The organism is Hydrosulfovibrio ferrireducens, assembly GCF_046883345.1.
Taxonomy (GTDB): domain Bacteria; phylum Desulfobacterota; class Desulfobulbia; order Desulfobulbales; family Desulfurivibrionaceae; genus Thiovibrio; species Thiovibrio ferrireducens.
In genome coordinates, this window is the sequence record NZ_JALKCW010000021.1 from 1 (window position 1) to 56,446 (window position 56,446).

A 56,446-nucleotide genomic window follows, 5' to 3' on the forward strand; every position below is an offset into this window, starting at 1 on the left:
CGATCAGGTCTTCCGGCTTTTTGTAATCGGCAATCAGTTGGTCAAGCACTTCTTTGGAAATGGCCATATCTCTCTCCTTGGTTGGGGGCGAACTTTTCTACCCCCGGAATGGCCATTTACACAATCCTTTTTACACCCTCCGGGCCGGCTAACAAATTCCGGTGACGTAATACCTAATCTCCCGGGATGGCGCCGGGGTCAGGCTTGACTTTCGGACATTCTCCAGACCCAACAATGAAAATCCTGCCATGGAACGGGGTCGGGCCAAGCTACTTGTCTGATAACTCAGTATAATCTTCCCAAAAGTAAGTGCTTTCTTCGCTTAATCCTTGTTTTTCTCTGCCAAAATCATGCTTATAGAAGAGTTGCGGCTCCCTTGGTTCGGATGAGGGGTTCTGGTTGCAGGAGGCGTTACCCGGCCCCCGTTTGCTTGACGCTTGTCCCTGACCCTGTTACCTTATTTCAGGCGGAGACATTACAGGCCGAGGAGGTGTAATTATGAAACGCAGCGATGCCTTGCGGGTGCTTGCCAGGGCCAAACCCGAATTGGCGAAACGCTTCGGGGTTGTCCGGCTGGTTTTGTTCGGTTCCATGGCCCGCGATGAAGTGCGTCCGGACAGCGATGTGAGGGCAACTAAGGGGTCAATCTTTATTCTTGGCACTTGCCATTAAAGTGGAACGGGGTTGACCAAGCTACTTGTCTGATATCTCAGTATAATCTTCCAAAAAGTAAGTGCTTTCTTCGCTTAATCCTTGGTTTTCTCTGTCAAAATCATGCTTATAGAAAAGTTGCGGCTCCCTTGGTTCGGATAAGGGGGTCAAGTTGCAGGAGGCGTTTCCCGTCCCCCGTTTGCTTGACGCTTGTCCCTGACCCTGTTACCTTATTTCAGGCGGAGACATTACAGGCCGAGGAGGTGTAATTATGAAACGCAGCGATGCCTTGCGGGTGCTTGCCAGGGCCAAACCCGAACTGGCGAAACGCTTCGGGGTTGTCCGGCTGGTTTTGTTCGGTTCCCTGGCCCGTGATGAAGTGCGTCCGGACAGCGATGTGGATGTGTTGGTTGCCTTCGATGGCCCGGCTACTTCGCAACGCTATTTCGGGGTGCAGTTTTATCTTGAAGACGCTCTGGGTTACTCGGTGGACCTGGTTACCGAAAAGGCTTTGCGCCCGGAACTGCGGCCGTTCATTGAGCGGGAGGCGATCAGTGTCTGAACGGGAATGGCGATTTTATCTGGACGACATGATCGATTTTGCCGAAAAGGTGCTTGCCTACACGGCAGGACTTGATCAGCCGGGTTTCGTCTTAAGCGGCCTTACCTATGACGCCACGGCGCGGAACCTTGAGCTGCTTGGCGAGGCGGCCTCCCGCATTCCCGCTGAAATCCGCGAATCCGCGTCCGAGATCCCCTGGCGCCAGATTATCGCTACCCGCAACCGGTTGATCCATGCCTATCTCGGCATCGACAACGACATCCTGTGGAACATCATCGAGCAGGACATCCCTCTCCTTCTCCCGCAACTGAAGAACCTGAAAAGCCGTTTCGCGTAATAAGGAAAACTAGCGGCAACTAAGGGGCCAAATTTTTATTCTTGATCCACACTCGTCTCTTTTCTAGTGGCAAACAAAGATTTGACCCCAGAAGATGCAGACCCCAGAAAGCGGGAATCTTTCACACCCGTAAGGAAATTTTCCACAATGGACATTCCACGGATATTCAACATCACTGAAGGCGCTCACCGCATCCACAACCCGATCACACCCGAAAAGCTCGCCACGCTCGGCGCGGCGCTGCGTCTGGAATCGGGGGCCCGGGTGCTCGACCTCGGCAGTGGTTCGGGGGAGATGCTGTGCACCTGGGCACGCGATCACGGCGTCATCGGCATCGGTATCGACATGAGCCAGTTGTTCACCGAGCAAGCGAAACTCCGTGCTGAAGAACTCGGCGTCGCCGATCAAGTCACGTTCATCCATGGCGATGCTGCCGGCTATGTCTCTGACGAGAAGGTCGGTGTGGCAGCCTGTGTCGGCGCCACTTGGATCGGTGGGGGAGTCGCCGGCACTATCGAGCTTCTGGCGCGGAGCCTGCGCACCGGAGGGATCATCCTCATCGGCGAGCCCTTTTGGCGGCAGTTGCCGCCGACGGAAGATGTTGCCAAGGGGTGTCTTGCCAACTCAATCTCCGATTTTCTCCTGCTTCCGGAACTTCTCGCCTCTTTCTGCCACCTTGGCTACGACGTCGTGGAAATGGTTCTGGCTGATCAAGACGGCTGGGACAGATACGAGGCGGCTAAATGGCTCACCATGCGCCGATGGCTTGAAGCCAATCCCGGCGACGAGTTAGCCAAAGAGGTTCGAGCCAAACTGACCTCGGAACCCGAGCGCTACGCCGCTTACACCCGTGAATACCTGGGCTGGGGCGTGTTCGCGCTGATGCCGCGGTGATGGATAATTCCGGGGGACGTCTTACTTAATTATTCGGTACAGCTTTCAGGCAGCCAGAGGCTGGATGTTGGCGAGTTGCTGGGCGATGGCCTCCCTGGCGGCCTCCCGCACTGCATATTCATCCTGCAAGCCCATCCAGAACTGGACCGAGGTTCCAAATGCCTGGGCCAGACGAAGAGCGGTATCCGCCGTCACGGAACGCCTCCCCAGGACAATTTCATTGATGCGGCGCGGCGGCACGCCGATGGCGCGGGCCAATCCATTTTGGCTGATCTGCATCGGTTTGAGAAATTCCTCAAGCAGGATTTCGCCGGGATGTATGTTTTTTAGTTTTTTCATGTGATCGCACCTCGTCGCGTTGCTGTTCAATGATAATCCAAATTCCGGGAGACGCCTTACTTAATTATCAAATCAAAGTATTATGCCGCCGAAATTCGTCCTCTTTGCCCCCCCGCCTTCAGTAACGACCAAGCCGGTTTTATCGCCTGTATCTTGGAGCCCGCGATTTTTTTGCTTGTCCAAATCATGATAAAATATTACTATTTCATGAAAGAACTGTGCGCGTAACGCAACGGAGGAAGCCATGGCAAACCTGCAAGTAAAAGGGATTGATGACGGTCTGTACGAACAACTGAAAAGACTGGCAACGGCGGAAAACAGATCGGTGAGTCAGGAGATCATCTTTCTGGTCAAGGCGCATCTTTCTTCGCAGAAGACTTGCCGTGCCATGCCGTCTCCGGCCGAGGTGCTGCTGCAATTGTCCGGTTCATGGGAAGACTCCAGGCCAGCCGGTGAGATTGTCGCCGAAATCAAAAATGCCCGTAAAAACAGCCAGCGGCTTGCAGGGGGGCTGTAATGTTTCTTCTCGACACCGACACGGTGATCTATTCTCTGAAGGGGCAGGGCGGGGTGGCGGAGAACCTGCGCATTCATGTGCACGAGCCTCTGTATCTCAGCACCATCACCATGATGGAGCTGTACTATGGCGCTTACAAGTCGCAGAATGTCGATGCAAATCTGGCCAAGCTCAAGACCATTGAGAGCGCTTTCCCCCTTTTGCCGCCAGGCCCGGAAACGGTGGAAGCATTCGGAAAAATGAAGGCCACCCTGGAGGTTCAGGGCTTGCGGCTTGCCGACCTGGATCTGATAATCGCCGCTACCGCGCTTGCCCGTAACCTCACCCTGGTCTCAAACAATCAGAAGCATTTTCGCAGAATACCGGGATTGAAGCTGGTGAACTGGGCGTGACCCAAGGCCAATTTGCCTCCTGGGTGCTCAATCATTTTGCCTGTCGTCTTCCAGCGGGTATACAGGGCCTTGGGGACTCAAACTCACCGCCACGATTGCCCCCTGAGCTAAAAACACGTTGCGTCCATCCTTGGGTATGTTTATACTTTGTGTAAACTTTATACTGGAGGCAACACAATGGCCGAAGCGATACTCAATATCAAGCACTGGGGTAACAGTCTTGGCGTCCGTCTGCCCGCCGCCGTGGCACGCGAGGCGCATTTGTACGAGGATCAACAGGTGCGGGTAACGGTGGAGGAAGGCAAGGTCATTATTTCTCCGATCCAGGATGCCACCCTCACCCTCAAGCAACGGCTGGAGCGTTACAAGCCGGAACACCACGGCGGGGAGGTGATGCAGGGCACGGAAAAGCTTGGGGCCGAAAAATGGTAGCGGCAAAACGCGGGTGGGTGCCGGGCCGTCAGGAGATCATCTGGATCGACTGCAATCCCCAGGCTGGCCGCGAAATGCGCGACATCCATCCTTTTTTGGTTCTTTCTCCCCGGGAGTTCAATGACCGCACCTCCCTGGTTATCGGCCTGCCCATGACCACCGCGGAATATAACGCCGATAACCCCTTCGCGGTCGCCGTTGGCCCGGTCCCCAAAGCCGGCGTCAACAAAACCAGCTATGTGCTTTGCCATCAGCCAAAATCTTTCGACTGGCGCGCCCGTCAGGCCACTCCCCACCCCGCCGCCAAAGTGGCGGACGCCCGCTTCGCCGAAGTATGCGCGCTTCTGAATCAAATTCTCCAGTTGATCTGAAGTCCGTGATCTGTCGGGCGCATTATGGCATAGCAGACTTCTGGTCATTGGCCACTGAGTGAATTCCGAGGACATTACCTGTTCCCGCGCCAACCAGCCGCCTGCAATAGTATCGTCTCCCTTGCGATGGATTTTCCGCGCAGATTTGTTGCTTGACAACCTGGCTTTGGCACAGTATCTTTGTCCGTTTTCCGGCCCGGAGAGGGTGAGGTGTGTCTTTTTTCAGGAATTATCGCGGCTACCGGGCTTTCCCGCAGGCTGCTTGAGTGATTGATAGAAATGTTTGAGTCGCTTTCAGACCGATTACATGATGTTTTTAAACAGCTTCGCGGCCACGGCAGGCTGACCGAGGAAAACATCCAGGAGGCGCTGCGCGAAGTGCGCATGGCCCTGCTGGAGGCCGACGTCAATTTCAAGGTTGCCAAGGAGTTTGTCGCCACTGTCGCCGAAAAGGCGATCGGCCAGGAGGTTGTCGGTTCCCTGGCCCCTGGCCAGCAGGTGGTCAAGGTTGTTCACGACCAGTTGGTTGAGTTGTTGGGCGGACAGACCGCCACCCTCAATCTCAGTGGCCGTCAGCCCGTAGTTATTATGATGGTGGGTCTGCAGGGTTCCGGTAAGACCACCACCTCCGGCAAGCTGGCCAAGCTGCTGCAGGGCAAGGGGCGCAAGCCGTACCTGGTGCCTGCCGACGTCTACCGGCCTGCGGCCATTGACCAGTTGACCATTCTGGGCAAAAGCCTCGGAGTGGAGGTGCATCCTTCCAGCACCGATCAAGATCCGGTGGCTATTTGCCGCCAGGCTGTGCATGCCGCCCAGAGCGGTGGCTATGATACACTGATTATCGACACCGCCGGCCGGCTTCATGTGGATCAGGAGCTCATGGCTGAGCTGGCCCGGATCAAGGACGCGGTTGAGCCCGCCGAGATCCTGTTCGTGGCCGATGCCATGACCGGCCAGGACGCGGTGACGGTTGCTGAAAAATTTAATCTGGATCTTGCCATCAGCGGCGTGGTCCTGACCAAGATGGATGGCGATGCCCGCGGCGGCGCGGCCCTGTCCATCAAGAAGGTGACCCAGCGGCCCATCAAGTTTGTCGGCATGGGCGAAGGGCTCGACGCCCTGGAGCCGTTCCATCCGGACCGCGTTGCCTCCCGGATTTTGGGCATGGGCGATGTGCTCACCCTGATCGAAAAGGCCGAGGCCGTTGTTGATAAGGACAAGGCGGAAAAGCTCGCCAAGAAGCTCAAGAAAGAGGGGTTTTCCCTGGAGGATTTTCTTGAGCAGATCCAGCAGATCAAGAAGATGGGCAGCCTGGAGCAGATCATGGGCATGATTCCGGGAATGAGCCGGATCAAGCAGCTCAAGGACATGCCCAAGCCCGACGAAAAGGAATTGGTCAAGGTGGAGGCGGTCATCAACTCCATGACCATCAAGGAGCGCCGCAACCACGCCATCCTCAACGCGAACCGCAGGACGCGCATCGCCAAGGGGAGCGGCACCACGGTGCAGGACGTGAACAAGGTCATCAAGAGCTACACGGAAATGCTCAAGATGATGAAGCAGATGAGCGGCAAGCCCGGCGGACTGGGCGCCTTTGTCGGCGGGCCGAAGAAAAAGAAACGGCCCAAGGGGCTGTTCCGGTAGGTCCGTCTTTATATGAGAATACGCACAGGACGCCCATGGGTGGTCTGTCAAAAAAAGTTGAATAACCCACAGGAGGAAACATTACATGGCAGTACGGATTCGTTTGACCAGAATGGGCCGCAAGAAGAAACCTTTTTACCGCATTGTCGTAGCCAACGCCGAGGCGTGCCGCGACGGGCAGTTTCTTGAAGTGGTCGGCACCTACGACCCTTGCAAGCAGCCCGCCGAGGTTATTGTCAAGCAGGACCGGATTCAGGTCTGGCTCGACAAGGGCGCCCTGCCTTCCGATACGGTGAAGAGCTTGCTGGCCAAGACCGCCAAAGTGGCGGAATAAGAATCCATGAAGGATCTGGTCGCATTCATAGCCACTGCATTGGTGGATGATCCCGCTTCCGTCCAGGTTACCGAAACGGAAGGCGATGGCGCCGTTGTCCTTGAGTTGCGGGTAGCCAAGGAGGATCTTGGCAAGGTGATCGGAAAACAGGGGCGGACCGCCAGGGCCATCCGTTCGCTGCTTTCCGCCACCGCAGGCAAGGATAACCGCAAGGCTCGCCTCGAGATAGTGGAGTAGGATTTTTGGAAATCCTTGATGTCGGGGTTGCCCATGATGGGCAGATAGCGGTGGGCAAGGTTGTCAAGGCCCATGGCATCAAGGGTGAACTCAAGGTCTACCCTTTTTCCGGCAATCCCGATGATTTTCGCGGCTATACGCTGTTGACCCTGGTTGAAACGGGTCATGGCCTTACACGATCGTATGCGGTCGAGAAGAGCCGCCCCTTGGGGAATCTCGTACTCCTTGAGCTTGCCGGCCTTTCCGGCAGAAGCGCGGCCGAAGCGTTGCGCGGCTGGGAAGTGCGGATTGACCGGGAACTTCTGCCGAGCCGTGGGCCGGAGACCTTTTACTGGCATGAGCTGGTTGGGTTGCCGGTGATAAGCGACGGAGGGCGGGAGCTTGGCCGGATCACCTCGCTTCTGGCCACCCCTGCCCATGATATTCTGGTGATTACCGGAGGGGGAGCCGAGTATCTGATCCCGGCGATTGATGCCTGTGTTGCCGGGCTTGCGCCGGATGGCAACTCCCTGGTGGTCACGCCGCCTCCGGGCTTGCTGGAAATGAACGCGGGTGGGACGCCGGGCGATGCAAGCTGAAGCAGCCGTGGGCGAGACTATCCGATTTGACGTACTGACGATTTTTCCGGAGTTGCTGGATTCTCCGCTCAAGGAGGGGATAATCCGCAGGGCCCAGGAAGCCGGGCAGATAGGAGTTTTCTGCCACAATATCCGGGAGTATGCGCTGGACAAGCATGCCATGACCGATGACCGCCCCTTTGGTGGCGGGGAAGGCATGGTGATGAAGCCGGAACCTCTTGCCGCTGCGGTGCAGGCGGTGCAGGAGATGGCCCCGCAGCCGGGGAGGGTGATCCTCCTGAGCCCCCAGGGGCGGCCCTATTCGCAGAGTGTTGCCCAAGAGCTGGCCGGGCAGGCGCGGTTGCTTCTGGTGTGCGGGCGCTATGAAGGGGTGGATGAACGCTTTGCCGCCCGCTATGTGGACGAGGAAATCTCCATCGGCGACTATATCCTCACCGGTGGGGAATTGGCGGCCATGGTCCTCATCGATTCCATCACCAGGCTGAGGCCGGGGGTTTTGGGATGTGCCGATTCCGCGGACTATGACACCTTCAGCCGGGGCGGGCTCAAGTATCCGCAGTATACGCGGCCCAGGCTTTTTGAGGGCGTAGCAGCGCCGGAGGTGCTTTTTTCCGGGGATCACGGGGCAGTGGCCCAGTGGCGGCTCATTGCCGCGGTTGAGCGAACCTTGGCCAAACGGCCGGATCTTGTTGCCAGGATGCGTTTTAGCCCCGGCGAGTTAAAGATTTTACAGCGGCAGGGACTTCTTGCCAGGCTGCGGGAGAGCGGTTGGAAGAGCCGGCCGGAAAATTAGTCATTCAACACGATGGGCAATGTTTAGGAGCCGTTACGAAATAATTATGGCAGAGACCATTTCGTTACGGCTCCTTATGCCGATGACTGCTTTCCGATGTTGCGGCCAGTTGTGAACGACGGCCCGGAGCAACCCGTGCTGCGGCTCGATCTGGCCCTGGTCCATTATCCGGTCTGTAACAAGAACGGCGAGACCATCGGCTCGGCGGTGACCAATCTGGACCTGCATGATATTGCCAGGGCAGGCAGGACCTTTGGCATCGACACCCTGTACATTGTCACTCCTTTTGCGGACCAGCAGGCGCTGGTCAGGGATATTCTGGCGCACTGGCAGACAGGGCACGGGGCGACATATAACCCGAAACGCAAGGACGCCCTGGCTCTGGTGCGGGTTTGCACCGATCTGGCAGAGATGTACGAACTGGTGAAGGCGAAATGGCAGCAAAGACCAACAGTCCTTGCCACCAGCGCCAAGCCGCACGTCAACCAACTGGATTACGTGGAAGCGCGGCAGCGGATTTTTGCCGGGGAGCCGCATCTGATCTTGTTTGGCACCGGCTGGGGCATGACGCCGGAAGTTTTTGCCGATGTCGATGCGCTGCTGCCTCCCATTGTCGGATATGGCGAATATAATCATCTCTCTGTCCGGTCGGCTGCGGCCATCGTTCTGGACCGAGTGTTAGGTAAGCATTGAAAAAACAGTGTGGGCGTGTATAATGGCCCAGTGGAATCCGTTCTCATAAAGGGTTGAAAGAGGAAAAACTATGAACATCATTGAGCAGATGGAACAAGAGAATATGCGGCATGACATGCCGGACTTTCGTCCCGGCGATACCGTGAAAGTGCATATCCGGATCATCGAAGGCAACAAGGAAAGGACCCAGCTTTTTCAGGGGGTTGTTATCCGCCGCCGCAAAGGGGTCATGGGGGCCAGCGTCACCGTCCGCAAGATCTCCCATGGGATCGGCGTGGAGAAAACCTTCCCCTTGTGTTCTCCCAGGGTCGACAAGATCGAACTGGTGAGCGAGGGCCGAGTCCGTCGTTCGCGTCTGTACTACCTGCGCAACCTGCGCGGCAAGGCAGCGAGAATCAGGGAAAAAGGCATCAACTAGCCATTGCGCATTGCCCGGAGCAGGAAAGGCCATATGCGCCTGTGCTCCGGGATTTGTCTCGCTTCGCCATTGCTGGGCCACGGGTAACCGTGGCCCTTTTATTCGTGGTTCTTTCGGGTCATCACAAGGTGGTGCGTCTTGCCCAAGGCGATAACACTGTGGCCAGCTTCCCTGGCTGGCGACACCTTTGCCATTGAACGATCTCTGATCAGCCAGGGCTACGCCACCGTGGCCGGGACCGACGAAGCAGGACGCGGCCCGCTGGCCGGGCCGGTGGTGGCCGCCTGCGTCATTCTTCCGCCCCGCTGCGAGTATCAGCAATTTCAGGATTCAAAAAAATTGAGCGCCAAAACCCGCGAGGCGTTGGCGCATCGGCTTGTTGCCCTCGGGGCCGGAATCGGAGTGGGAATTGTTTCCGCGGAGGAGATCGACCGGCTCAATATACTGCAAGCCTCTTTGCTGGCCATGCGAAAGGCGGTGGAAACGCTTCCTTCCCTGCCTGACTTCCTGCTGGTTGACGGCAAATTCACCGTGCCCATGGCCGTGGCGCAACAGGCCTTGGTCAAAGGCGACTCGCGCAGCGCCTCCATCTCCGCCGCTTCCATTGTCGCCAAGGTGACCCGGGATGCGATCATGGAGCAGTTCCATCTTGAATACCCCCAGTATAACTTCGCCAGGCACAAGGGGTATCCCACTGCCGAGCATCGCCGGATTATCCGGGAAATCGGACCCTGTCCCATCCATCGCTTGAGCTTCAAGCCGGTGCGCGATTGTTCGGCAAGCTGAAGGCCGCGGGCCCGGCCTCCGTCGGGCAGCAAGGGGAATCGCTTGCCTGCCAATATCTTGCCCGGCTGGGCTATCGGATTCTTGTGAAGAATTATCGGACCAAGCTGGGGGAGATCGACATTGTAGCCGAGGATCAGGGAACCCTGGCGTTTGTCGAGGTGAAGACCCGGCGCGGCCATCAGTGCGGCCATCCCTTTGAGGCGGTGACTCCGGCCAAGTGGAGGCAGATTTCCAAGGCCGCCTTGCAGTATCTGGCCGAGACAGGCAGGGAGGCGCATCCGGCCCGTTTTGACGTGGTGGCCATTACCATTGCCGGCGAGGCTGAGCCGGTGTTTGAGCTGGTGAAAAACGCCTTTGATCTGAGCTATGGAGAATGACGGTGCAACCTGGAGCTGAGGCAAAATCCCTTCCCCTGGGCATTACCATGGGCTGTCCGGTGGGCATCGGGCCGGAGATTATCCTGCGCTTTTTTGCCCGGGGTGGTTCTGCCGGGTGGCCGGTGGTCATCGGCGATGGAGGGGTATTGCGCCGCTGCGGCGCCGCTCTTGGCATCGGGATCCCGGTGGTGGAATGGCAGCCTGGTGCGCCCCGCCTGCCCAAGGCGATCAATGTGCTTTCCCTGTCCGATCTCGGCGAAGGACTGTGCTGGGGAAACCCCACCCCTGAAACCGGCCGGGCCATGGGGCGTTATATCGAAGAAGCGGTGCGGCTTGTCCAGGGCGACCACCTGGCCGGGCTGGTGACCTGCCCCATCAGCAAGGGGGCGCTCAAGGCCGGTGGCTACCGGTTTCCCGGCCATACCGAGATGTTGGCCGAGCTTTGCCAGGCGCAGGACTATGCCATGATGATGGCGGGCGCCACGCTTAAGGTCACCCTGGTCTCCATCCATCAACCCCTGGCTGAGGTGCCCGGGGCCATTACCCGGGAGTCGGTGCTGCGGATGATCAGCATCACCGGCCGGGCGCTGCGGGATGATTTCGGCGTGGAGCACCCCCGGCTGGCTGTGGCGGGATTGAATCCCCACGCAGGCGAAGGCGGCATGTTCGGCGATGAGGAACAACGGGTTATCGTCCCGGCTGTGGCGGATGGCCGGCGGGATGGTTGGCTGGTCGAGGGGCCTTTTCCGCCGGACACGGTATTTCATAAGGCCGCGGCCGGGCAGTTTGACGCGGTGGTCTGCATGTACCATGATCAGGGTTTGATCCCCTTCAAGCTCCTGCATTTCAGCGACGGGGTGAATGTAACCCTGGGGTTGCCCATTGTCCGGACCTCGGTGGATCACGGCACGGCCTATGATATCGCGGGCCAGGGGGTGGCCGAGCCCACGAGCTTGGCCGCCGCGGTTGCCATGGCCGAGGTCATTGTTGCCAACAGAAAAAAGCTTGCAGATGTAAGCCATAAGCCATAAGCCATACGCTGCAATCTACAAGCTGACAACTGATAGCTGTTAAGGGTATTCAGGAATGAAACGAAAAGGCGTACTCATCGCTTTTGAAGGAATCGACGGGACCGGCAAGACCACCCAGATCGCGCTGCTGGCCGAGGCCTTGCGCCAACGCGGTTTGAGCGTGGTTGTTACCCGTGAGCCCACCGATGGGCAGTATGGCCGCAAAATCAGAGAGTTGTATAAAAATCGCAAGAGCGTCACCCCGGAAGAGGAACTGGCCCTGTTCCTCGATGACCGGCGCGAGCATGTGGCGCAGGTCATCGCTCCGGCTTTGGCCAAAGGCCAGGTGGTGCTCACCGACCGGTACTATTATTCCACCGCCGCCTATCAGGGCGCGGCCGGGCATGATCCGCAAAAAATCATCGCGGCAAATGAATTGTTTGCGCCGGTGCCGGATATGGTTATTATGCTTGAGGCGCCTGTGTCTCTTGGGGTGCATCGGGTGCAGAAGCTCCGCGGCGAGACCCTGAACGATTTTGAGCAGGAAGGGGCCTTGGCCCGGGTGGCTGATATCTTTGCCCGCCTCACCGGGGCCAATATCCGGCGCATTGATGGAACAGCGGACGCCCAAGCCGTTCATGCCCTGGTCATGGCAGTCGTTGTCGAGCTTTTTTGAACGGGAAGGGGATTGTTTCCCCGGCGGAAGAAACATCGGGAAAGAAAATCATGGCTTGGCTCAGGGTTCTGGGTCTACAGGGAGAAACCGTTATGCTGAAGCGTCTGTTGATTGCCGGTGGCTTGGCCCTTTGCTGCCTGTCGTGCGCCCCGGTCATTCAAGGGGTGCCTGGGCAGCCGCCCTTTGCCGCGGAACTCGAACCCTATGAAGAAGCGGTGGACAAGGGGTGCGCGTATTTTAATTTTCTGTGGGGCAAGTCGGCGGAGATTGAGGGGAATTATGAGGAGGCGATCTACGCTTACAAACAGGCCCTGGTGTGCGACCGCATGGCTGGCCATGTCATGCGCTCCCTCGCTTCGCTGCTTGTTAAAACCGGACAACGGGAGCAAGCGGTTGAATGGGTGAACAAGCTCATCGCCCTGAACCCCAAGGATTCGGAAACCCGGGCGCTTCTTGCCAATCTTTACAGCATCATGGAGCGGCATGGGGAGGCCATTGAAATATATCAGGCCATCCTGGTTGATGATCCGCAAAACTTCAATGTCCGTCTCTTGCTGGGCGGGCTGTATGCCAGGGTTGGTAATTACGGCAAGGCGCGGGAGGTTTTGGAAAAACTGACGGAGCTCAATCCGGATTCCTACGCCGGTTTTTATTATCTTGCCAAGCTCTATCAGGAGATGCGCCTTTTCGACGCAGCGTCCGCGGCTTTTGAGAAAGCCCTGGCTCTCAACTGGTCGCCGATGCTGGCCCATGAGGCGGCGGAATTGTATGTGCAGGAAAAGCGGTATTCCGAGGCCATTGCCCTCTACGGCCGGATTCTGGCAGAAGACCCGGCCGACGAGCGGGCCAGGAGTTTTTTGGCCAATGTGTATTTCCGGCAGGGCGAGGTGGGGAAGGCGTTGGCGGAAATGGAAAAAATGCGGGAAATCTCGGCCAATCCGGCCAAGATCGAGCTTGCCATCGCCCGGATTCTTCTTGATGCGGACAGGCGCCCCGAGGCCGTCACCCGGCTGAAGGCGCTTCTCAAGGAAGATCCCCAGTCAGACGCAGCCAGGGCCCTGTTGATTCTGGCCTATTACCAGCAGGGCGATCTTGCCGGAGCCAAGAAGCTTCTTCGCCAGGTACGCCCGCCCAGCCCGGCCTATGAAGAATCGGTTCTCATGCTGGCCAGGATTCTGCAGGAGGAAAAGGATTTCCCCGGGGCGGAAAAGGCGCTGCGGCAGGCCATGGACGACAAGCAGCACCGGCGGCTTAATTTTTATGTGGCCCTGGCAATGCTGTACGCGGGCGAAGAGAAGATTGACAAGGCCCATGGGGTGTTCACCAAGGCCTTTGCAGATTTTCCCGACAATGTGGAAGCGCATTACGAGTACGCCCTGTTTCTCCATAAGCTGGATGACACGGCCGGAGCCATGCGCGAGATGGAAGAGGTGCTGAAGCGCGAGCCGAAGCATGCCCGGGCCCTGAACTACGTGGGATATACCTGGGCTGAAGAGGGGAGGAATCTGCAAGAGGCCAAGGCGTATATCGAACAGGCCATTCTCCAGTTGCCCAGGGATGGCTTTGTCCGCGACAGTCTGGGGTGGGTCTATTATCAACTTGGGGATTTTCCGGCCGCGGTCCGGGAGCTTGAGTTGGCTGTGGCGCTCTCCCCCGAGGATCCGACCATCCACGAGCATCTTGGCGATGCCTATCTGAAAAACAACGACAGGCCAAAGGCTCGCCAGGCCTATGTGAAAGCCCTGGAACTCCACGAGGAGGAAAACAAGAAGGAGGTTGTTCGCCGCAAGCTGGAGTCCTTGTCTTCCGGGGATAATCATTCCGGCGGCTCGAAATGAATCGCGCCCTTCTTCGCGCCTTGTGGGGGGGGCTTGTTGTTCTTCTGCTCTTTGCCGGCGGCTGCGCCACCCTGCCGGCCACCCGGCCGCTGGGTGAGTTGCAGCAACAGGAAGCCGTGGCCCGGTTCCGCGAAGCCATGGCGCACCAGCAGGAGTGCTCCTGCTGCCTTGACGCCCAGGTGCGGCTTTCGTTGAAATCCCTGGTGCAGAATGGCACGATCTCCGGTTTTGTCCAAGCCAAGGCGCCCTCGTATTTGAAATTCACCGGCCTCAATCCCCTGGGGCAACCCATGATGTTCCTGGCCACGGACGGCACTTTTTTCCGGTATGTCGTGGTGCCGGAAGGAAAGGGGTATGAGGGGCTGGTCACCGCCGCCGCCTTTAAGAAATATGCTCCCCGGGGTTTTGATCCGGCTCACGGTTTTTTTTGGCTTGCAGGCAGACTGGCTCCTGAAACGCTGCGGATTTTTTCCGTGGCCCAAGATCCGGAAGGGCGCGGTCTGTGGCTGGAACTCGCCTACGCCAGCGAGGCTTCCGGGGGAGAGTCGCTCCGGCGGCATGTGCTTTTTGATCCGACGCAACAGGTGATCCTGCGGCATTTGGTTGCAGGGGCCGACGGCCGGATCATGGTTGATGTCTGGTATGACAACTATGCGCCGGCCTCCGAAGGCGGATCGGATAATTGTCGAATGCCGGGGCTGATCAGGATTCACGCCAACCATAACGGCGCGGTCATGGAGCTTGTTCTTGGAGATTGGCTGCCTGATGCGGTCTTCAGCGCGAACGATTTTCAGGTGGATCTGCCTGCCGGTTTTGCCCTGGTGCCTGTTGAGTAGCTCGTAACCGTCCCGCGCCACCGTATCCGCTTTGGCCCAGGCCAACACTGTAACGATCAATCGGCTCCGATCGGCCGGTTTTATTCAGGAAATTTCGATGAATAGCGAGATAGATACCCTGCTGCCGCAGGTGAGACAGCCCAGCAGATATGGCGGCAACGAGCTGCATGTGGTGAAAAAGGAGTGGGATTCCGTTGCCCTTCGCATGGTGCTGGCCTTCCCGGACCTCTACGAGCTGGGCATGTCCCACCAGGGGTTGCAGATCCTCTACCATATCGTCAACGCCCGGAAGGATCTGGTGGCCGAACGGGTCTATACCCCGGACCGCGATCTGGAGGAGCTGCTCCGCGCCCACCATCTCCCCCTGTTTTCCCTGGAGTCGCAGCACCCGGTGGCTGATTTCGATATCCTCGGCATCACTCTGCCCTACGAACTCTGCTATACCAATATCCTCACCATCCTCGAACTGGCCGGGCTGCCCTTCCGCAGCGCGGACCGCACCGCAGCGCATCCCCTGGTCATCGGCGGCGGGCCCTGCGCCTTCCATCCCGAGCCGGTGGCGGATTTCTTTGACGCCATTCTTCTCGGAGACGGCGAGGAAGCGGTGCTGGAAATATGCGAGGCGGTTCGCGCGGCCAAGGAAAGCGGGGAAGAGCGGCAGGCGGTGCTGGAGCGGCTCAGTCGCATCGAGGGGGTGTATGTCCCCTCCTTTTTTGAGCCGCGTTACGACGATGGCGGCAAGTTTCTCGGCATGCAAGTGCTTTCCGGCAACGGGTTGGTGCGGCGAAGGATTCTTGCCGACCTGGAAGGCGCCAGCATCGAACAGCCCCCCCTGGTGCCGCTTACCCGGATCGTCCACGACCGGCTGGGCTTGGAGATCGCCCGGGGTTGCACCCGGGGCTGCCGTTTTTGCCAGGCGGGCATGATCTACCGGCCGGTGCGGGAGCGCACCCCGGAGAAGATCTTTGCCATGGCCGAAAAAGGCATTGCCGAGGGCGGCTTCGAGGAGCTGGCCCTGCTTTCGCTTTCCACCGGCGATTATTCCTGCCTGAGCGAGCTGTTGGTCCGGTTGATGAACCGCTTTGCCAAGGAGCATGTCTCCGTGTCCCTGCCGTCCTTGCGGGTCGGCACCCTCACCCCGGCGATCATGGAGCAGATCAAGCGGGTGCGCAAGACCGGCTTTACCCTGGCCCCGGAGGCGGGTACCGACCGGTTGCGCAGGGTGATCAACAAGGGGATCACCGAGGAAGACCTGCTGGCCACGGCGGATGCCGCCTACGGCCTGGGCTGGAAACTGATCAAGCTCTACTTCATGTTCGGGTTGCCCACGGAAACCGAGGAGGACGTGGCCGCGATCCCGGCCCTGGCCCAGAAGGTGCTCAAGGCCGGAAAAGGCGGCAATTGTCGGGTGAACGTGAGCGCCGCCACCTTTGTGCCCAAGCCCCATACCGCGTTTGAGCGGGAGCCGCAGCTCTCCATGGAAGAAGGCTATGCGCGGATGGATGCCATCAAGAAACGGCTCTATGGCAAGAACTGCACCCTGAAGCGGCATGATCCGCGGATGAGTTATCTGGAAGGGGTTTTTTCCCGGGGCGACCGGTGTCTGAGCCGGTTGCTGGAGGAGGCCTGGCAGCGGGGCGCGCGCATGGATGCCTGGTCCGAGCATTTTGACCTGCATCGCTGGCAGGAGGCTGCCGTGGCCTGCGGACTGGAGCTGGACGGGTATCTGCGCCGGAGGGAAGCGGATGAGGTGCTGCCCTGGCAGCATCTCGGCATCGGGGTCCGGAGCGATTTTTTTGCCGAGGAATACGCTAAGGGATTGCGGGAAGAGTATACCCCGGACTGCCGGGTGCACGGTTGCCAGCAATGCGGGGTCTGCGACCTGAAAACCCTCAAGCCCATCGTGCATCATCGCAAGCAGGAGAAGGCCGGGATCGAGCCGGCACCACAAGAAACGCCGCGGCCGGAGGAGACCTCCGCGCCGCAATCCCTTCGCCCGCACTTCGTGTATAAGCTCACCTATTCCCGTTTGGGCAATGCCAGGCTGCTCAGCCACCTGGAACTGCTCCAGGTTTTTTTCCGGGCCTTCAGCCGGGCCAAGCTGCCGCTGAACTTTTCCCAGGGGTTCAATCCGACCCCCAAGGTTTCTTTTAGTCCGGCCCTGCCCCTGGGCACGGAAAGTTTGGCGGAATTTGTCCTGATCGATCTTTGGGAGCCGCTTGCGGACCTCGGCGGTTTTGTGCCCGCAATGAACAGGCAGCTTCCCGAGGGACTCGTCATCACGCAGGCGGTGCTGGCCGGCAAGGAACATGCGGGGACCATGGTCACCACCTATCATCTCCGTCTGCCCAAATTGCCTGTCCAGGCGGAACTGGATCGGGTTATGGCCCAGGAGAGTCTGCCGGTGGTAGTTGTCCGCAAGGGGATGGAAAAACAGCTCGATCTGCGGCCCCTGCTGCATAGTCTCCGGCTGACCCCCGAGGGCGAACTGGCGCTGTCTGTGTTCAGCGCACCCGGCCAGCCGGGCGGCAAGCCGCTTGAGATTGCGGCCAAGCTTTTCGGGTTGCCCGAAGAAGAGATCCGGAGGGCCAGGGTCTTGAAGGTGGCGAGTGAGCCATATCCGGTTAGTGAAAAATGACGAGAGCACAATAAAAAGGTGCTGGCTTCGTAGTGACGAAAAAACGTAACGCCAAGGCGCGGAGACGCAGGGATGCAGTGTCGCAAATAAACGGTCCGCCGTTAGCACACCGCTAAACCCTCGCGTCATTGCGCAGAGCGTTAAAATTTTTAATTTACCTGTCTGGTGAGAATCATGTCTACCGAACTGCTGATCAACGCCACACCCTACGAGATCCGGATTGCCTTGGTGGAACACGGCAATCTGGTGGAATTTTACCTGGAGCAGCCCCGGGAGAAGGGGCTGGTCGGTAACATCTACCGGGGGAGGGTTGTCCGGGTGCTCTCCGGCATGCAGGCGGCCTTTGTGGATATCGGCTTGGAGCGCACCGGTTTTCTTTACGTGGACGATGTCCATATCAGCACCGATGACTTTGAAAAGCGGCTGGCCAAAAGTGACCGGGCCGAAGACTGCGGTGGCGGCTGCTGCGGCAACGAGACCCCGGAGTCCCTCTGCCGGCGTACCCCCGGCCTGAACATCGGCGATCTACTCACCGAAGGGCAGGATATCCTGGTGCAGATCTGCAAGGAGCCCCTCGGCACCAAGGGCGCCAGGCTGACCTGCAATATCACCCTGCCGTGCCGGAATCTGGTCTTCATGCCCATGACCGATCACATCGGGATTTCGCGCAAGATCGAAGACGAAACCGTCCGCAAGCAGCTCCGGCAGGATATCGAAACCCTGCGTCCGGCCGGCACCGGCTTTATCGTGCGGACCGTGGCGGAGAACGCCACCAACGAGGATCTTGAGGCGGATATGGAGTTTCTCCTCCATACCTGGGGGGAGATTCAGGATATCGCGGCCAAGGCCGCGGTTCCCAGCCTGGTGTATGAGGATCTCGACATCACCCTGCGGGTGGTGCGCGATATCTTTTCCCCGGAGGTGGAGCGGGTTGTGGTCGATGATCTGAAGACCTTCAACCGGGTGCAGCATTTTGTCGAAACCTTTGCCCCGCGCTTGCAGGGCAGGGTGCAGCTCTCGGAAAGCCCGATCCCCCTGTTTGACAGCCATGGGGTCGAGATGGATATCAACCGGGCGCTCGATAAAAAGATCTGGCTGCGCTGCGGCGGCTACATCATCATCGAAACCACCGAGGCCCTCACGGTTATCGACGTGAACACCGGCCGGTATGTGGGCAAAAGCGGGCTTGAGGAAACCATTTTCAAGACCAACATGGAGGCGGTCAAGGAGATCGCCTATCAGCTCCGGCTGCGCAATATCGGCGGGATTATCATTGTCGATTTCATCGACATGGAAGAGGAGGCCCACCGGGAAGAGGTCTTTTCCGCCTTCAAGGAGGCGGCCAAAAAGGACAAGAGCCGGATCAACATCCTCCGGGTTTCCGAGTTCGGCCTGGTGCAGATGACCCGCAAGCGCAACCGGTAGGATTTGCGGCATATGATGTGCGAGCCCTGCCTCTATTGCCACGGCGATGGCATGCTGAAGTCGGGCCGAACCATCTGTTATGAGATCTTCCGCAAGGTGGAGCGCGAGGCCATAAAAGCCTTGGCCGACAATGTCGTCCTCAAGGTGCACCCGAGGGTGGCGGCCATGATGCTCAAGGAGGAGGCGGCGACCATCGACTACCTCCAGGGCTCCACGGGCAAACAGATCATCATTGAACCGGTGCGTGATGTGCATCTGGAAAAATACGAAATTCTCTGGGGCCGGGAATAACCGCCCGGATCAGGGATGCTGAAAGAGCGACGCAGGGACGGGTTTTGCTGGAAGAGGGGATATTCTTGCTTGACAATGTAGCCCTGTATGGTATTAAGATCGGTTTCACGCACCAGGCGAGATTGGCTTGTTCAGCCCCTCTTGTCCGGCGGTTTTCGCCAGCACGGGAAACCATCGAGGCGCGGGTCAAAAAAAGAAGTATTGTTCACCGAGTCGGCTGGCATCAGCCGTTTATCTCTTGAAGAGTTCAGTTGTTGGAGGAATTATGTACGCAATCATTCGTACCGGCGGTAAACAGTATCAGGTTGCACCTGGCGAGCGCGTCCGGGTTGAGAAACTTGCCGGCAATATTGGTGATACCATTGAGTTGTCCGATGTTCTCCTCATTGCCGACGGGGAAGAGGTCAAGATCGGCCAGCCCGTTCTTGTCGGGGCCAAGGTCATGGCTTGTATCGTCGAGCAGGACAAGGCCAAGAAGGTTCTGATCTTCAAAAAGAGACGCCGTAAGGCCTATCGCGTGAAAACTGGTCATCGCCAGCCTTTCACCTCCCTTGAGATCAAGGAAATTTCCGCCTAACAGGGCTGGAAACGGTTAGGGTCGTCGAAAAAACAACTGATGTGCGTGTACCACGCCATCAGGACTGAAACACACGAGGTGTTATTGTGGCACATAAGAAAGCGGGCGGTAGCTCAAAAAACGGTCGTGACAGTAATTCTCAACGGCGGGGTATCAAGAGGTTCGGCGGGCAGGTTGTCCGGGCCGGCAACATCCTGGTGCGCCAGGTCGGCACCGTGATCCACCCCGGGAAAAACGTTGGCTGTGGGCGTGATTACACCCTGTTTGCCATGATCGACGGCGTTGTGAAATACGAAGAATTTGGCCGCAACAGAAAAAGGGTCAGCATCTACCCGGTTGAAGCCAAGGCAGAGATAGCGGCGTAAGGAGTTGTCCGCAGCCGCGTTGTTGACGAGGCGGCGCATGGCGACAGCCGGAAAAGCAGTGCCTGTTTCGCAACAGCTCTTTCATAGTGTGTGCCTGCTGCTGCGTTGGCACTGTAACGTGTGCCGCAGCAGCCTCCGGCAGAAATCTTATACTGGCGGCGACGATGGCTTTTATCGATGAAGCAAAGTTCTTTGTCAAGGCCGGAGACGGCGGCAATGGATGTTTGAGTTTCCGACGGGAAAAGTTTGTTCCCAAAGGCGGCCCCGACGGGGGTGATGGCGGCGATGGGGGCTCGGTCATAATCGAGGCCTCACGCAAGCTTGCCTCTCTTCTTGATTTCCGTTTTAAATCCCACTTTCTTGCGCAGAATGGCACTCCCGGTCGCGGCAAGAGGATGTACGGCCGCAAGGGGGAGAGCTTTACCCTCTATGTGCCCCTCGGTTCCATCCTCAAGGATGTGGAAACCGGTGAGGTTCTCGCCGAACTGCTGCAAGAGGGCGACCGCTTTCTTGCCGCGAAAGGCGGCGAGGGCGGCAAGGGCAATGTCCATTTTGCCACGGCCCAGAACCGGGCGCCCCGCATTGCCACCAAGGGCCAAGAAGGCGAGGAGCGCTGGTTGCGCATCGAGCTGAAGCTGCTGGCGGATATCGGTCTGATCGGCCTGCCCAACGCCGGCAAATCCACGCTGCTTTCCAAGCTCTCCGCCGCCAACCCCAAGGTCGCACCCTATCCCTTCACCACCCTTGAGCCGCAGCTTGGCGTCATGAATCTTCCCGATTCCGGCGCTTACATCATTGCGGACATCCCCGGCTTGATCGAGGGGGCGCACACCGGGGCCGGGCTCGGCCACAAGTTTCTCCGGCACATCGAACGCACCCAGATACTCCTCCATGTCATTGACGCTTCATCCCCGGAGGAACAGCCTTTGCAGGAGTACCGCACCCTGGAAAACGAGCTGCGCGTCTACAATGATGAGTTGATGGACAGGCAGCGACTGGTGGTGCTCAACAAGATTGATCTGCTGGAAGACGAGCAACGGCTTGCTGCTTTGCAGGAGCTGTTTTTCAAAGCGGAGGGAGTCAGGCCGCTTGCCATTTCGGCGCTTACCGGGCAAGGGCTCGCGCAGTTGCAGGAAGCGTTGGGAGAGATGCTGACAGAAAGAGAGGCGTGATGACCACAGCGATGGAGCATGACGAAGACCTGGCGCTGCGACGGAGTTTTCTGGATCGGGCCAAAAGGGTAGTGATCAAGGTGGGCAGCGCCGTCCTTACCACTGGGGAAGGATTGAACCTGCCCGTGCTGGACGCTCTGGCCAAGGAGATCTGCGCCTTGCGGCAGAGCGGGCGGCAGGTGATTCTGGTCAGTTCCGGCGCGGTTGCCGCCGGTCGCCGCAAGATGGGCCTTGGCGATCGTGCCTTGACCCTGCGGGAAAAACAGGCTGCCGCCGCCATCGGCCAGAGCAGCCTGATGCGCTCCTACGAAAAGATCTTCGAGCAATTGGGCCAGAAGGTGGCCCAGGTTCTGCTTACCCACGATGCCCTGTCCCATCGGGACCGGTATCTCAATGTCCGCAACACCCTTTTTACCCTGCTGGATTGGGGCTTGGTCCCCATCATCAACGAAAACGACACCGTCTCCGTGGAAGAGCTGCGCTTTGGCGACAACGACGCCCTGGGCGCCATGGTCACCAACCTCACCGAGGCGGATATCTTTGTCTGCCTGACCGATGTTTCCGGCCTGTTCTCCGCCAACCCCCTCACCAACCCTGAAGCCCGGCCGGTATATACCGTGGCCAAGATCGACGCCGCGGTGCAGGGCATGGTGGGTACGGTGCACAGCGGCGTGGGCACCGGCGGCATGGGCAGCAAGGTCAAGGCCGCCAAGATGGTGGCGGCGCGGGGCGGTTGCTGTTTCATCGGCCCGGGCCGGGAGCCGGATACCATCTCCAGGCTTTTTGCCGGAGAGCTGGTCGGCACTTTTTTTCTGCCCCAGGCGGAAAAACTGGCGAGCCGCAAGCACTGGATTGCCTATACCCTGCGGCCGCAAGGGTCTCTGGTTCTTGATGGTGGGGCGTGCAAGGCCGTGCTGCAAGGGGGGAAAAGCCTGCTTCCTTCGGGCATCCTTGAAGTGAGGGGCAAGTTCGGCATCGGTGCGCCGGTGCATTGTGTCAACGAACAGGGCGAGCCTCTGGCCGCCGGGCTGGTCAACTACGCGTCCACTGATATCGACCGGATCAAGGGCGTGAAGACCAACCAGATCGAACAGATGCTGGAGCGGCCCAAGGACAGCGACGAGGTTATCCATAGGGATAATTTGGTGATATTATGAGCCTTTTGCAAAAAGAGAAAAACCCCCTTCGACAGGCTCAGGGCGAACGGTAGCCATCTTGAAATCATTATAGTTTCTTTCCGTTCATGCTGAGCCTGTCGAAGCACAACAAAGCATTTTGCAAGAGTCTCATTATAGTTATGGTTCTAAAGGAGCACAAGATATGTCCATCCAGGAAACTATCAGGCAGATGGCAGTGGCGGCCAAAAAGGCCTCCCGCAACATGGCCAATCTTTCCACCACCGCCAAGAACAACGCCCTGCTGAAGATGGCCGAGGCGCTTCTTGTCCAGAAAACCTATATCCAGCAGGAGAATGAAAAGGATCTGGTCGCGGGTCGCGCCAAGGGGCTGTCCGCTGCCATGCTCGACCGGCTGGCTCTCACCGACAAGGTGATCGACAGCATGGTCGGGGGCTTGCGCGAGGTTGCGGCCCTGCCCGATCCGGTGGGCGAGGTGAGCGAGATGGCCAAACAGCCCTCCGGCATTACTGTGGGTCGGATGCGCATCCCCCTGGGGGTTATCGGCATGATCTACGAGTCGCGGCCCAATGTGACCGTGGACGCGGCGGCGCTCTGTCTCAAGGCGGGCAACGCCATCCTCTTGCGGGGCGGCTCCGAGGCCATCCATTCCAATCTGGCCCTGGCCAAGGTGCTGCAGGAGGCTCTGGCCGCGGAGAAGATCGAGGCTGCGGCCGTGCAGGTGATTCCGGTCACCGACCGCGAGGCGGTTACGGCCATGCTCACTCTTGATGAACAGATCGACCTGATCATCCCGCGCGGCGGCGAGAGCTTGATCCGTTTTGTGGCGGAGAACTCCCGCATTCCGGTGCTCAAGCATTACAAGGGCGTCTGCCATGTTTTTGTCGATGCCAGCGCGGATCTGGACATGGCGGTGAACATTGTCATGAACGGCAAGGTGCAGCGGCCCGGGGTGTGCAACGCCCTGGAGGCCTTGCTGGTCCATAAGGATGTCGCCGTCGCCTTTTTGCCCAAGGTCTGGGGCGCATTGCAGAAGGCTGGGGTCGAACTGCGGGGCTGCCCGCGGGCCAAGGCGATCCTGCCCGAGATCACCGCGGCCCTGCCCACGGATTACGGCATGGAATTTCTCGACCTGATCCTGGCCGTGCGGGTGGTTGATGATCTGGATGCGGCCATGGACCATATTGTCCAGTACGGCTCCCAGCATACCGAGGTGATTGTCACCAACAGCTATGCCAACGGCCAGCGCTTCCTCCGCGAGGTGGACGCCTCGGCGGTGATGATCAACGCCTCCACCCGGTTCACCGACGGCGGCCAGTTCGGCCTGGGCGCAGAGATCGGCATCAGCACCACCAAGCTGCACGCCTACGGTCCCATGGGTCTGAAAGAGCTGACCACCAGGAAGTTCATCGTTTACGGCGAAGGGCAGGTCCGCGCTTAAGCAGGACTCCGGAGAGAGCAGGGTGGAACTTCCCCATAACCTCGGCCGGCGGGTCGGCATCCTGGGCGGCACCTTTGACCCGGTGCACAATGGCCATCTCGCCGTTGCCGAGGCTGTCCGCAAGGCGCTGGATCTTTCGAGCATCCTTTTTGTTCCCGCCTTTTTGCCGCCGCACAAACCGACTTACACCATCTCCGCCTTTGCGCACCGGGCTGCGATGTTGGAGCTGGCCCTTGCCGGGGAAGCCGGTTTTTTTGTCTCCAGGCTGGAGGCTCAACGTGTGGGGCCTTCTTTCAGCATCGATACCCTGAAGGCCTTGCGTCTTTGGCTGGGGTCTGGGATCGAGTTGTTTTTCATCACCGGCATGGATGCCTTTGTCGAGATCCATACCTGGAAGGCCCACCGGGAGCTGCTGGATTACGCCTCCTTCGTGGTGATTGGCAGGCCTGATCATTGCCAACAGTCGTGCGGACAGACCGTGGCAACACATTTCCCCGGCTATACTTTTGCGGAAAATCAAGGGTGCTGGCAGGGAGAGCCCGGAAGGGGCGCCATTTATCCGGTGGCCATGGCGCCGGTGAAGGTTTCTTCCACCGAGATCCGGGAGGCAATCCGGCAGGGCAGATCTGTCCGGGCTCTTGTTCCCGCATCAGTGGCGGACTACATTGGCTCCCAGGGTCTCTATCGGTGAGGCAGTTTCTTCATGCCGCAGCCTGCGCGGGAATTGCCTTGTCCTCCGTCGGCATGGCCGTGGTCAGGGTGGTCAGGTAGCGGGCGCCCTTTTCAATCTGGTCGGCAATGCGCCGGACATCGCTCATCAGGTCGATGAGCGAGACCATCAGCCCCACCGGCAGCAGGTTCTTGGTTCCAGCCTTGAGCAGGCTTGATTTGAGATGCCGGTACATCTCCTCGGTTTCCTTGAACAGGGCGGCGCATTCCTCCGGCGCATACTCTTCCCTTGCCACATCGGTCAAATCCAGCAGTTTCACCACATGCTGTTTGTACAAGCCTATTTCCTGGGCCAGGGCGGTATTCGCCAGCAGGCGGCTCTGCTGCTGCATCTGGGCGATCCGCAGGGACACATCCGCAACCTCGCGGTAGTAGCTGGTGACGCGCAGGGCATTGGGCAGCACATGGTCAAGCTCTTCCGGCAGGTTGCCCCTCCGGATCAGATTGATGAAGTTGCCCACCTCGATCTCCAGCTTGAGCAAAGTGCGGCGGTCGGTATCGAGCTGGAGGCTTGGCCCTGCCTCGCTGCTTATGGCGCCCTTGGCCATGCGGCGGGCAATGTTGCCGATCCGTTCAATTTCCTTGGCAAGGGCATGGAAGGCCAGCAACGGAGTGGCGGCGATATTTGTATCCAGAAACAGGGGCTGAGCCTCGTCCTCTTCATGGGAACGGAACCAGCCCGTGAGGCGGGTTACCATGAATTGCGTGAATGGCAACATCAGGCCGACTCCCAGGATGTTGAAGACGGTATGGAACAGGGCGAGCAGCATCGTTGCGTTGGTTTGCGCATGCAGGATCTGCGGGAAAACGGTCAGGGCGTGAAGGAGAAAAGGGAGCAGCAGGAGGGCCACCGCGCCGGTTACCAGATTGAAAATGACGTGGGCCGTGGCAACCCGTTTGGCGTTGGGGGTGGCGCCCAGCGCGGCCAGGGCGGCGGTCGAGGTGGAACCGATATTAGCCCCGATGACCAGGGAGGCTCCGCTGTCAAAAGGGATAACGCCTCCGGCGGTGGCGGTGAGGGTTATGGCAATGGCCGCACTGGATGATTGCATCGCCACGGTCAGCAGAACGCCGATGACCAGGAAGGTGAAATAACTTCCCACCCCGCCGTCCAAGAGAGTGAGCGGCAGGTTGATCCCTGTTTCGGCAAAGGTCGCCCGGAGCAGATCGATCCCTAGAAAAAAAACGCCGAAACCGGCAAACGTCTCGCCGAGGGCGCCGGAGCGGCCGTTGCCCTTGGTGAGGCGCAGGAACATGCCTAGCCCGATGAGGGGCAGGGCAAAGATTTTGATGTCGAATTTGAAGCCGACTAGGCTCACCAGCCAGCCGGTCATGGTGGTGCCGATATTGCTTCCATATATAACGGTGACGGCTTGCAGGAGGTCCATGAGGCCGGCGTTGACAAAACCGATGGTGGCCACGGTCACCGCGCTGGAGGATTGCACCAGGGAGGTGATGAAGACGCCGGAAAGGATCCCCCTGAACGGAGTGGCGGTGGAACGCTCCAGAATGGTGCGCAGGGTCTTGCCCGCGGCAATCTTGAGGCCGTCGGTCATGAGCTGCATGCCGAGCAGGAAGAGGCCGATGCCCCCGATACAATTGCCAAGGATGGAGAGGGTCATGCCATGGGCTCCTTTTTCGTTGGCTCTTAATGCAACCAGCCGTTTTCTGCCTTCTCCGGCAGACGCCTTGAAACAGGTTGTTCCAAGGCCCGGAACAGGCTGCCTGAGAGCTTGTCCTTATAATACCCGGTGCCTGGTGGGTCGGCAACTGCTTGAGGATATTGAAAATATCTACAGTATATGAGATGGGGTGAGCGTTCGAAAGTTTTTTAATTGGAGGCGGGCCGACCATTCTGTATGATACAGACAGGCATCCCCGTTTGTCGTTGCGCTGCGCGGCCATGACAGACATGAAAAAAGAGAGGGCGACAAAACCATGCACAACCAGCGAAGCAGCGGCGTCCTTTTGCATCTTACCTCCCTGCCGGGGCCTTTCGGGATCGGCACCCTTGGCAAATCCGCCTACGAATTCATCGATTACCTGAAGGCCGCCGGGCAGGTCCATTGGCAGATATTGCCCTCCGGCCCGGTGAGTTCCAGTTCCGGCAATTCGCCCTACATGAGCCTCTCGGCCTTTGCCGGCAATCCGCTGCTCATCGATCCCGCACAGCTTGTGGGGGCAGGTCTTCTCCGGCGTGAGCAGGTGGAAATCCCCAGCGAATTTTCCGAATATCTGGTCGATTTTGATGCTGTTCGCGCCTTTAACGAGAAAATCCTGGAGCACGCTTTTCTGGAATTTCGTCTGACCGGGGATTCGGCCGCTTTCGCGGAGTTTCGCCGCACAACCGCCTGGCTTGAGGACTATGCCCTGTTTATGGCCCTGCGGGAAGAGTTTCAGTTGCGTCCCTGGTTCCTCTGGTCGCCGGATATTGCTTTTCGCAAGCCGGAAGCCATTGCCCGGTGGCGGGAAACCCTGGCCGAGCGGATCTTTTTTCATCAGTTTGTGCAGTTCTGCTTTTTTTCCCAATGGCAGATCTTGTGGGATTACGCCCACTGCCACGGCATCCGGATCATCGGCGATATCCCCATCTATGTGGCTTTGGACAGCGCCGATGTCTGGGCGCATCAGGATTGCTTTCTCCTGGATCGCGAAACCGGGCGCCCGACCCACGTGGCGGGCGTGCCTCCGGATTATTTCAGCGAGACCGGGCAGCGCTGGGGAAACCCTCTTTTCAAGTGGTGGGATGACAAGGGGAAGATGAACCAGGCCTTGCTTGCCTGGTGGGGACAGCGGTTTCGACACATCTGCCGGACGGTGGATGTGGTCCGCATCGATCATTTCCGCGGCTTTGAGGCATACTGGCAGATCCCGGCTTCGGAGGAGACCGCGGTTAATGGGGAATGGGTCACCGGGCCTGGCCTGGCATTTTTTTCCGAGATGAAACGCCATCTCGGCGCGTTGCCGATCATCGCCGAGGATCTCGGGGTTATCACCCCGGAGGTGGAGCTGCTCCGCGACACCTTGGGTTTTCCAGGGATGAAGGTGTTGCAGTTTGCCTTTGATTCCGACGAGCACAACGCCTATCTGCCCCATAACTACACCACGGTAAACTGCGTGGTCTATACCGGCACCCACGACAACGATACAACCCTGGGCTGGTACTTCAGCGATACGGTAATGCAAGCCAGCAAGGCCAAGGCCTTGCGCTATACCCACAGCCAGGCGGGCAGCCCCATCCACTGGGATTTTATCCGCCTGGCCTATGGTTCGGTTGCCGAGCTGGTCATCGTGCCTCTTCAGGATGTTCTCGGTTTTGGCAGCGATTGCCGGATGAACATGCCCGGCACCTCCGAGGGCAACTGGCGCTGGCGGTGTGCCGCCAGATTTTTGAATGATGAAACGGCAAGGGCGCTGCGGGATGAGGTTGTGTTTTATAACCGGCTGCCTGCCCATCCTGTTGAATCTTGCCAGAGGGAGCAATGAGATGAAGGTTTTGGCTGTGATCGGGAGTCCGCGGAAAAATGGCAATACCGAAACCCTGCTTGGCGCTGTTCTTAAAGGGGTTGAGGCGGCAGGGGGCGAGATCGAAGTGGTCCGCCTGTGTGCGCTGCGTATTCAACCGTGTATCGGTTGCGGCGGCTGCGACAAGACCGGACAATGCGTGCTGGAAGACGACATGCAGGAGCTGTATCCAAAGATTCTCGCCTCCCAACGGCTGATCCTTGCCTCCCCCATCTATTTTTACGGAATCACCGCCCAGGCCAAGGGATTTGTCGATCGCTGCCAGGCCCTGTGGAGCAGGAAGCGTCTCCTGAGCGAAAAGGGAGAGTGGCGCAAGGACCCAACCCGCAAGGGTTTTCTGGTGGCGGTGTCCGCCACCCACGGGGAAAGGGTTTTCGAGGGCGCGATTCTTACGGCCAAATATGGATTCGACGCCATGGGCATGGGCTATGGCGGGGAGTTTCTGGTCAAGGGCATGGATGGCCGTGGGGACATGGCACAGGATGCGGCCACCCTGACCCGGGCGGAAGAGGCGGGCAGAAAATTTATGGATTGAAACAGGATGGTTGCGAGTTTTTCCCCCTTTCGGAAGAGCGGGGGAGAGGAATAAAAGATTGACAAATCCCCTCCCATCATTTAGATAATGGCGCACAGCATGGCCCCTTCGTCTAGCGGTCTAGGACGCTGGCCTCTCACGCCGGTAACACGGGTTCGAGTCCCGTAGGGGTCACCAAGTGAGAAATCAAAGGAGTTCCGTCAATTGACGGAACTCCTTTTTTTGTTTGAGGGGATGACAGTCATCACGGGATGGCGGATGATTTTTTCCAGGGAAACGACCTGACCGTTGTTTTGTAACGCTGCAAAAAGGCGGTCCAATTCTTTTTGCCAGATGGAACTCAAGGCCTTCCCCTGCGGCGGGAGGTCGTGGAGCATGATGATGTCCCCTGGCCGCAGCCGCGTAAGGATTTTTTCGGCCAGATTGTCGATGTTGCGGTTGCCGCCGTCCATGGCCCGGCAACTGTAATTGACAGCCAGGAGGTTTTCTTGGGCCAAGACCTGTTTCAGCCGGGGGTTGGTGATCCCTGCCGGGGGACGGAAGACACAAGGGGTTATCCCTGATTTTTGCAGGATTTCCTGCGTAGCATGAATATCTTTTTGCAGGGTCTTGGGTCTCCGCAACATGAGCAGGGAATCATGCCGCAGGGAGTGATTGCCGATGGTGTGGCCTTGGGCCAGGATCGCCGCGATCAGCTCCGGATGTTTTTCTGCCTGTCGGCCCACCACAAAAAAGGTGGCTTGCAGGGTATGGCGGGCAAGAAGATCGAGCAGGATGGGGGTGGATGCCGGCCAGGGGCCGTCATCAAAGGTCAGGGCAACCTGCTTGGTTTCCGGGCTGCCCCGGCTGATTACCGGCAGAAAAAAGCCGTACCCGGCAAGAAAGGGGGTGGCAAGACAGGCGAGAAGAAAAAGCGCCAGGGGCAGGACAGCCAGGGTAGGGCTGAACAGGGAGATGAGAAAGGCAAGCAGCAGGGCCGCAGCTCCGCTTATTTCGGCCGCAGACGGCTTAGAGGGGCTGCGCGGCATGGGCTGCTCCTTTTTTTGCCTGGCCGACCAGCCAGGCCAGTTCCGGATTGGCGGTGATCTCCTGCACGAGCACCGTAAAACCGGCCTCGGCAAGAAGCCCGGCCAGTTTTTCCGGGGAGCGGTACCAGGCCTCATGGCCCGAGAGCCGGATGCGCGATTCTTCCAGCCGCCAGGACCATGACGGCTTGCCGGCTGGACGGATCGTGCATCTTGCCACCAGGAGCCCCCCATCGGTCAGCAGTTGAAAGCTCCGGCGGAAAAGCTCCACGGCTGTCACCTCGTCCACATAATGGAGCATGTCCAGCAGCAAGACCACGTCCGCCGGAGCACCCGGCAAGGGCGGCATCTCCGGCGCCCATCCTTGAGTGACCGTGCCCCGCTCGCCCAGGGCAATGGCGGCGATCCGCACCCGTTCCGGATCAGGCTCGATTGCGGCAATCCTGGCATCTTTGAAGCTTTCCAGGCACCAGCAGGCAGGAACTCCGTATCCGCAGCCGATATCGACAATGGTCTTGATCTCCTTCTTGGTGGCCAGCATCCTCGGCAGGTCATGAAACAGGGGATCAAGACGCAGCTTGCAGCGCGCGAACATCCGGGGATAGGCCTCCACCGTGCGGAACCGGCGGCGGAGGCATTGGGGGAGATCCTTGGCCAGGCAGGGTTCTTTCCCCGATTTTTCGGCAAAGTAGCGAGTCAGCAACGGGGGCAGCAGGAGAAAACTGCCGAGCAGGGAGTAGCCGATGCCCAGCAGCGAGGCGATGCCGATGCTTTGCAACAGGCTGTGTTCGGCGAAACAGAGCACCCCGAAGCCGATCATGGTGGAGGCGGCGGAGAGAAAGATACTGCTGCGCACCCTGGCATAGGAGGGATGGGAGATATCCCGGTACCGCTGGTGGGCCCGGACGCAGAAAATGGCATAATCGATGCCCATGCCGAGGATGGCGATGGATAAAAGCATGAGGGCGGGGATATCCAGGGGCCGGCCGAGAAGGTTCATGGTTCCCAGGGTGCAGATATAGGCAAAACCCGAGGGCAGCAGGGTCAGCGCCGTCAAGGGCAGGCTGAGGGAGACCAGAAAGAGGAGGGCGGCCACACTGAGGGCGATGATCACCAGCATGGAGGTGAAGGTGGAGAAGAGCAGATCGGCCAACCGCTTGGTAAAAAAGGCGGAGTCAAAGATCTTGCTCTCCTTGCCGTAACGGGCCAGAAAGGCGGGGCCATCGTAGTTTTTCCCCGGCGCGACCGTGATAAACTGGATCAGGCCGGACTCCCGGGTGTTCTCGGAAATCCCCAGCAGCCCATAGAAATCATGGGGAATCTCCTGGGCCTGGGCCTGGGGCTGCAAGGCAAGCTCAGGCGCCAGCAGCGAGAGAAAGGGGGCAAAGGCATCGGGGGTGAACCCAAGTTCCTCCCCCGCACCGGCCAGCGCGGTTTTCACCTGCTCCACCCTGCGGCTGTCCCAAAATTCCTGCCAGGCGGCCACATTTTGGGCGCCCCGTTCCTGGCCCGGGAAGAGCATCGACGGGACAAAAGCCGCACTTAAGATATCCTGCTGCACATCCTTTTCGATCCGGGCCAGGGCAAGATCGTTGCCCTGCTGGATCTCGGCAATTGTCTCCTCTTTGTGCATCACAAAGATCCGGTCCCCGATCTTCCCCCAGACCTCGGTGAACAGGGCATCGGCCGCCTCCGTGGCCCGGCTGACCGTGTTCATGCTGTTCAGGCTGATATGCACCTGCGGGCGGGCGAAAAAAATCAGCGTTGCGGCCAGCAGCACCGCGCCCATGGCCCCCCTCCAGCCGGTGGTATAGAGGAGATTGACAAATCTTTGTAAAGGGAGGGTATGCTTTTTGCCGGCAGGCATGACCGGGAAGATTTTCGGAAAGATGGTGTGGACAAAGAGAAAGGAAAAAAGGACGCCCATGGCGGAGAAAAGTCCCAGTTCGGTAAAAATCGGAAAGCCGCTGCCGCAGAGAACCAGAAAGGCGGCAATGGTGGTGACCATGGCCATGATTCCCACCACCCCCACTTCATGCGCGGCCTCTTTGCCCGAGGATTCATGGGGCCGGTCCAGAAACAGCAGATAGGCGATGCCGTAATCCACGGTAATGGAAATGAGCGCCCCGCCAAAGCCGAGCACCATGATCGAGATGGAGGAATTAAACAGAGAATAGACCAGAAGGGCCGCGGCGGTGCCGGCAAAGGACGGCAGCAGGGACATGAGCCCGAGCAGGGGCCGGGAAAAAGAGAGAAAGAGCAGCAGGGCGATGCCCGCGGTTGAAAGGAGCAGGGCAAACTGTACATCGTGGCGGATCATCCGTTCATTATCCAGGGCCGCCCGATAGGCCCCCACCGGGGTCAGGCTGACCTGCACCCCTTTGGCGGCAAAGTGTTGGACAAGCTCCGGCGCGGTGCGTTCAAAAAAATCAGCAATGGCCAGGGCGGAGGCGGTGTTGCTGCCTGCGGCCAGCGGCCTGGCCGTGACCAAGAGATGGCGGCCATCGCCGGAAAGCAGGTGCCCCTTGTAAAATTGCGCATTCAAGGAGGGGGCCAGCAGCGCCATCTTCGCCAGGATCAGATCCTTCAGGCCCAGAGGGTCCAGGCCGATGAACTCCGCCTGGCCGACCCCTTCCAGGCTGCCCAGATCCTCATGGAGCTTGCGCAGCCGTTCCTTGATCCGCTCGGGTTCCAACTGGGGGGCAATGGCTGCAAGCTCCTCGCGGGAAAAGAGCAGCGGCAGGTTCCGGGCCGCATGCATGGCAAGGCGCGGGATCAGCTCACCCATGGCATTGGTGCCGACCTGGGCAAAGAGTCCGCTTTCCTGCATCTTTTGTTCAAGAAAGACCCCGCCTTCCACCAGGGTCTCCTGATCATCAGCGTTGATGGCAAGATCCACCGCGATCTGGTCGTGGATGGGATGGTGGTTGAAGATTTCCAGGGCATCGGCGATAACCCGTTCGCCGGCCGGCAGGGAACGTGCCAGGTCCGTGTCCAGTGCAAGGCGCGTTTTGCCGACCACGGCGCAGCCGATGATCAGGAGAACAACAAGGAAGAGCAGGCGGTAATTGATCATTTGTTTACCACAGCGTCCAGGCCAACGCACCCAGACCGAGAAAGGCAGCCAGGGGCAGGGCGAGAAAAAGCGGTTTATGGTTCTGATATCTCTCGTTCATCTTCTGGATAAACGGGAGTCCTCCCAACATCCGGCGGATTCTGTCGATGGCCACGGTTTGGTTGTCGCTTTCGGAAAGCCCCTGAAAAGCGCACATGGGGTAGGGGGCAAAAAAATCGCCACCGGTTTTCCGCAGCAGGCCGTCATAGGGGATCCCGCGCCACTGCTCTTGGACGATGCGCCGGGCAAAGGGGGCGTTGAGGGCATAGGCGTGGGACAGGCAGCGGTATTGGATGCGGACCAGGGATTTCACCCCGGTTTTGCGGCTGCCGCTGGTGATGCCGCCGAGAAACAGGCCGTCCCAGCGCGCAAGGCTCTCCAGGTGCAGGCAGGCCTCGGCAAGGGTGCGGGGGGCAAAGTCGCGGAAGAAGACATCGTCTTCAAAGATCAGGATATGGTGCGCTCCGGCTGCAAGCCCTTTATTGAGGCAGAGCAGGTGGGATTCAAAGATGCCTTGTTCCCTGTTTTCAGGGTGCCTGGCGACCAGGACAAACTCCACGCGATCCCCCAATCCCACCGCTGCGAACTGCTTTTGCACCTGTTGTTGCCGGTCGATACGATCGGCAACGGAAATACAGTAGATTGCCTCAAAAAATTTCCAGGGGTCGGGCTGGTTCATGTCTGCCATTGTCTATTTTGATTCCATCGAATTTCAGCCAGTATTCCGGCGACGGTGGTCCTGTTCATTTCTTTGCTTGCCCAAAGAAACGAACCAAAGAAAGGGCACCCCGCCACTTGTCCCGCCGCAGGCGGGATGCCCGGAGTTTATGCCCCGCATGGGGTACTCCTCGATGCTGCCGGGGCTTTGCAAACTCGCGGAGTTTATGCCCCTTACGGGGTACTCAAACAGTGCAAAGCCCTTTTTCGGCAGCCTCTGCGGTGCTCGGCTGCGTGACCATGGGGAAACTACAGGAGCGGCTTGCGCCACTCCAACGCATTGGATTATCGTTTCAGATGCTAAGCAGATTTTTGGTTGATAAGAAAGCCAAAAATTGTTGAAATCGCAAAAAAAAACCGCGATTACAACGGTTGCCGCAGGGTAATTTTTTGAGTTATCGTTACGGACCTTTGTGTTTTGGGGTTATTGCGAGTCCGTCAATAATTGATTACCTTAGCAAAAATACGTCCCGGCAGCACGTTTCCCCCTTTCCCCTCGCGAGACAAGCCAGGTGATCAGAAAGAGTATCCATAAAATCGCGGCCACTGCTTTTGTTCGTTCCGCCATGGCGGAGCAGGCCGATCTGTCCGCCTTCAAGGAAAAGCCGAGCCTCAAGATCATTCTCGGGCTCCTGGCTATTATGGTCAGCTATATCATCGGCTGGCCAGCGGTTGCCGCCCTCGGCTTCCTGGCCATCCATCTGCATGAGCCCTTGGTTGTCATCGTGGGCGGGCCCCTGACCTACGGCCTGTCGCATCTGGTGTTTCTGCTCGGCATGTATCTGTGCGGCGCTGTGTATTCCCTGATCTTTCTTCGTTGGCTCACCAGGGTTTCCATGGAGAAATTGCTTGCCTGGGCGGAAAGATAACAGGGCGCCACATCTTGCCGCAACCTGCAGCACCCTGTGACCGCTTGTCCGGTGGTTATTTGACCTTGCGCAATCCCTCCCGTCCCGCAGCCATTCCGGCGGCCGCACTCTTTGCCTCCCCCTTTAGCAAAGGGGGATTGAGGGGGATTTAAAAACGGCCAAATCGCCTACCCCCGTCCTAAAATCCCCCCTAGCCCCCCTTTGTCAAAGGGGGGAATAAAAATGTACTCCGTTCGTAACCAACCCACTGAAACACGACTGGCGCAAAGGTTAAACCTTTGCGAGTCCTCCGGTTCCGTGTTCATTTTCCCCCGTCCCGCAGCCACTCCGGCGGTTTGATCGTTCCCCCGCTCACATCGCGCATCCGTATTCCGGTGACGCTCTCAAATATCTGTCCCTGGTCGTCAAAAATTTGCAGGTCAAAGAGCAGTTCATCATTGGTTTGGGAGAGCAGTTGCACCCTGGTGCGATAGTTGCCCCCGGGCAGGGTGGGGCGGTTGATGATCCGTCGGTCAAAGCCCACGGGAAAGGGGACAAAGTCGGCGGCGCGCTGGCCCAGAACACAGGCGGCGTGGAAGGCGCCGTCCAGGGGAAAGGGGGAGCCGACGAGGTCGCGGACCCTGTCCGGGGCGTGGGAAAAATTCGGCGCCTTCAGCCTGCCCCAGGCGATCTGGCCGCAGAGTTGCACGGTCTCCTGCAGGGTATGATAGCTTGGGCCAAAGGGCACCAGCTCCCGGTACACCTGTTCCGCCGGAATCGTCATTTCCGGGTCTGCCGGAGGGGCGGGAACATACTCCGCCATGGGGGCATCATTTTTCCCGGCCGGGGCAAAGAGGATCTCGCCATGCTCCTGCAGCCGGGCCATGGCCTTGCCCTGCCTCCGGCTGAGCAGCTTGGCGTGGACCGAACCGTCTTCATGCTTCCGGTATTCCAGCAACGCTTCCACTCTGCTGCTGTTTGCCGGAATTTCCAGAAATCTGGCAAAACGGACCTGGTCCATGACCCGGGGGTCGATCTCCGGATGGGTGGCGGCAACCTCCGTGGCCAGCAGGAGCATGGTCTCCACCGCAGGCAGCACGATTTTGCCGTTAAAGCAGTGATCGGCAAACCAGGGTTCGATCGGGATGGCAACAACAGTCCGGTCGCTGGTCATAAACCGGGGAATCCCTCCCAAAGCCGGATGGTTTTGACATCGATCTCCACCGGGATGCCCTTGCTGTTCACGGCGCAATGCTTGGTGAAACCGGTGCAGGCGATTTCCCCGGTTTCAGCCCTGATGATCAGATAATCAAACTGCAGCTTGACCAGCTCGATGGTGGCGGGCCGGGTATGGATGTACATCAGGTCATCATAAAAGAGGGGCGAGTAATAGTTGAGCTCTGTCTTGATAATGGGGTAGATGTAGCCGCTTTCTTCCACCTGTTTATAGGGGTACGAGGCCTCCCGCATGAGCGAGGCCCGACCGAATTCAAAATACCGCAGGTAGTTCGCATGGTAGACGACCTGGGAACGGTCCGTGTCCGCATAGAGGGTGCGCTGCTCGCAGCGGTGCCAGATCTTGCCGCTGTTTGTGTCCCTGACCAGGGAGGGTTTGTCCAGAAATTCCGGGATAAATGGTTTGGGTCGCATCACATTCCTCGAAAGACGATACAGCAGTTGGTGCCGCCAAAGCCGAAGGAATTGGAGAGCACGAATTCATGCGGGTGGTTGCGGGCTTGATTGGGAACCACGTCCAGGTCGCTGAACGCGGGGTCCGGGATATGGTTGACCGTGGGCAGGACGATGCCTTGGCCCATGGCCTCGATGGCCAGGGCCGCCTCGATGGCCGCGGAGGCGCCCAGGCTGTGGCCGACCTGGGACTTGTTGGACGACACGGGTATGCCGGGCAGGGCACGGCCGAAGACCGCTCTGAGGCACTGCACCTCTGTGCTGTCCCCGGTGGGGGTTGAGGTGCCGTGGGCGTTGATCGCCCCGATATCCGAGGGAGCAATCTCCGCATCCGCAATGGCCCCATGGATGGCTTGGACAATGGTCTCTTGGTTGGGCCGGGTAAAATGATGGGCATCCGAGTTCCAGCCGATCCCGGCCACCTCTGCCCTGGCGGTCAGGCCGAGGGAACGGACAGCCTCTTCGGCCGCCAGCACCACCACCCCGCCGCCTTCGGAGAGGACAAAGCCCTTGCGGTCAATGCTGAACGGCCGTGACGCCTGGGTGGGGTCAACAAAGGCGCGATCCTTGGAGTCGACCTTGATGGTGGCCAGCATGTTGGCAAAGCCCTGGATGATTTCCGGCACCAGGCAGGTCTCCACGCCTCCGGCCAGGACAAAGTCGCAGTCGCCGTCTCGGATCATCCTGGAGCCAATAGCAATGGCATGGTTGCCGGAGGCGCAGGCGCCCTGTGGGGAGAAGACCGGGCCGGTGAAGCCGAGGAGCATTCCGGCCTTGCCCGCCGGGAGATTGGCGCAGAGATTGGGCAGCAGATAGGGGCTCACCTTCAGGGGGCCCCGGTTGACATAGTTGTCCATGGCAATCCGGTAGGCATCCGTGCCGTTGAGGGCCGAACCGATCAGGCAGCCGGTCCTGGGGCCGGTCTCCTGGTCGATGACCAGCCCGGCATTGGCCAGGGCCTCCCGGCACACCTCCATGGTGAGAAAAACAAAGCCGGCCTCCCAGAGCGAGGCCTCTTTCCGGTTCACATACTCCAGCCTGGACGGGTCCCAGTCCGGGATCTCCCCCACCACATTGCTGCGGGTGGTGACCTCACAGCGGGTGATCCGGCGAGAACCGGCCCGTCCGGCCAGGGCAGCCTCCCAGGTGGAGGCAAAGGTATTGCCAAGGGAGGTCGCCGCACCATAGCCAACGACAAATACTTTTCTGTTCAGCGGTGCTTTCATAATCTCTAAGGTGCCTCCCGGCTTGGCCGGGGGACTCGTAAAGGTTTGACCTCTGCGCCGGTCGTGTTTTAGGGTGTTGTGTATGAACGTAGTACTTTTTATCCCCCCTTTAACAAAGGGGGGCGAGGGGGGATTTGCAGCCGGTGGTTGCGTTTTGGTCGTTTTTAAATCCCCCTCAATCCCCCTTTGTTAAAGGGGGAGGCAAAGAATGCGGCCGCTTTGGTAATTGAACTTCGGCGGATCGGCCTTTGTTTTTTTAACTGCTTCTCTTGAACACCGCACAACTATTGCAGCCCCCGAAACCAAAGGCGTTTTTCAACACAAACTCCTGGTTTATCGGCCGTTTTCCCTCGGCCACGCAGTCAATTTCGATCTGGGGATCAGCAGTGTAATTGATGGTGGGCGGCACAACCCCGTCCCGCATCCCCTGGAGGGCAAAGATGGATTCGATAACGCTGGAGGCGCCCATGGCGTGGCCGATCAGCGATTTGTTGGCGCAGACCGGCGGCGGATTATGGTGAAAAACCGCCTGCAAGGCATCGTATTCCACCTGGTCGCCGACCTTGGTGGAGGCGGCATGACCGTTGACCGCATCGATATCTTGGGGGGCGAGGTCGGCATCGGTTATGGCGTCGAGCATGCACTGCGTAACCATTTCCAGATACGGCGCGACAAAATGGTGGGCATCCGAGGTCATTCCCCAGCCGGCAAGTTCGCAATGATACACCAGACCGTGCGCCTCGGCGAATTCCCGGGTGGCGAGAATCACCGCTCCTGCGCCCTCGGAGAGGACAAAGCCCCGCCGGTTGGCGGAAAAAGGCCGGCTGGCCGCCTCCGGAAAATCATGTTCCCGCTCATCCTTGGGGATGTAAACGCCGTTCATGGTGTAAAAACCGGCCACGATCGGTTCGACCAGGGCGAAATCAACCGCCCCGCAGATGGCGACATCGGCCCGGTTCTGGGCGAGAAACATGGCGCCGATGATCATCGAGGTGAGCCCGGTGGCGCAGGCGGAGATGGTGGAGGTGATCGGCCCCCTGGCCCCGGTCTGGATGGCGATCTTGCCGCCGATCATGTTGATGCAGGCATTGGGGTTGGCGTAAGGGTGGGGCAGTTTGCCTTGGCTTTGCATCCTTCGGTCGGCGGTCAGTACCGCATCCAGACCGCCGATGGCGGAGCTGTAGGTCACCGCCACCCGGGAGGCAAGATCCGGGGTGATTTCGATGCCGCTACGCTCCAACGCCCTGGCCACCGTGAGCTGGGAATACTTGAAGACCGGAGAGCTCCAGGCCGCTTGATGCCTGGCGGAGAGAAAGGGGTAGTCCGCCTGGTCGATGGCGGGAACCTGGCCGGCGATTCTGACCGGGAAATCATCGCTGAGGGGAAAACGGGTCAGAGGGGTGATGCCGCTTTTTCCGGCAAGGGCCTGCTGCCATTGGCTTTCAAGGTCATGACCCAGGGGAGAAATGGCATCGTAGCCGATAATGACCGCGTCTTTTAATCCCATCAGCCCGGCTCTGATTACCAGGGAATAAACTGATAGAGCTTGGCAAACATTTCGTACACCTCGATCCAGTTCTGCAGCTCCTCGGTACTTTGCATGTGCGCCCGCTTGTTGACCATAACCCAGCTCATGTGGGCAGCGCCGTCCTTGCAGGTGGCGCAGTCACGGGTTTCCGAGGTGCAGCAGCGGTGGACAGTCTGAAGGTCCGAGGCCCAGCGGATGAAATTGGTCAGCCGCTTGGGCTGGGGAACTCGCTTGTCGATGGTATCGGTAACCGAGGGGCATTCCATCCAGCCGAACGGCCTGCCCAGCATTTGTCCGGTGGTGATGACCTTATGGTAATACTTGGAGGAAATCACCGTGCGCGGGTAGGCCTCCAGCATCGCATCCATCTCCGCCCGCACCGCGACCAGTTCCTCCGGGGTCCAGGAAAAGCCGTCCACCGCCTCGTCATTGGACAAGAGCTGCATGTGCACCTTCAGCCCGACCCCTTCGATTTTCTTGATGATCTTTTCGGTCTTGCCGAGCTGTTTGGGGGTGATGGTGTAGAGATAATAGGCGTGGGGATCACCGGCGTAGTTGGCGCTGGAGATCTTGAAGGTATCCTTGCCGCGCAGGGTTATTTCATCCTCTGCCTCGCCCCACAGGGAAATGCCGACCATCATATCGGGGAATCTCTCCCTCGGCACCTTGATCAGCCCATTGGTGGCGCAAAATGTTGGCAGCCGCTTATAAAAGGCCTCGATCCGGTCCAGGCAGAGGGTGGGCTCCCCGCCGATGAGGATGGCCAGGTTCACCCCGCGCGCCATCTCCTTTTCCACAAAAGCGTGCCATTTACTGACGTCCTTTTCCTCGGCAGCAGCCTCATGCTCGCCGGAGGAAAAGAAGAAACACCCCTTGCAACGCAGGTTGCAGCGGTCGGTGACGTCATAGATGGAACTGCGGATATTGAGCTTGGCAATGTTTTTATAGCGCTCATACCAGTGCGCATCGAGCAGTGAACTGACGGTTTTCATGGTGTATACCGGAGGCAACTCATTGGTTTGGAGGGGGAATAACCGGCGCGTCGCAGAGGTTGGGGCCTTTTTCATACCCTTTAACCCAGACAGCCAGGTAGGTGTCAACATAGTCGAGCCAAGCGGAAAAGGTCAACGGATCCGTGGCGTGGCGGTACATTCGGGCCGTGACCACGGCGCTGCCCGCGGCGTAATGACGGCAGTCGTCGCAATCGGTATCCGGCACGCAGCAGGCCGCGTCGCGATCCCATTGCAGGTTGGTGCGGTATTGGCGAAATGTTCTGCCAAGGCCGATATCCGTTGCCTGGTTCATGCGGGGATAGGAACAGGAAAAAAGTTCGTGCAGGCCCTGGGGCCGGGTGTGGGCAAGGATATTGTAGGGGGAAAACAGCACGGTTTCCGGGAACTCGGCAAGAAGCTCGGTCATGACCCGCTCCGTTCTGGCCAGGGTTTCCGGGGTATGGCGAAGCGGCCCTTTGTAGCCGACCGGAGCGGAGAACATATTGAAGGTGATCCGCAGGCCGCCTTTGGCCAGGATTTGCGTAACCTCCCTGGCCTCGTCGATGTTGACCGGGGTAAAGGTATAGACCCAGACGGCTCTTGGGTCGTTTTGATAATTTGCCATCTGCCGGACCAGCATGTCCGGGGCCTTTCTGATGGCAAGGCTGGTCCGGTCGTTGCCCCAGACCGAGATATGGACCCGGTAGTCAATCGCCTGCGGGAGACTGTGCAAGCCGTTGCTGGCAATGGCGCCCAGGGGGATCACTCCATAACAGACCTCGCACAGCTCCGGCACCAATGATGGTTCCGCCCCGGCGAGCACGACAAAGGTGATGCCCCGGGCCTTTTCCGCTTCCAGGAGCTGGCGCCAGGCTGCCGGGTCCCGGTTTTCCTCGGCAAACTGCTTTTCGCCGGCAAAGTAATAGCAGCCTTCGCAGCGGATATTGCAGCGGTTGCTCATGTCGTACGTGGATTCGCGGAGAAAGAAATACCTCCGAACTTTATCCCATCGTTCCCTGATAACCGGGTCCGCTATGATCTCGGAGAATTTATACTCCCTGGCCGGTACGATCACTTATTCGCCACTGGTCAATTTGGTGTTGATGTATTCGGCGATGATCCGGACCGTGGTCAGCTTGGGATAATCGTCTTCATCGATCCGGATGCCGTATTCGTCCCGGAGGACCAGGGCAATGGTCGCCAGATCCATGGAATCAATGCCCACCTCGTCCACCAGATCCAGGTCCGGATCAAAGGTCTGGGGGGTAACATCTTCCAGTTGCAAGGCATTGATGATAATTTCGGCGATCCGGGTAATGGTCTGGGTAGGGTCGTTGGTCATGGAAGTCTCTATAGTGTATTTTTCTTGGCAAAAAGTATCACCCCGGAACAAACCTCGTCAGTGCCGCTGGTTATCCGGAACACATATTGCTCTTTTATTTGGACGAATGTGGCGAAAATGTCAAGTATTTCCCCGGGTTTCACGATCTTTCTGAACTTGACCCGGCTCAATCCGGTCATGTGCCTGCCGTCGTCCCTGGAGGCGGCAATAAGGTCGGCCACCATTTTTAATTGGGCGATTCCGGGCAGGATGGGGTTGTCGGGAAAGTGGCCGGAAAACCAAGACGATTGCCTATCCGTTGTCACCCGGCCGGCTATTTCGTCTTTTTGCAATTGTCTCGTTTCGCTTTCGAGAAACAAATGGCCCACAGTATCGCCTCAGTCCTGGGAAAACAATTGATCCGCGGCATGCTTGGCGCCGATCCGGCGATTCCTCTTCTGCATGATCACGGAATAGCCTATACCACCGGGGGTAAAAATACGCAATACAGGCCTTGCTGTAAGGAGATGTTATCCGGCAAGAAATTCCCAAAGCGGCCCGGTATGCCCCCGGGAATACATTTTCTTGAGCGTGGCCGCGCTTTTTGCGCCACCGGAGCCGATGATCCAGTTGTTTCGTTTGTCTGCCCTTGCCGTAACCTGGGCGGCAATGGTGTCGCGGTCGATTGCCTCGGCCTGGTAAAAAAGGGGCTGCAGCAGATTCGTTTCCGGGCGGATTTTTCCTTCCTTAAGGGCAATGTCGTAGAGGGCGGTATGGGGATAGATGCGGATTCCGATGAAAAAAAACAGGACCGTCTTGTTGAGCCGTTCAATGTGATCAAGGGATTCCGCGACCGTGGCGGAAGATTCCCCGGGGCCACCCAGGAGGAAGTAATGGGCCACATGCAGCCCGGCCTCAAGGGCTTGTTGGTGGGCAACAAAGACATCGTCAACCCCGAAGGGTTTCCGATAGGTGGCCAGCATGGAAGAGGAAAGCGACTCGGTGCCGAATTCCACATGTTTGCACCCTGCGTCGGCCATGCGGGAAAAATAATCAATCGGCAATTTGAGCGGGGCAAAAAAACCGCCCCAGGGGATGGAAACACCAGCGGCTTTAAAAGCCTTGGCCACCTCCAGGCTGTGGGCCACATCCGAATTAAAGGCCGAGTCGGTGATAAAAAGATATCGTGCTCCGGCCTTCTGCAGATCCATGGCGGTCCTGGCCACCTCGCCAGGGTGGGCCAAACGGTGCCTTTTCCCTTCAAGATGGGGATACGGGCAATAGATGCAGTTGAAAGAGCACCCCCGTTTGGTCTGCAGATTCAGCATGCCCCCTTTTTTGAGGTAAAACTCCACATGGGAGGCTTGGGGCTGGAAGGCGCGCACCTGTGTGCCGGTCCAAGGCTCGGGCGTTGCGGGCGAGGAAGCAGGGGAGATCACCCCGGGAATTTGCGTGGGGTCCAGACCCTGGTGCAGGGCCTCCACCAGCAGGCCGAATCTCTCCCCCTCGCCGATGATCCCGTAATCCACTCCCAGGGCGGCAAAAACCCGATCCGCCATGATGGTGAAGCCGCTGCCGCCGCAGACCAGCATGGCCTGCGAGCGCTCGCGCAGCCAGGCAGCCAGCTTGCCGTAGGCATCGATGAAAAAGAGGGGATCGCCAGCCTCAGTGTTGTCGATATTGCGGCAGGAGAGGCCGATGATTTGCGGAGAGAAATCGTGCACAAGCTCTTCCAGAGCTTCCAGGGAGAGGACATTCAGATCCGCGATCCTGACTTGATGCTCTGCCGGAATACACCCCGCCACATAATCCAGGCCGAGGGGATAGACCGGATAGGGAACAGTGAGGGTGTTGGGCGAGATGAGCAGGATCTTCATGGGCGGGAGAACTCCATGGCGGAAAGATATCTCCCCAGACCAAGCACCAGAATGGCAGGGTTGTTCGCCGCCAGCGCAAGATCATTGCCGGACACCAACGGCCCGGGCACCTTGCCCGAGGTGAGAAAGGAGGCGGCCATGACCGCGGCCACGGCCGAGGCCGAGGCGAACTCCCCGGTAAATTCGCGGTAGCGGATGATCGGGGCCTGTATGCCGGATTGTTCCAGGAAACGAGCCAGTTGTTCTTCGCCTTCTTCCCGGGCCGCGGCCGGGATGCCCGCCAGCAGGAGGGCATACTTGCCTTGCAGGGTCGGAACCCCGCCCAGGGCATCGATCAGGGCCTTGATGCTCCCCTGTGTTTTGCTGCTCTGATAAAAAGGAACCCGGACCAGGCAGTGCGCACCCTCTGTTTTTCTGCCCAGGCAAAAACCGCCGCCGCCGTCGGCCAACAGGCTTCCCGGGGCGATGGAGGGATCGAGCAGGGGAGAGAGAACCGGGTGCCCCTCATCCGCGCCAAGGACGAGGGCGTTTTCCTGTCCCTCTTCCAGCATGAGGTCCGCGGCCAGCAACGCCTGCTCAAAGGAGTAATCACCGCCGCTGGCGGTGATATTGGCTCCGGCTGCCCCGAAGAGGATGGCGGTTTGCCCGGCCGGCCCGTTGTGCACGGAGCCGACAAAGTCGGTGGGGCTGGGAAACTGTTCGCCCGAATCGGTCAGGCGGGCCAGGAAATCATGGGTTTCCGAAAGTGCGCCCCAGCCGGTTCCCATGAACACGGCAGCGGGTTTTGCCTCGAAACCGGAATCCTGGTGGGCGCTCAGGGCCAAGGACAGCGTCAGGCGCGGCAGCCGTTTCAGGCGGCGCACCAGGTTGGGCGGCAGGTTTGCCGAGATGGAGGCAAGGTCCGGTGTGCCGGCCATTGGCAGACCCTGGGCCAGCAGGGCCATGGTGGCTGCGGTATCCCCGGCGCCGGTGAGGCAGGAAAAGCCGTGAATGGCCAGCCCTGTTTTGGTGCGTCCTGGCGGGGGCTGTGAAAAATTGTCCGGTTTGGCAATCACCAGGCAGCCGTTGTTGCCGCCAAAGCCAAAGGAGTTGCTGAGCACGGCGTTGGTGGGCTGCTTGGTCGGCTGCAGCAACGGGGTCAGGCCAAGGGCGGGATCGGGATTCTGGCAACCGGTGTTGGCGGGCAGGAAGTCCTTGGCCACCGCGAGTGCCGACACCACCGCCTCGATGGCCCCGGAGGCGGCCAGGCTGTGGCCCGTTGCCCCTTTGATGGAGGAGAGCGGCGGCGGCGCACCAAAGAGGGTGTTGACGGCTTTGGCCTCGGCCAGATCGTTTTCCGGGGTGCCGGTGCCGTGGAGACTGATGTAGCCGATATCCGTGGGATGAAGACCGGCATCGGCCAGCGCCGCCTGCATGGCCATGCGCGCGCCCCTCCCCTCCGGGTGGGGCGCGGCCGGGTGATAGGCATCGCAGGAAAGCCCGGCGCCGAGGAGTTCCGCCAGGGGGTGGTCCGGTTTTTCCGTGGTCAGCAGCAGCATGGCCGCGCCTTCGGCCACGGCCATGCCATGCCGATCCGCATCAAGAGGTTTGCAACCTTGTTTATCCACGAGCTGTAGGGAATGAAAACCGAAATAGGTCAACCGGCAGAGCGAATCCACCCCCCCGGCCAGAACCGTTTTCGCTTTCCCGCTGCGCAGCATTGCCAGGGCCATGGCAATGGCCACGGCCCCTGAGGAGCAGGCGGTGGAGACGGTCAGGGCCATGCCGCGGCAACTGAGCACTTGGGCAAGATACTCGGCGACACTGTTTAACCCGTGATACCGGTACAGCTCCTTGTTGCTCACCTTGGCCCGGAGCAATGTTTCCGTGGTCAGGATGCCGCCGGTGGTGTTGCCGAGAATGATCGCGTCGATCACATCTGGCGGGGTGTTACAGGAGGCCATGGCCTGGAGGGCGGCGTTGTGGGCCAGGCGGTGGGTGCGGGGCAGGTCCGACTGCTCGGCCAGGCCGCGGACCTGACCCGTGGGCAAAGGCTCGCCATGCAGGAGGGGAAAGAGATCCAGCGGCCTGATCGCCGAACAATTGCCGCGCAGCGCCTCTTCCGTGGCGGCGACTCCCTCGCCGAGCGGGCTGATAATCCCCAGGCCGGCGATGTAAACCCGTTTTCCCATCAGGACTGTGAACCGGGGGTGTTTTCCTTGATGTATTCGGCCAGGGAGGCCAGGGAGGAAAAGATCTTTTCGCCGACTTCCTGGCTGTTGATCACGACGCCGTAGTCTTTTTCCACCATGACCACCATTTCCAGAACATCGATGGAGTCAATGCCCAGGCTGCCGCCGACCAGCCGGTCGTTTTCGTCGAAATTTTCCGGGCTCAGGTCTGAAAGATTCAGGATGTCGATGATCTTGACCTTGAGTTCTTCTGTCAATGTATTCATAGGATGCGGTCGCTGTTTGAGTATCGTTGAGTCATGAGAAAATATCGGCTGCACGGTGGCACTGAAGCCGGTCTGGTTTTCGAAAAATTGTTAGTGTTGTCCGGTTAGAAAATTGCAGTGTGATATATGCCCCAATTATTCCCCGTCCAACACCAGCGAGGACTGAACTGAGTCCCCTCCCCCCTCGCGGGGGAGGGTTAGGGTGGGGGGGAAGGTAGTCGTTCCTCGGCAGTTTGCCACTTCACCCACCCCCAACCCCTCCCGTCAAGGGAGGGGAGCTTCATGCAAGCTCCTAACCGGACAACACTGAAAATTTGTACTGGATATCGTTTAAGTGTATTTATATACTGCCTAAAAAAAGATAATGCCAAGAATAATTCCACATCAACAGTGGCTGTTCACCGGAAAAAAGGGTATCGTTTCGGCTCCGCTGACCAGGTCCAAAAAGGTGCCTGATGAGCGCGAATCAAATTCTCCCTCTCCCCCGCTTAGTGGGGGAGAGGGTCGGGGAGAGGGGGTAAGTTGCGGCTTTGCACCCTCTCCCTGACCCTCTCCCTCAAGGGCGAGGGGATTTAGGAAAAGGTACAGTTGTATGGACACACTCACACTCTCCGATCTCACCCTGGAGGATCTTCTTCCCCATCGCGGCAACATGCTGTTGGTCAAGGAGATTATGGAGGTGGACAGCGAGAGGGCCAGCGCTATTTTTTTGGTGGAAAAAACGTGGCCCATGGCCGATGCACAAGGGGTGGATCCCCTGATTTTAGTGGAACTCGCCGCCCAGACCGCCGGGGTGTGCAACGGCTGGAGCCGGATCCAGGCCCAGGGCCGGGACTCCAATCAGATGGGCTGGCTGGTGGGCATAAAAAAGGCGGATTTTTTTATCGACTCCCTGCCCTTTGGCGCCAGCATCACGGCCAGGGCGGAAAACACCTATAGTTTTGAAAATCTCCGGGAGGTTGCCTGCGAGCTGCACATGGACACGCAGCTCATCGGCAGGGCCACCCTGCAACTTTTTCAGGCAAATTAGCAATGACCATAGAAAATGAAAAGAATGTAGCCCTCGTCACCGGCGGCAGCAAAGGGATCGGCCGGGCAATCTGCGTGGAGCTGGCGCGGTCCGGGTATTATCTCGTCATCAACTACCATAGCGACCAACAGGGCGCAGAGCAGACCCTGGCCATGATCGAAGGGGAGGGCGGCCGGGGCGAGATCTGCCGGTTTGATGTCCGGGATGGACAGGCAACGGAAAAGATTGTGGCGGAGCTCGGCGCCAGGCTGGGAGGTATCGACATCCTGGTCAACAACGCCGGGATTGTTGCCGACGGTCTGTTCATGATGATGCCGCCTGAGAAGTGGCAGTCGGTCATTGATACCAGTCTCAACGGGTTTTACAACATGACCCGGCCGGTGCTGGAGCTGATGGTGCGCCACCGCAAGGGATCCATTGTCTCTGTTTCCTCGGTCAGCTCCCTGATGATCAGCCGGGGCCAGGCCAACTATTCCGCGGCCAAGGCCGGATTGAACGCGGCCAGCCGGGTCATCGCCGCCGAGGTCGCCCGCATGGGGATTCGGGTCAATGTGGTGGCTCCCGGCCTGATCGAGACGGACATGATCCAGAACGCCCCCAAGGAGCAGATCAAGACCATGATTCCCATGAACCGCATCGGCAGGCCGGAAGAGGTGGCCAAGGTGGTGGGCTTCCTCTGTTCCGACGCAGCCTCCTATGTCACCGGCCAGGTCATCTCGGTCAACGGCGGGATGTTTTGATGAAACGGTTGCTGCTCCTTGCCGCCCTCTCTTTTTGTATCGCCATCCCGGCCGCCCAGGCCGGAGCCGAAAACAAGGGAGCGCCGGTGCAATTGCGCTCGGTTCGGGCCGATTTTATTCAGGAAAAACATCTGAAGATCCTGGCCCGCCCCATCGTCTCCACCGGCTCCTTCACCTTTCAGGCCCCCCAGTCCCTGCGCTGGGAATACCGGACGCCCATCCGTTCCATTCTGCTCATGCACGGCGGCAAGGTGCGGAAATTCGTGGAGCGGGATGGCGTGCTCGCGGAAGACAAGGGCATGCGGCTCGACGCCATGCAGGTCGTGCTGGCCGAGATCTCCAACTGGCTCGATGGCCGTTTCACCGACAACGCCATGTTCACGGTCTCCTTTCCCAAGAAACAAACCATCCTGCTCACCCCAAAGGAACAAGGGATTGCCGCCCTGATCAGCAGCATTGAACTCAAACTCGGCGAGCAGGCAGGGCTTCTCGACAAGGTGATTATCTTCGAGGGGCCGGACGCTTCCACCAGCCTCACCTTCAGCAACAGGATCATCAATAAGGAGATCCCTGCTGCCGTGTTTACTAACAAATGAAGCCCCCGGCCTTTCTTCTGCTCATACTCCTGCTTGGCCTTCCCGGCTGCGCGGCGCAACAGCCCTCCCTGCCGGAGCTGACCCCTGGGACGGGAGCAGGAGAGGAGCGGGGATGTGCGGCGGTTTTCCCCCAAGGTCGCTGGGAATTTGTCCATACCATCGAGTTCTCCATGGCGGATGGCTCCGGCGCCACGGTGCTCGGGGTTACCAGCCTTGCCGGAGAGGAGATCGCTTGTGCCCTGATGACCGTCGAAGGGTTCACCCTCTTTGAGGCGGTGTATCGGGAAAAGGGCGGCCTTGAAGTCCGGCGGGCGGTTCCCCCCTTTGACAAGCCTGCCTTTGCGGCAGGGTTGATGGAAGATGTGCGGACGATCTTTCGCGCCCCTTTTCCGGCAAAGGTGCAATACGGCCGCGTTGCCGATAACAACCCGACGTGCCGATACACCGGGATCGATGGCCGGATAACCGATATCCTCCCGGCCATGGCTGGCTGCTGGCAGATACGAACCTATGGCGCGGATCAGGCCTTGAGCCGCTCCGTTACGGGGCGATCTTGCCGCAAAGAAGGGGAGAGCCTGATCCCCGAATATCTTGAATTCAAGGGGTTCGGTCCCACACACTACACCCTGAAAATGACCCTGATCCATGTCGAAAATATTATCTGATTACCATCGAACTTCAGCCAGTATTCAAGATTGGCGGGCAACATGTTGATGAATAACGATTTTGGCTGTTCATCTGGCATAGCCAAGTCATTCCCGCGCAGGCGGGAATCCAGAGGAATTAGCCAGGTCGCCTGGATTCCCGCCTGCGCGGGAATGACGTCAAAAAACTGGCTGAAGAGTGGTAATCAGAAAAACTTGAACGGGAAAGCACTGCCATGAAATTTAAACTGATCTACCCCAAATGGGCCAAGCTGGACCGGCAGACAGAGTTTCACCTGCCGCCCCACGGCCCGGTGGTCTTTGCCGCCGCGCTGCCCGCCTATGTTGATGTTGATTTTATCGACGAGAATCTGGAAGCCATTGATTTTGACGAGGCGGTGGATTTCGTCGGTATCTCCATGATGTTGACCGTGCAGGTCAAACGGGGCTGGGAGATTGCCGATATCTACCGGAAAAAAGGGATCAAGGTCATGTTCGGCGGCATTGCCACCATGCTGCACGCCGAGGAGACCATGGAACATGCCGATGCCGTTTTCCTGGGCGAAGCCGAGGGGCGGATGGAACAGGTCTTTGCCGATTTCCGCAACAACAAGCTGCAACCCTGCTACGACTTCATCAAGGATCGGCCCGATATCGGCCTAGTGGGTCCGGCGCGCAGGGATCTGCTCAACCGCAAGCTCTACAACTACAAGGGCGTGCAGATGGTTGACCTGGTCCACGCCTCGCGCGGCTGCCGCTTCAACTGCTACCCCTGCGCCGTCTCCTACCTGGGCGGCCGGGTCTTCCGGCCCCGGCCCATCGACAAGGCCGTGGCCGAGATGGCAGGCATCGACAACAACCGGCTCTTCATCGTGGACAACTCCCTGGCCCAGAATACCCAGTGGGAGATGGACCTGTTCCGGGAAATGATCCCGCTCAAAAAGAAATGGTGCTCCCACCCCATTGAAGACAAGCCCGAGGTCCTCGATCTCGCGGCCCAGGCCGGGGCCTGGTATGTGTATCAGGCGGTCTTCGACACCTCGGATTACATCAAGGAGCGGATCAAGCGCTACCATGACCATGGCATCGGCGTAGAGGGCACGATCCTCCTGGGGCTCGACAACCACGATGAAGATTTCATCAAACGGCTGATCGACTTTCTGTTGGAGATCGAGCTCGATCTGGCCGAATTCACGGTCCTGACCCCTTTTCCCCACACCAAGGCCTGGGAGGAGCTGAACCGGCAGAACCGCATCCTCTCCCGCGACTGGAACGACTACTCGGCGGACAAGGTGGTGTTTCAGCCCAAGCAGATGAGCCCGGACAGGCTGCAGGGGTTGCTCGATTATGCCTGGAACACCTTTTACCAGGATGAATCGCAAAACTTCAAGATGGTGAAGCTGTTTCAGCAGGTGGTGAAAAAGGAGATGGCGGACGATACTTTCAAGCCGAGGGACAGAAGCCTTGCCGGGCAATCTTTTGGCCGGGATACGAGTAGGTAGGATTTGGTAGATTACATGGGGGAAAGGGCAAGAGACATGACACTGTTCTGTGTATTCAACTATTATGCCCTAAAAAAATGGTTCGTCACGCAAATGTGTGCATGGTTTTCGGTAATGGCAGGTCAGCCATGCAGTGATAAAGATTTCGGATATAGTTTGTCGCTGTTTTGAAACCGTAGGCCTTATGGATGATGACTTTTGCTTTGTTGTTGAGGCCTTCCACAATGCCGTTATCGATAGGCGCATCGAAGTAGTTGAGCAGGTCATCCTCTCGGCGGCGGAGCATCCAAGCGAAATCACGCATCGGTTCCAGCCGTGAATGGGTTGCCCACCAGAACCACTTGTCCAGGTAATCCTTTGCCCAAACTGGATTGCTATAATCCCAGAACCGCCGGAAAGTCTCCTTGAGAAGATAGGCTCGATTAATCTTCAGATTGAGTTGTTCAAGCTCTGAGAGTCGGATCTTTTGACTCTCGGTGAGATTCCAAGGATTTTTCAGCCAGATGTAGCGGGTTTTGGCCATTAGCGCCTTGTGGGCTTTGCCTTTGTCTCGAATTTCGTCACGCCGGACCTGATCCACCGCCTTGGTGAGGTGTCGAACGATATGAAACTTGTCAAACACCAGCAGGGCTTGCGGCGCCTTGTCTTTGATGACGTCGACGTAGGGCTGCCACATATCACAGCAAATACCTGCCAATTTCGCAGTCTGCTCCGGGCCGAATGCCTCGAAAAAGGCCTTCAGTGTTTTCTGTCCCCGACCTTCGCCGCTCCAGAGAAGTCGTCGGGAGTCGAGGTCGTAGACGTTGGTAACGTAGACATGACCGCGTTTGCGGGAGATTTCATCGACGCCGATGAGGGTAATCCCGGAAAGATCGCGATTGACCAGACCATACTTGACAGCTTCATCGACCGCTGTCGCCACCGTGCTCCAGGCGCAGTGAAAAAGGGCCGCCACTTGCTGCCATGTCAAAACTCGAGCCCAAGTGGCCAGGGTTACCATAAGAGCCTCCGTGAACCGCTGTTTGCCCGTACTCCAGGGCAGCGCTTCAACATGAATACCGCCGCAATGCTTACAGTTCACCCGGCGAGGAGCGCAAAGCAAATAAACGGCGATTCCCCACAACGGAACGTGCCGAAATCGACGTACTGGCCGCGTATCCCGGTAGGCGGCACGCTGGCCGCAAACCCCGCAACATGGGGCGCAGCGGCGATCTGGAACTAGTTCAGCCTCCAGGCTGCCATTGACAAATGTGACTTCGGCCACACGAAATCCTTGCATTTCAAGAGTATTTTGGATCAAAGTTTCCACAAGCATGAGTCTCCTCCCAGATACCTAGTAAGTTTCGCACCTTCTAAGTAACTGATGAGGCTCATGCTTTTCAACTATTCAACAAAATTCCTCGCACCGATTCACGAGAGGAACCAAAAAAATAAACAATGACATTCCTGTATCAGTACCACAGAAATCTTGATTATGTGTTGGGCACAATCGCCAACAAAAGACTCTATTTTTCAGCCCCAAGTGATTTTAATGATCCATTTGACTGTCGCCCCAAATTTTCACTGTTTTCATGTAAAAATGACTCTGAAGAAGTTTGGAGGCGATATTTTGCTCTCCTTGCTAAGCATCAATTCCCAGGAATTTCAGATGAAGAGTCCCAAAAACACGCCGACGCTGCAATTTTAAAAGGGAAACACCGCGACAAGAATTGGTTATGTGAGGCAGACAGACATATAAAAGAAGAACTGGCCAAAACATTCCTACTGATCTGTTGTTTCTCTAAATCACCTAGGAATGCCATGATGTGGGCTCATTACGCTGCCAACCACAAAGGGGTAGTGCTCCAATTTAAAAAAGCCAATATGTTTAATAGTGATACCTCGTATAAAGGTTTCGATGTTGAATATTATGACAAACCAATACCATTGGAGCGTTATATTAAAGCCATGGAAGAAACAGAAAGTGGTGATGAAGCTGCTTTTGCCCGTTTAATTTATTGTACGAAATCAGATGAATGGGAAAGTGAGAAAGAAGTGAGATTTTTTTCTCACGAGAAATTTATCACGTACCCAGAAGCAATGCTCACTGGAATAATATTTGGCAGTGAATGTTCTGTTCATTGGCAGGATCATATAAATACAGTGTTATCTTCATGGTCTTCAAAGCCATCCTTTTTCAAAGAAGATAGCTCTATATCAACCACAAAGCTATGTTTCAGAAGGCTGGCATAACTATGCAATTCAGCGAAAATTAGGCCTGCGGCCTATTTTTCGCTGATCGCAGCCGTTAGAACTTGACTCAGCTTTGCGCCAAAAAGAAGGAAAGATGAATTCACCTCGTGACCTGCTCAAGGGCTTGCTCGAATATATCGAAGAGCAAGCAAAAGAAATTGACCCAAAAGGTTATCGTCTCTCTGCCGCGAAAGAGTTCGTTCGTCGCAATACCGACTTGGCGGGACTACCCGGCCTTGAGTTTGATCTTCGCCCAGAGGGCGACCACATCTGGCTACATCTGGCGCGCCTAGAAATCCATCGCCCCCCAATTGTTCCCGACCTGTTCAAGGGACTATTCAAGGTCAGCAATGACCCGTTTGGTGCGCCCCCCACACTGGATGAAGGCCCCCTGGTCACTTGGATTGCCCAGCATGAATCGAAGCCTGATCCTCAGTTGGCAAAAACTCATGACGCAAAGCTAAGACAAGAACAGTTGAGGCAGAAAGCCCAAGCAGCCCTCCAAGAATACTTGCCTCAATGGAAAGCTTGGGCTGAGGGCGAGCGTCCGCGTCGCAAGAGCATCTCCCTATATGGCGATCTGTTCGCCTTGAAGCACCAGATTGAGGCCGAAGAGACAGTCAAACCTCAAGAACTTGTATGGGGTATAGGCGTTGCGTCTTGGCAGATTCCGTTTGGGGAAAGCATCGTCAGTTTTGAATACCCACTGCTCACTCAAGCCGTCGAAATATCCATCGACGAAAGAAGCATGGCGCTGGATGTTCGTCCCCGCGCTACCGATACACGGGTGGAAATGGAAGCCTTCGTCGCTTGTTCAGTCCTCGGGGCTGCTGATGTTGAACACGCTATCAAAGAGCAACTTCAACGGCACAAAGACTGCCCAGTTACCCCGTTTGATGCTTCGAGCTATACCGATGTTCTCAAGCTCGCCGCATCAAATTTGGATAGCAACGGTAGCTATCGAGAGCTACTTACAAGGGGCGACCCTGTTCCTACCCCTGACACCGACTTGATAGTTACTGATGCTTGGGTTTTGCTTTCACGACCGCGCACCACTCACTATCTGACGGATGACCTAAAACGCCTGAAGGAGAAGCTGGCGACTGGATGCGATATTCCACTTGGCCCGCTTGCCCTTGTTACCCCGCCTTCAGATAAACCAGTTGAATTCGAGGCTATTCGTTTCCGTGGGCTTTCAAGTCGCGGATCAAGTCATGGTAAAGCCGAGGAGCTTTATTTTCCCCTGCCCTACAACGAAGAGCAGGTCACCATCATTCAAAGGCTGGAAAAAGCTGCGGGTGTGGCCGTGCAAGGGCCGCCGGGTACTGGCAAAACACACACCATTGCCAATGTCATTTGTCACTACCTGGCGACGGGCAGGCGGGTTCTTGTCACCTCACGTGGAGAACCTGCGCTTGAAGTACTCCAATCCAAAATACCGGAGGAAGTCCGCGCCCTAACCGTGGCGCTTATGGCCAGCGACCGTGAGGGTGTCCGCCAGTTTCAAGCGTCAATCGAGACGATTCAGCATCAGGTATCCCAGTTAAATCCGGAACAGACGCGCCATGCTATCACAACACTGGAAAGTGCCATTGATCGCGCCCACCACGAACTTGCCTCCATTGACACACGCATTGATGCAATTGCGATTGCACAGCTTTCGGAAGTGGAAGTTGATGGCGTGCCAATGCGCGCACAAAAACTTGCTGAGTTGGTTACTTCTGGATTGGAACAGCATGGCTGGTTTGATGATGACATTACACTTTCACCGGAAAATGCGCCCCCTCTGACCGAGGAGGAGGCGGGTAAACTCCGAGAAGCACGGCGGAAGGTCGGACAGGATTTGATTTACGTACAGGCCAACTGCCCATCTGCTGACTCACTACCTACTACGGCCGCAATCGCCGAACTGCACGAAGTGCTATCCAGTATGCGGACGATCGAGGCGGAGGTTGAACGTGGTGACCTTCTTGATCTGAAGGCTACAACTGCCGAAGTGCTCATCGCGGCAAGGGATCTTCTTGAGTTAGTCGAAGAAGCCAAGACCTTGGCCGAGGAGTTGGAGTCCACCGATAGCGTCTGGCCCCTTGATTTGCGAATGAAATGCAGACTGCCGGCGTTTATTTCCGAACGACAAGCGCTTGAGTCTTTGTTTTCAGACATTGACGCACTCATTGAGGCGCGCGCTGAATTCCTCAAGCGACCAGTGGAATTCCCCGATGCAGGCTTGTACACAGTCAAAACCAGGGAAGCCGTTGCTCGTGCAGTCGAGACTGGCAAGCCATTTGGTTTTATTGCTTTTGGGTCAGGTGAGGCAAAAGAGCATATTGCCGGGGTTAAAGTCTCAGGTCTCTCACCTGCGTCGATAGACGACTGGGCTCATGTGCAGCGGCACATTGAGCTTGACGAAAAAGTAGTGTCTTTCGTGAGCCGGTGGAACCAATTTGCAGACGAGCTTTCAATCCCCCGCCTAGAAGGTGGCATCTCTGCTTTGCGCCGAATCGAGATGGTTGCCACCTTTGCGAAAAAGGCTCATCGGCTGGCTACAGAATTCGACGCCACATTACCAAAGAAGGCCGACACCGTGTTCTGTTCGGCTCCAGTCAAAGCGTTGAGGGGCACTTCTGCCGAACTCCTTGAAGTCAAGAACCAGTTACTGCGCCACCTTACCAAGGCGGAACTGTCCAAAGCGGCAACCCAGCTCAGCACGCTTCAGGAAAAACTCGCAGGCAAGACAGGGCCTGTATCAATTGCGCTAAAACAGTTCGTCGAAAAGCAACTTGGATATCCAAACATTCCTTCTGATCGCGCCTCCGCACAATACGCAGAGTTGACGGCAGAACTGAGGCGTATTGCCTCGCTGACGGTTGATCTCGCACGAATCAAGGATTTCGCTGTCCGTATTGAACAGGCAGGCGCTCCGAAATTGGCCTCTCGTGTCTGTTCTCAGCCAGTTGAAATGTCCGGCGAAGACGCCGTTTTTCCTGTTACTTGGCGGCAAGCATGGAACTGGGCTCGTATTCGAACTTACCTCGACAACATTGAAGCCCGAAACGAATTGCTTGGCCTTTCGGCCAGACGCAGAGACCTTGAGGGCGGTCTTTCCCGCCTCTACAAGGATTTGGTTTCCAAAGCTGCATGGTTGGCAACCAAACGGAATGCCACGCCCATGGTTCTCCAAGCTCTTGCGGGCTATGCAACTGCAATCCGCCGTATCGGTCAGGGAACGGGGCCAAATGCAACGCGTTATCGTAGGGATGCCCGGGAGGCGATGTTGGATGCCGCCGGCGCTGTCCCCTGCTGGATCATGAGCCATGCTCGCATATCGGAGGCTATGCCGCCGGATATTGGAGCGTTCGATCTTGTAATTGTCGATGAAGCGAGCCAATCCGACCTCTGGGCACTGCCTGCCATTCTGCGCGGTAAGAAGATTCTGGTGGTGGGTGACGATAAACAGGTGTCTCCGGATGGAAGCTTTATCGCCAGTCAGCGGATTCAGGAACTAAAGGTTCGCTTCCTTTCCGAACAGCCTTACGGGACGGAAATGACACCGGAAAAGTCCCTCTATGATCTGGCGGCTCGCGTATTTGCGGCTGAACAAGTCATGCTACGCGAGCATTTCCGTTGTGTCCCACCCATCATTGCTTACGCCAATCGTGTGTTTTACAAAGGCGGGATTCAACCGTTACGCATTCCAAAGGCGTCAGAACGAATTGATCCGCCGCTCGTCGATATTTACGTCACGGACGGCTTCCGTGATAAACACGACCATAATGATTACGAAGCTCGGGCCATCGCCGAGGAAATTACGGCCATTCTGAAAAATGAGGATTTTGTTGGCCGTACGATTGGTGTCGTTTCTCTGCTGGGAATGGATCAAGCAAAACACATTGATTCCATCGTGCGCCAACATTGCGATGCCGCCGAATTACTCCACCGCAAATTTGAATGCGGGGAAGCTCGCACATTCCAAGGCAGTGAACGGGACATCATGTTTCTGTCAATGGTTGCAGACAGCAAAAAATGTCACGCGCTTTCTGGTCTGAAATTCGATCAGCGTTTCAACGTGGCTGCCAGTCGAGCACGAGATCGGATGTATTTGGTACGCTCGGTGAAAACATCTGATTTGTCGGATAGGGATTTACGCCTTACCTTGCTCAGTCATTTCAACAAGCCGATGGTGACTGACAAAGAGGAAGCAGAAGTGCTGATTGACCAATGCGAATCCGGGTTCGAGCGGGAAGTTTTTTCCATCCTTGCCTCTCGCGGGTATCGCGTTATTCCACAAGTTAAGACTGGTGCTTACCGCATCGACATGGTCGTTGAGGGCGCGGTGGATAACCGCTTGGCAATTGAGTTGGATGGCGACGAATACCAC

57 protein-coding genes and 1 tRNA gene (1 of these 58 cut by a window edge) are annotated in these 56,446 nt (G+C 57.9%); 41 read left to right on the forward strand and 17 right to left on the reverse strand.

Annotation, left to right across the window (positions count from 1 at the left end):
* Positions 1-498: 498 nt before the first annotated feature.
* The 4 genes from MWR57_RS09625 (at position 499) to MWR57_RS09640 (ending at position 2,444) form a co-directional block, all read left to right on the forward strand.
* Positions 499-672 carry a nucleotidyltransferase family protein gene (locus tag MWR57_RS09625; RefSeq protein WP_423124600.1) on the forward strand — a complete coding sequence of 58 codons (174 nt, stop codon included), beginning with the start codon at positions 499-501 and terminating at the stop codon, positions 670-672.
* 250 nt (positions 673-922) lie between these two features.
* Positions 923-1,213: a nucleotidyltransferase family protein gene (locus MWR57_RS09630; protein ID WP_423124601.1), complete on the forward strand. Its 291-nt coding sequence runs from the start codon at positions 923-925 to the stop codon at positions 1,211-1,213.
* A gap of 28 nt (positions 1,214-1,241) precedes the next feature.
* Entirely contained in the window at positions 1,242-1,550 is a 309-nt protein-coding gene (locus MWR57_RS09635; protein ID WP_479723968.1) for a HepT-like ribonuclease domain-containing protein, read from the forward strand.
* A 147-nt stretch (positions 1,551-1,697) separates the two neighbouring features.
* The gene (locus MWR57_RS09640; RefSeq protein WP_423124603.1) at positions 1,698-2,444 is read left to right on the forward strand and encodes an SAM-dependent methyltransferase; all 747 of its coding nucleotides are present in this window, start codon (positions 1,698-1,700) and stop codon (positions 2,442-2,444) included.
* Positions 2,445-2,489: 45 nt separating this feature from the next.
* Here MWR57_RS09640 and MWR57_RS09645 read toward each other — a convergent pair whose 3' ends face one another.
* A complete protein-coding gene (locus MWR57_RS09645; protein WP_423124604.1) occupies positions 2,490-2,783 on the reverse strand; it encodes a HigA family addiction module antitoxin in 294 nt (97 codons plus the stop codon).
* Between the two features lie 244 nt (positions 2,784-3,027).
* On the opposite strand from MWR57_RS09645, the gene MWR57_RS09650 reads away from it, so the two are divergent.
* The 26 genes from MWR57_RS09650 to nadD all read left to right on the forward strand — a co-directional run bounded on the left by MWR57_RS09650 (position 3,028) and on the right by nadD (position 24,451).
* The gene (locus MWR57_RS09650) at positions 3,028-3,300 is read left to right on the forward strand and encodes a hypothetical protein (RefSeq protein ID WP_423124605.1); all 273 of its coding nucleotides are present in this window, start codon (positions 3,028-3,030) and stop codon (positions 3,298-3,300) included.
* A complete protein-coding gene (locus MWR57_RS09655; protein ID WP_423124606.1) occupies positions 3,300-3,692 on the forward strand; it encodes a type II toxin-antitoxin system VapC family toxin in 393 nt (130 codons plus the stop codon). The genes MWR57_RS09650 and MWR57_RS09655 overlap by 1 nt, the downstream gene beginning before the upstream one ends.
* Before the next feature lie 177 nt (positions 3,693-3,869).
* Complete coding sequence (locus tag MWR57_RS09660; RefSeq protein ID WP_423124607.1) at positions 3,870-4,124, forward strand: AbrB/MazE/SpoVT family DNA-binding domain-containing protein; 255 nt, start codon at positions 3,870-3,872, stop codon at positions 4,122-4,124.
* Entirely contained in the window at positions 4,118-4,495 is a 378-nt protein-coding gene (locus MWR57_RS09665; RefSeq protein WP_423124608.1) for a type II toxin-antitoxin system PemK/MazF family toxin, read from the forward strand. The genes MWR57_RS09660 and MWR57_RS09665 overlap by 7 nt, the downstream gene beginning before the upstream one ends.
* A gap of 279 nt (positions 4,496-4,774) precedes the next feature.
* Entirely contained in the window at positions 4,775-6,139 is a 1,365-nt protein-coding gene (gene ffh / locus MWR57_RS09670; RefSeq protein WP_423124609.1) for a signal recognition particle protein, read from the forward strand.
* Between the two features lie 85 nt (positions 6,140-6,224).
* Positions 6,225-6,473, forward strand: a complete 249-nt coding sequence (rpsP, locus tag MWR57_RS09675; protein ID WP_423124610.1) for a 30S ribosomal protein S16 — start codon at positions 6,225-6,227, stop codon at positions 6,471-6,473.
* A gap of 6 nt (positions 6,474-6,479) precedes the next feature.
* Positions 6,480-6,710: a KH domain-containing protein gene (locus tag MWR57_RS09680; RefSeq protein ID WP_423124611.1), complete on the forward strand. Its 231-nt coding sequence runs from the start codon at positions 6,480-6,482 to the stop codon at positions 6,708-6,710.
* Between the two features lie 5 nt (positions 6,711-6,715).
* The gene (gene rimM, locus MWR57_RS09685; RefSeq protein WP_423124612.1) at positions 6,716-7,288 is read left to right on the forward strand and encodes a ribosome maturation factor RimM; all 573 of its coding nucleotides are present in this window, start codon (positions 6,716-6,718) and stop codon (positions 7,286-7,288) included.
* 19 nt (positions 7,289-7,307) lie between these two features.
* The gene (gene trmD / locus MWR57_RS09690; protein ID WP_479723969.1) at positions 7,308-8,081 is read left to right on the forward strand and encodes a tRNA (guanosine(37)-N1)-methyltransferase TrmD; all 774 of its coding nucleotides are present in this window, start codon (positions 7,308-7,310) and stop codon (positions 8,079-8,081) included.
* 96 nt (positions 8,082-8,177) lie between these two features.
* Entirely contained in the window at positions 8,178-8,774 is a 597-nt protein-coding gene (locus MWR57_RS09695; protein ID WP_423124614.1) for an RNA methyltransferase, read from the forward strand.
* Between the two features lie 70 nt (positions 8,775-8,844).
* Entirely contained in the window at positions 8,845-9,192 is a 348-nt protein-coding gene (rplS, locus tag MWR57_RS09700; RefSeq protein ID WP_423124615.1) for a 50S ribosomal protein L19, read from the forward strand.
* Between the two features lie 138 nt (positions 9,193-9,330).
* Positions 9,331-9,978, forward strand: a complete 648-nt coding sequence (locus tag MWR57_RS09705) for a ribonuclease HII (protein ID WP_423124616.1) — start codon at positions 9,331-9,333, stop codon at positions 9,976-9,978.
* Positions 9,963-10,355 (forward strand): YraN family protein, encoded by a 393-nt coding sequence (locus MWR57_RS09710; protein WP_423124617.1) that lies wholly within the window; start codon positions 9,963-9,965, stop codon positions 10,353-10,355. The genes MWR57_RS09705 and MWR57_RS09710 overlap by 16 nt, the downstream gene beginning before the upstream one ends.
* The gene (gene pdxA / locus MWR57_RS09715) at positions 10,352-11,386 is read left to right on the forward strand and encodes a 4-hydroxythreonine-4-phosphate dehydrogenase PdxA (protein ID WP_479723967.1); all 1,035 of its coding nucleotides are present in this window, start codon (positions 10,352-10,354) and stop codon (positions 11,384-11,386) included. Before MWR57_RS09710 ends, pdxA begins: the two co-directional genes overlap by 4 nt.
* Positions 11,387-11,441: 55 nt before the next feature.
* Entirely contained in the window at positions 11,442-12,041 is a 600-nt protein-coding gene (gene tmk, locus MWR57_RS09720; protein WP_423124619.1) for a dTMP kinase, read from the forward strand.
* Positions 12,042-12,091: 50 nt separating this feature from the next.
* On the forward strand, positions 12,092-13,879 hold the full coding sequence (locus MWR57_RS09725; RefSeq protein ID WP_423124620.1) for a tetratricopeptide repeat protein: 1,788 nt from the start codon (positions 12,092-12,094) through the stop codon (positions 13,877-13,879).
* On the forward strand, positions 13,876-14,715 hold the full coding sequence (locus tag MWR57_RS09730; RefSeq protein WP_423124621.1) for a hypothetical protein: 840 nt from the start codon (positions 13,876-13,878) through the stop codon (positions 14,713-14,715). Before MWR57_RS09725 ends, MWR57_RS09730 begins: the two co-directional genes overlap by 4 nt.
* A 97-nt stretch (positions 14,716-14,812) precedes the next feature.
* On the forward strand, positions 14,813-17,353 hold the full coding sequence (locus MWR57_RS09735; RefSeq protein ID WP_423124622.1) for a TIGR03960 family B12-binding radical SAM protein: 2,541 nt from the start codon (positions 14,813-14,815) through the stop codon (positions 17,351-17,353).
* 174 nt (positions 17,354-17,527) lie between these two features.
* On the forward strand, positions 17,528-18,778 hold the full coding sequence (locus MWR57_RS09740; RefSeq protein ID WP_423124623.1) for an Rne/Rng family ribonuclease: 1,251 nt from the start codon (positions 17,528-17,530) through the stop codon (positions 18,776-18,778).
* Positions 18,779-18,790: 12 nt separating this feature from the next.
* Positions 18,791-19,069 carry a hypothetical protein gene (locus MWR57_RS09745; protein ID WP_423124624.1) on the forward strand — a complete coding sequence of 93 codons (279 nt, stop codon included), beginning with the start codon at positions 18,791-18,793 and terminating at the stop codon, positions 19,067-19,069.
* Between the two features lie 265 nt (positions 19,070-19,334).
* A complete protein-coding gene (rplU, locus tag MWR57_RS09750; RefSeq protein WP_423124625.1) occupies positions 19,335-19,646 on the forward strand; it encodes a 50S ribosomal protein L21 in 312 nt (103 codons plus the stop codon).
* An 86-nt stretch (positions 19,647-19,732) separates the two neighbouring features.
* Positions 19,733-20,011 carry a 50S ribosomal protein L27 gene (gene rpmA, locus MWR57_RS09755; RefSeq protein WP_423124626.1) on the forward strand — a complete coding sequence of 93 codons (279 nt, stop codon included), beginning with the start codon at positions 19,733-19,735 and terminating at the stop codon, positions 20,009-20,011.
* A 164-nt stretch (positions 20,012-20,175) separates the two neighbouring features.
* On the forward strand, positions 20,176-21,183 hold the full coding sequence (gene obgE, locus MWR57_RS09760; protein WP_423124627.1) for a GTPase ObgE: 1,008 nt from the start codon (positions 20,176-20,178) through the stop codon (positions 21,181-21,183).
* A 35-nt stretch (positions 21,184-21,218) separates the two neighbouring features.
* On the forward strand, positions 21,219-22,340 hold the full coding sequence (gene proB, locus MWR57_RS09765) for a glutamate 5-kinase (RefSeq protein ID WP_479723970.1): 1,122 nt from the start codon (positions 21,219-21,221) through the stop codon (positions 22,338-22,340).
* 163 nt (positions 22,341-22,503) lie between these two features.
* Positions 22,504-23,760, forward strand: coding sequence for a glutamate-5-semialdehyde dehydrogenase (locus MWR57_RS09770; protein WP_423124629.1), 1,257 nt, complete (start codon positions 22,504-22,506; stop codon positions 23,758-23,760).
* Positions 23,761-23,782: 22 nt separating this feature from the next.
* The gene (gene nadD, locus MWR57_RS09775) at positions 23,783-24,451 is read left to right on the forward strand and encodes a nicotinate-nucleotide adenylyltransferase (protein WP_423124630.1); all 669 of its coding nucleotides are present in this window, start codon (positions 23,783-23,785) and stop codon (positions 24,449-24,451) included.
* 10 nt (positions 24,452-24,461) lie between these two features.
* Here the strand turns inward: nadD and MWR57_RS09780 are convergent, their stop codons facing one another.
* Complete coding sequence (locus tag MWR57_RS09780; RefSeq protein WP_423124631.1) at positions 24,462-26,111, reverse strand: Na/Pi cotransporter family protein; 1,650 nt, start codon at positions 26,109-26,111, stop codon at positions 24,462-24,464.
* A 316-nt stretch (positions 26,112-26,427) separates the two neighbouring features.
* Here MWR57_RS09780 and malQ point away from each other — a divergent pair, with 316 nt between their 5' ends.
* From malQ to MWR57_RS09795, 3 genes are all read left to right on the forward strand, one after another.
* Positions 26,428-27,975 carry a 4-alpha-glucanotransferase gene (malQ, locus tag MWR57_RS09785; protein ID WP_423124632.1) on the forward strand — a complete coding sequence of 516 codons (1,548 nt, stop codon included), beginning with the start codon at positions 26,428-26,430 and terminating at the stop codon, positions 27,973-27,975.
* Position 27,976: 1 nt separating this feature from the next.
* Complete coding sequence (locus MWR57_RS09790; protein ID WP_423124633.1) at positions 27,977-28,549, forward strand: flavodoxin family protein; 573 nt, start codon at positions 27,977-27,979, stop codon at positions 28,547-28,549.
* 101 nt (positions 28,550-28,650) lie between these two features.
* Positions 28,651-28,726 (forward strand) — tRNA-Glu (locus MWR57_RS09795).
* Positions 28,727-28,749: 23 nt separating this feature from the next.
* Here MWR57_RS09795 and MWR57_RS09800 read toward each other — a convergent pair.
* From MWR57_RS09800 to MWR57_RS09810, 3 genes are read right to left on the reverse strand one after another with little or no spacing between them, the layout of a single operon-like run.
* Positions 28,750-29,577: a polysaccharide deacetylase family protein gene (locus MWR57_RS09800; RefSeq protein ID WP_423124634.1), complete on the reverse strand. Its 828-nt coding sequence runs from the start codon at positions 29,575-29,577 to the stop codon at positions 28,750-28,752.
* Complete coding sequence (locus tag MWR57_RS09805; protein WP_423124635.1) at positions 29,558-32,650, reverse strand: MMPL family transporter; 3,093 nt, start codon at positions 32,648-32,650, stop codon at positions 29,558-29,560. Before MWR57_RS09805 ends, MWR57_RS09800 begins: the two co-directional genes overlap by 20 nt.
* A gap of 4 nt (positions 32,651-32,654) precedes the next feature.
* Positions 32,655-33,377: a glycosyltransferase family 25 protein gene (locus tag MWR57_RS09810; RefSeq protein WP_423124636.1), complete on the reverse strand. Its 723-nt coding sequence runs from the start codon at positions 33,375-33,377 to the stop codon at positions 32,655-32,657.
* 541 nt (positions 33,378-33,918) lie between these two features.
* On the opposite strand from MWR57_RS09810, the gene MWR57_RS09815 reads away from it, so the two are divergent.
* On the forward strand, positions 33,919-34,275 hold the full coding sequence (locus MWR57_RS09815; RefSeq protein WP_423124637.1) for a hypothetical protein: 357 nt from the start codon (positions 33,919-33,921) through the stop codon (positions 34,273-34,275).
* 301 nt (positions 34,276-34,576) lie between these two features.
* Here the strand turns inward: MWR57_RS09815 and MWR57_RS09820 are convergent, their stop codons facing one another.
* From MWR57_RS09820 to MWR57_RS09870, 11 genes are all read right to left on the reverse strand, one after another.
* Complete coding sequence (locus tag MWR57_RS09820; protein WP_423124638.1) at positions 34,577-35,428, reverse strand: polyketide synthase dehydratase domain-containing protein; 852 nt, start codon at positions 35,426-35,428, stop codon at positions 34,577-34,579.
* Entirely contained in the window at positions 35,425-35,904 is a 480-nt protein-coding gene (locus tag MWR57_RS09825) for an acyl-CoA thioesterase (protein ID WP_423124639.1), read from the reverse strand. The genes MWR57_RS09820 and MWR57_RS09825 overlap by 4 nt, the downstream gene beginning before the upstream one ends.
* Positions 35,904-37,169: a beta-ketoacyl-[acyl-carrier-protein] synthase family protein gene (locus tag MWR57_RS09830; protein WP_423124640.1), complete on the reverse strand. Its 1,266-nt coding sequence runs from the start codon at positions 37,167-37,169 to the stop codon at positions 35,904-35,906. Before MWR57_RS09830 ends, MWR57_RS09825 begins: the two co-directional genes overlap by 1 nt.
* Before the next feature lie 256 nt (positions 37,170-37,425).
* The gene (locus MWR57_RS09835; protein WP_423124641.1) at positions 37,426-38,676 is read right to left on the reverse strand and encodes a beta-ketoacyl-[acyl-carrier-protein] synthase family protein; all 1,251 of its coding nucleotides are present in this window, start codon (positions 38,674-38,676) and stop codon (positions 37,426-37,428) included.
* A 14-nt stretch (positions 38,677-38,690) separates the two neighbouring features.
* Positions 38,691-39,689 (reverse strand): hypothetical protein, encoded by a 999-nt coding sequence (locus MWR57_RS09840; protein ID WP_423124642.1) that lies wholly within the window; start codon positions 39,687-39,689, stop codon positions 38,691-38,693.
* Positions 39,690-39,708: 19 nt separating this feature from the next.
* Positions 39,709-40,764 carry a hypothetical protein gene (locus tag MWR57_RS09845; protein ID WP_423124643.1) on the reverse strand — a complete coding sequence of 352 codons (1,056 nt, stop codon included), beginning with the start codon at positions 40,762-40,764 and terminating at the stop codon, positions 39,709-39,711.
* Positions 40,765-41,031: an acyl carrier protein gene (locus tag MWR57_RS09850; protein WP_423124644.1), complete on the reverse strand. Its 267-nt coding sequence runs from the start codon at positions 41,029-41,031 to the stop codon at positions 40,765-40,767.
* An 8-nt stretch (positions 41,032-41,039) separates the two neighbouring features.
* On the reverse strand, positions 41,040-41,363 hold the full coding sequence (locus MWR57_RS09855) for an ApeI family dehydratase (protein WP_423124645.1): 324 nt from the start codon (positions 41,361-41,363) through the stop codon (positions 41,040-41,042).
* A 177-nt stretch (positions 41,364-41,540) separates the two neighbouring features.
* Positions 41,541-42,887, reverse strand: a complete 1,347-nt coding sequence (locus MWR57_RS09860; protein WP_423124646.1) for a lipid biosynthesis B12-binding/radical SAM protein — start codon at positions 42,885-42,887, stop codon at positions 41,541-41,543.
* Positions 42,884-45,058, reverse strand: a complete 2,175-nt coding sequence (locus tag MWR57_RS09865) for a beta-ketoacyl synthase N-terminal-like domain-containing protein (RefSeq protein ID WP_423124647.1) — start codon at positions 45,056-45,058, stop codon at positions 42,884-42,886. Before MWR57_RS09865 ends, MWR57_RS09860 begins: the two co-directional genes overlap by 4 nt.
* Positions 45,058-45,324: a phosphopantetheine-binding protein gene (locus MWR57_RS09870; RefSeq protein ID WP_423124648.1), complete on the reverse strand. Its 267-nt coding sequence runs from the start codon at positions 45,322-45,324 to the stop codon at positions 45,058-45,060. The genes MWR57_RS09865 and MWR57_RS09870 overlap by 1 nt, the downstream gene beginning before the upstream one ends.
* A gap of 592 nt (positions 45,325-45,916) precedes the next feature.
* On the opposite strand from MWR57_RS09870, the gene MWR57_RS09875 reads away from it, so the two are divergent.
* From MWR57_RS09875 to MWR57_RS09895, 5 genes are all read left to right on the forward strand, one after another.
* Entirely contained in the window at positions 45,917-46,354 is a 438-nt protein-coding gene (locus MWR57_RS09875; RefSeq protein WP_423124649.1) for a hotdog family protein, read from the forward strand.
* 2 nt (positions 46,355-46,356) lie between these two features.
* Complete coding sequence (gene fabG / locus MWR57_RS09880; protein WP_423124650.1) at positions 46,357-47,094, forward strand: 3-oxoacyl-ACP reductase FabG; 738 nt, start codon at positions 46,357-46,359, stop codon at positions 47,092-47,094.
* Complete coding sequence (locus MWR57_RS09885) at positions 47,094-47,690, forward strand: LolA family protein (protein WP_423124651.1); 597 nt, start codon at positions 47,094-47,096, stop codon at positions 47,688-47,690. The genes fabG and MWR57_RS09885 overlap by 1 nt, the downstream gene beginning before the upstream one ends.
* Positions 47,687-48,355 (forward strand): hypothetical protein, encoded by a 669-nt coding sequence (locus MWR57_RS09890; protein ID WP_423124652.1) that lies wholly within the window; start codon positions 47,687-47,689, stop codon positions 48,353-48,355. The genes MWR57_RS09885 and MWR57_RS09890 overlap by 4 nt, the downstream gene beginning before the upstream one ends.
* A 215-nt stretch (positions 48,356-48,570) precedes the next feature.
* Positions 48,571-49,836 carry a B12-binding domain-containing radical SAM protein gene (locus MWR57_RS09895; protein ID WP_423124653.1) on the forward strand — a complete coding sequence of 422 codons (1,266 nt, stop codon included), beginning with the start codon at positions 48,571-48,573 and terminating at the stop codon, positions 49,834-49,836.
* 85 nt (positions 49,837-49,921) lie between these two features.
* Here MWR57_RS09895 and MWR57_RS09900 read toward each other — a convergent pair whose 3' ends face one another.
* Positions 49,922-51,151, reverse strand: a complete 1,230-nt coding sequence (locus MWR57_RS09900) for an ISL3 family transposase (protein WP_423124654.1) — start codon at positions 51,149-51,151, stop codon at positions 49,922-49,924.
* Between the two features lie 122 nt (positions 51,152-51,273).
* On the opposite strand from MWR57_RS09900, the gene MWR57_RS09905 reads away from it, so the two are divergent.
* Both MWR57_RS09905 and MWR57_RS09910 read left to right on the forward strand, forming a co-directional pair.
* Positions 51,274-52,068 (forward strand): DUF2971 domain-containing protein, encoded by a 795-nt coding sequence (locus MWR57_RS09905; RefSeq protein ID WP_423124655.1) that lies wholly within the window; start codon positions 51,274-51,276, stop codon positions 52,066-52,068.
* Between the two features lie 94 nt (positions 52,069-52,162).
* On the forward strand, positions 52,163-56,446 hold the 5' portion of the coding sequence (locus MWR57_RS09910; protein ID WP_423124656.1) for an AAA domain-containing protein. The gene runs 288 nt beyond the window's last position; 4,284 of the gene's 4,572 nt are visible here — the first part of the coding sequence; the start codon lies at positions 52,163-52,165; the stop codon falls past the right edge of the window.

Coding starts and splice junctions, on each gene's coding strand:
- MWR57_RS09625 (WP_423124600.1), top strand. CDS start 499: ATGAAACGCAGCGATGCCTTGCGGGTGCTTGCCAGGGCCAAACCCGAA.
- MWR57_RS09630 (WP_423124601.1), top strand. CDS start 923: ATGAAACGCAGCGATGCCTTGCGGGTGCTTGCCAGGGCCAAACCCGAA.
- MWR57_RS09635 (WP_479723968.1), top strand. CDS start 1,242: ATGATCGATTTTGCCGAAAAGGTGCTTGCCTACACGGCAGGACTTGAT.
- MWR57_RS09640 (WP_423124603.1), top strand. CDS start 1,698: ATGGACATTCCACGGATATTCAACATCACTGAAGGCGCTCACCGCATC.
- MWR57_RS09645 (WP_423124604.1), bottom strand. CDS start 2,783: ATGAAAAAACTAAAAAACATACATCCCGGCGAAATCCTGCTTGAGGAA.
- MWR57_RS09650 (WP_423124605.1), top strand. CDS start 3,028: ATGGCAAACCTGCAAGTAAAAGGGATTGATGACGGTCTGTACGAACAA.
- MWR57_RS09655 (WP_423124606.1), top strand. CDS start 3,300: ATGTTTCTTCTCGACACCGACACGGTGATCTATTCTCTGAAGGGGCAG.
- MWR57_RS09660 (WP_423124607.1), top strand. CDS start 3,870: ATGGCCGAAGCGATACTCAATATCAAGCACTGGGGTAACAGTCTTGGC.
- MWR57_RS09665 (WP_423124608.1), top strand. CDS start 4,118: ATGGTAGCGGCAAAACGCGGGTGGGTGCCGGGCCGTCAGGAGATCATC.
- ffh (WP_423124609.1), top strand. CDS start 4,775: ATGTTTGAGTCGCTTTCAGACCGATTACATGATGTTTTTAAACAGCTT.
- rpsP (WP_423124610.1), top strand. CDS start 6,225: ATGGCAGTACGGATTCGTTTGACCAGAATGGGCCGCAAGAAGAAACCT.
- MWR57_RS09680 (WP_423124611.1), top strand. CDS start 6,480: ATGAAGGATCTGGTCGCATTCATAGCCACTGCATTGGTGGATGATCCC.
- MWR57_RS09695 (WP_423124614.1), top strand. CDS start 8,178: ATGTTGCGGCCAGTTGTGAACGACGGCCCGGAGCAACCCGTGCTGCGG.
- rplS (WP_423124615.1), top strand. CDS start 8,845: ATGAACATCATTGAGCAGATGGAACAAGAGAATATGCGGCATGACATG.
- pdxA (WP_479723967.1), top strand. CDS start 10,352: ATGACGGTGCAACCTGGAGCTGAGGCAAAATCCCTTCCCCTGGGCATT.
- tmk (WP_423124619.1), top strand. CDS start 11,442: ATGAAACGAAAAGGCGTACTCATCGCTTTTGAAGGAATCGACGGGACC.
- MWR57_RS09725 (WP_423124620.1), top strand. CDS start 12,092: ATGGCTTGGCTCAGGGTTCTGGGTCTACAGGGAGAAACCGTTATGCTG.
- MWR57_RS09730 (WP_423124621.1), top strand. CDS start 13,876: ATGAATCGCGCCCTTCTTCGCGCCTTGTGGGGGGGGCTTGTTGTTCTT.
- MWR57_RS09735 (WP_423124622.1), top strand. CDS start 14,813: ATGAATAGCGAGATAGATACCCTGCTGCCGCAGGTGAGACAGCCCAGC.
- MWR57_RS09740 (WP_423124623.1), top strand. CDS start 17,528: ATGTCTACCGAACTGCTGATCAACGCCACACCCTACGAGATCCGGATT.
- MWR57_RS09745 (WP_423124624.1), top strand. CDS start 18,791: ATGATGTGCGAGCCCTGCCTCTATTGCCACGGCGATGGCATGCTGAAG.
- rplU (WP_423124625.1), top strand. CDS start 19,335: ATGTACGCAATCATTCGTACCGGCGGTAAACAGTATCAGGTTGCACCT.
- obgE (WP_423124627.1), top strand. CDS start 20,176: ATGGCTTTTATCGATGAAGCAAAGTTCTTTGTCAAGGCCGGAGACGGC.
- MWR57_RS09770 (WP_423124629.1), top strand. CDS start 22,504: ATGTCCATCCAGGAAACTATCAGGCAGATGGCAGTGGCGGCCAAAAAG.
- MWR57_RS09780 (WP_423124631.1), bottom strand. CDS start 26,111: ATGACCCTCTCCATCCTTGGCAATTGTATCGGGGGCATCGGCCTCTTC.
- malQ (WP_423124632.1), top strand. CDS start 26,428: ATGCACAACCAGCGAAGCAGCGGCGTCCTTTTGCATCTTACCTCCCTG.
- MWR57_RS09790 (WP_423124633.1), top strand. CDS start 27,977: ATGAAGGTTTTGGCTGTGATCGGGAGTCCGCGGAAAAATGGCAATACC.
- MWR57_RS09800 (WP_423124634.1), bottom strand. CDS start 29,577: ATGCCGCGCAGCCCCTCTAAGCCGTCTGCGGCCGAAATAAGCGGAGCT.
- MWR57_RS09805 (WP_423124635.1), bottom strand. CDS start 32,650: ATGATCAATTACCGCCTGCTCTTCCTTGTTGTTCTCCTGATCATCGGC.
- MWR57_RS09810 (WP_423124636.1), bottom strand. CDS start 33,377: ATGGCAGACATGAACCAGCCCGACCCCTGGAAATTTTTTGAGGCAATC.
- MWR57_RS09820 (WP_423124638.1), bottom strand. CDS start 35,428: ATGACCAGCGACCGGACTGTTGTTGCCATCCCGATCGAACCCTGGTTT.
- MWR57_RS09825 (WP_423124639.1), bottom strand. CDS start 35,904: ATGCGACCCAAACCATTTATCCCGGAATTTCTGGACAAACCCTCCCTG.
- MWR57_RS09830 (WP_423124640.1), bottom strand. CDS start 37,169: ATGAAAGCACCGCTGAACAGAAAAGTATTTGTCGTTGGCTATGGTGCG.
- MWR57_RS09835 (WP_423124641.1), bottom strand. CDS start 38,676: ATGGGATTAAAAGACGCGGTCATTATCGGCTACGATGCCATTTCTCCC.
- MWR57_RS09840 (WP_423124642.1), bottom strand. CDS start 39,689: ATGAAAACCGTCAGTTCACTGCTCGATGCGCACTGGTATGAGCGCTAT.
- MWR57_RS09850 (WP_423124644.1), bottom strand. CDS start 41,031: ATGACCAACGACCCTACCCAGACCATTACCCGGATCGCCGAAATTATC.
- MWR57_RS09860 (WP_423124646.1), bottom strand. CDS start 42,887: ATGAAGATCCTGCTCATCTCGCCCAACACCCTCACTGTTCCCTATCCG.
- MWR57_RS09865 (WP_423124647.1), bottom strand. CDS start 45,058: ATGGGAAAACGGGTTTACATCGCCGGCCTGGGGATTATCAGCCCGCTC.
- MWR57_RS09870 (WP_423124648.1), bottom strand. CDS start 45,324: ATGAATACATTGACAGAAGAACTCAAGGTCAAGATCATCGACATCCTG.
- MWR57_RS09875 (WP_423124649.1), top strand. CDS start 45,917: ATGGACACACTCACACTCTCCGATCTCACCCTGGAGGATCTTCTTCCC.
- fabG (WP_423124650.1), top strand. CDS start 46,357: ATGACCATAGAAAATGAAAAGAATGTAGCCCTCGTCACCGGCGGCAGC.
- MWR57_RS09885 (WP_423124651.1), top strand. CDS start 47,094: ATGAAACGGTTGCTGCTCCTTGCCGCCCTCTCTTTTTGTATCGCCATC.
- MWR57_RS09890 (WP_423124652.1), top strand. CDS start 47,687: ATGAAGCCCCCGGCCTTTCTTCTGCTCATACTCCTGCTTGGCCTTCCC.
- MWR57_RS09895 (WP_423124653.1), top strand. CDS start 48,571: ATGAAATTTAAACTGATCTACCCCAAATGGGCCAAGCTGGACCGGCAG.
- MWR57_RS09900 (WP_423124654.1), bottom strand. CDS start 51,151: ATGCTTGTGGAAACTTTGATCCAAAATACTCTTGAAATGCAAGGATTT.
- MWR57_RS09905 (WP_423124655.1), top strand. CDS start 51,274: ATGACATTCCTGTATCAGTACCACAGAAATCTTGATTATGTGTTGGGC.